Genomic DNA, 52,197 nt, shown 5'->3' with positions numbered 1-52,197 from the left:
AAGTTTTATTCGAAAATAAAACGAGGTATATTTAAGCTTTTACCTAACCAAAAACTTAATGATGAGCTTACTATATCATATCAATATTATGATAAAGATAGTGGTATTGTAAAATTTAAAAAATCTAAAGTAAGAGTGGTTGGTTTTATTAGTGATAATTGGGATCCTATAACCCATACAGAGCATTTTGTTCCGGATATTATAACTTACGATAGCATTTATAGGAACTTAACTAATATAAGTAATGTTAATGAAATAAAAGTTGAGCTTAATGATAAAGATAGTTTAGAAAATATATATAATAAAATAGAGACAAGATTTTCAAGTAAAAACTTTTATGAATGCGATACAGAAAAGACAATATTGGAAAGATTAAACAGATACGAAAAAAAGAATAAAATAAAGAGAGAAGTATCTTCAGCAGTATTATTATCAATGTCTATTGTAAACATAATAGCAGGAATAATATTAACATTTAATTTAAACAAGCGTGGTTATGCTACTATGTTGTCCTTAGGAATGAGTAGGAGAAATTTAAAAAGAATGTTAAGAAAAAATGGAATTCTATCAATCATTCCAGGGATTGTTTTAGCTATAATAGTGTCCTTGATATACAATATAAAATGGTTTAATCAAGTGAAACTAATTGCAGGGATTCAAGGGATAGAGTTCAAGGAAACTTTTTCATTGCCGTATATGCAAATTGTAATTTTTATACTAATTTGTACAATATCAATTTTATTAGCATTGTCAGTAGTATACAAAAATGTTGACGATATAGATATAATTGAGTGTTTAAACAATAAGGTATAGTGAGGTAATAATAATGAAAAATATAAGCATAGAGAATGTAAAAAAACATTATGGTAAGTCAGATAATATAGTTAAGGCTGTAGATGGAGTAAGTTTAGATGTTGGAGATTACGGATTTACAGCAATTGTTGGAACGAGTGGTTCGGGTAAATCAACTCTATTACATTGTATGGCAGGTCTGGATAAACCTACGTCTGGGAAGATATATTTTGAAGATATGGATATTTATTCATTGAACGATGATCAATTGTCAGAATTAAGAAGGCAAAAGTTTGGTTTTATTTTCCAAAGTTTTAACCTAATACCTGTATTGAATGTTTATGACAATATAATACTTCCAATATCACTTGACGGAAAAAAGCCAGATAAAGAATATATTGATATGGTAATTAGCAAAGTTGGATTGAAAGAACAATTAAAAAAATATCCTAATGAATTATCTGGAGGGCAACAGCAGAGAGCAGCAATTGCCAGAGCTTTATCTAATAAACCTTCAATAATATTTGCTGATGAGCCAACTGGAAATTTAGATAGCAAAACAACAAAAGAGGTAATGGATTTGCTGAAGAGTTCAGTAAAAGACCTAAACCAGACTCTTATTATGATTACACATGATCAGGAAATTGCTAAGTCTGCAGATAGGATAATTACTATAAGCGATGGTAAAATTATAAATGATGAAAAAAAGTAATTTAAGACGATTTATAAAATTTGTTATAAAAATAAATAAAAAAACAATTTTAATCTCACTCATATTATTAATAATCGGTATAGTGGCAAATATTTATGTACCATTGTTAACAAAAAATATGATAGACAGAGGTATTATAGATAGAAATACTGAAAGACTTTTTATATATTTGGTAATATTTGTAGCAATATCATTAATAGATATAGTTAGTGATATTATATTAGGTTATTTATATAGCCTAATGAGAAGTAAAGTTGTAGTAATGCTTCGCATGAAACTATTAGAACATATAAGCATATTATCAGGTGAATTTTTCACTGATAAAAAAACGGGAAATTTGTTATCCATAGTACAATCAGATATTGATATAGTAGAAAGTATCGATACAGAATTGTTTTTGAATATGATGAAAAATATTGTTATAGCTGGAATATCAGTGATATTTATGGCAAAATTGCAAATTGAGTTATTTGTTGTTGTTGTATTTTTACAAATTTCACTTATAATTGTGCAAAAAAAATTTTCAGGGTGCATATTTGAGATAATAGGACAGATGCGTAAAGAATATGGTGAATTATATAATATTGTCCAGGAGTATATTTTAAATATAATGAATATTGTTATCTCAAAATCAAAAAGAAAGTTCATTACAGACTATATTAGTTTATCTAGAAAAATAATTAATAAAAGTATTAAAACTGATGTGTTGTTGAGGACGAATATATCAATTGCGAGAATATTAAATGTGTTTATAACTATAATCATATTTGGTTATGGTGGTTATAAAATTATAAAATCTGAATTTACTTTAGGAAGTTTAGTAGCTTTTCAAGCCTATACTAAAATGCTTACAGGACCAAGTATGAATATTATAAATGCAAATAACCATATACAGAAGTCAAAGGTATCCATAGACAGAGTGTACGATATTTTAGATCAACAACCAAATATCAGACAAGATAATAGCTTGTTAAAATATCATTGTGATTGTATAGATAAGATAAAATTTAAAGATGTGTATTTTTCATATGAACACACTAATTCTGATAAAGATAATTATATACTAAATAACTTAAATATTGAATTTAAGAGAGGAAAAATAGTCGCTTTGGTAGGTAGCAGTGGATGTGGAAAGTCAACTATTGTAAATCTGATTTATCGATTATGGGATGTTAATAAAGGTTTAATATACTTTGGTGAAAATGAAATTAAAAGTATGAATCTGATGTCATTAAGAAAACATATTTCAATAATTACACAAGATATAATAACCTTCGATGGAAGTATAAAAGATAATATTGTTATGAGAAAGAAGATTACGGATGAAAAACTAACTAGTGTTTGCGATAGTGTGGGTATAAGTGAATTTATTGGGTCATTGGAAGATGGTATCAACACTCAAATTGGGGAACGTGGAATAAAATTGTCAGGAGGACAAAAACAAAAAATTTCTATAGCAAGGGCTATTTTAAATGATAGTGATATAATAATTTTTGATGAAGCCACATCTGCACTTGATAATATATCACAAAAAAATATTTTAAAAAATTTAAAACCATATTTAAAAAACAAAATTGTTATCATGATTGCACATCGACTTTCTACAATAAAAAATGTCGATTATATATATGTTTTAAAAAATGGTGAAGTTGTTGAGCAAGGTAGACATCCTGAACTTATGAACATAAATGGGTTATATAGAAAATTATACAATGACGATTAGTTAAATGTAGCTAATTAGAATAATTGATATTATTTAAAATTTAATATATCAAATAATATCAATGATAATTTGAATCTAACTGGTGAAAAACTGTAAAATTATGGTTGTATAATATTTAGCGTTGGTGAGAGAAAAATCTCTCCCAACGCTAAATTTTTACAAAAAAGAAGATTTTGATATCCTGGCAGAGATGAGACAAATATACCTATTTGAGTATTTAATTCCTACTCTTAAAGGTAAGGAAAATGATCGAATATATAACTATAAATATACATCCTATACTGATTTTACCAAAAAGGTATTTCAGAAGGCCAATATTATAGTGGATAAATCAGCTGTAAACAAAAGTGCTAAATAAGCTAAGAATAAATGAGATGAAGAAAATTAATTCAAGGTATAGATGGTATAAAAATACATAACTATAAGTTCACTAAGGATGTTATCACATAATTTAATAGATTTTGTTGATTTAAATTATCGCCAATATTATTTGACAGAGGGCCTTTAAATAAGATGAGTAAAACTATGTAAAACACAAAAAGACAACACGTTTTATATTTCAATATAAAAAAATTGTTGTAAAGATTTATTTTTATAGGGATTTTGGGGATATTTATGAAGATTAAAAGTATAAATATGGGGGCTGGAAGATAAAAATTAAAAAAAATAAATAATTCCTAGTAAATTAGTCAAGATTATTGATTTTTTTGGGTAAACATAGTAATATAGTCTTGTACAAAATTTCAAATGAAAAATTTTCAGGTGATAATCGAAGGATATTAACTGAATTTGAAATTATAAAATAATTTAATTGATGTGAAAGGGAAGTGGAAAGTATGAGCGATATATTATTAGAAATAAAAGACCTTAGCGCTAAGGTTGGAGAAAAAGATATACTAAAGAATGTCAACCTTGTAATCAAGAAGGGTGAGACGCATGTTATCATGGGGCCAAACGGTTCTGGTAAGTCTACTTTAGTTAATACTATAATGAGTAATCCTAAGTATGAGATTACATCTGGAAAGATCTTCTTTGAAGGAGAAGATGTTACAGAAATGGCAGCTGACGAAAGGGCAAGAAGGGGTATCTTTATGTCATTCCAGTCACCAATAGAGGTACCTGGTATCAGTGTTGAAAACTTTATTAGAACTTCTAAGTCTGCAGTTGATGGTAAGCCAGTATCAGTTTTAAAGTTCAACATGGACCTATCTAAGAAGATGAGGGACCTACAGATGAAGGCAGAGTATGCAGGAAGATACATGAACTATGGTTTCTCGGGAGGAGAAAAGAAGAAGACTGAAATCCTACAGATGCAGGTTCTAAATCCAAAGTTGGCCATGCTAGATGAAACAGATTCAGGTCTGGACGTTGACGCTGTAAGAATAGTTTCTGAAGGTATCAAGAACTTTAAAAATGATGACAATGCCCTAGTGATAATAACTCACCACAAGGAAATTATACACAATGTAATACCTGATTACGTTCACGTAATAATGGATGGTAGGATAGTAAAAGAAGGTGACTTCTCCTTGATTCAGAGAATCGAAGAAGAGGGTTACGGTTGGATCAGAGATGAGGTGAATTCATCTAATGGAAACTAAGAGAGAAAACAAGAAGAGAACTCAAATAGAAGAACAGGATCGTGGTATATACGACATAAAGAATGAGTTCAAGTATAAGTCAAAAACTGAAAAGGGTTTGACAGAAGAGATAGTAACTCAGATAAGTAAGGAAAAAAATGAACCCCAGTGGATGCTTGATATCAGACTAGCATCATTAAAGAAGTTCTATGAATTAAAAAACCCAACATGGGGACCTAACTTAGATGAAGTAAATATAGATGATATAACTACTTATATCAGGCCAGATGCTGACCTAGTAGAAGACTGGGAAGAAGTCCCAGAGGACATCAAAAATACCTTTGACCTACTTGGTATACCAGAGGCTGAAAGAGAAAATAACCTATCAGGTGTTGGAGCCCAGTACGACTCAGAAGTTGTCTACCACAAAATGCAGCAACACCTACTAGACCAGGGTGTAATCTACACTGACTTTGAAAGTGCAGTCAGGGAGTATCCTGAAATAGTTCAGAAATATTTTATGAAGTGTATATCTAATGCAGACCACAAGTATGCAGCCCTACACTATGCAGTATGGTCAGGTGGATCATTTGTATACGTACCAAAGGGTGTAAATGTAGATGTACCTCTACAGTCATACTTTAGACTAAATGCTCCAGGAGCAGGCCAGTTTGAGCATACACTAATAATTATAGAGGAAGGTGCTTACTGTCACTTTATAGAGGGATGTTCAGCACCTAAGTACAATGTTGTAAATATCCATGCAGGAGCAGTTGAACTATTTGTTCAGGAGGGTGCTACACTTAGGTATTCGACAATAGAAAACTGGTCAAGAAATATGTACAACCTAAATACAAAGAGGGCTATAGTAGAAAAGGATGGGGCAATTGAATGGGTATCAGGATCTTTCGGTTCCAAGGTATCTTGCCTATATCCAATGAGTGTCTTGAGGGGTGAAAATGCCAGGTCTGAATTTACTGGTATCACATTTGCCGGTAGAGACCAGTACCTGGATACAGGTACAAAGGTAGTTCATGCAGCACCTAACACTTCATCTACAGTAAATTCAAAGTCTATATCAAAAGACGGTGGTGTAGCAATATACAGGGGTCTTGTAAAGGTTACAAAGAATGCCAAGGGGTCTAAGTCAACAGTTAGCTGTGAATCCCTGATGCTTGACCAGGAATCAAGGTCAGATACAATACCGGTAATAGACATAGCCACTCAGGACGTTGACCTGGGTCATGAGGCTAAGATTGGTAGGATAGATGATGAGGTAATCTTCTACTTGATGTCAAGGGGTATTAGTGAGGCTGAGGCCAAGTCAATGGTAGTAAGAGGTTTCGCAGAGCCAATTGCCAAGGAATTACCACTTGAATATGCAGTAGAAATGAACAATCTAATCAATCTTGAATTAGAAGGTACTATAGGTTAGGAGGAAAATTATGATAGCAAATACATTACCACTTCTTACTTGGAGATGGCTAAAGGTAAATGAATCCCTAATCGAGTTACCTGAGGTTAAGGACCAAGTACATGAAATAAAAGCAGAAGAGGGCCAGGAAGTTTCAGCCCTATTCGACACAAATGAAATGGCAGGGCCAGGAGCTTCTAGACATACAGTTATAAACATAAGGGCAGAAAAGGACTCTACAGTTAATATCTACTATGTATCTAGGTCTCACGAGGAAGAAAAGGCCCTTACAGATATAAGGGCGGATGTAATGGAATCTGCCAGGGTAAACCTAATCCAGATAGAGGCAGGTGCCAAGGATGTAGTTACCAACTATGTTGCCAACCTAATAGGTGACAAGTCTAGCACTAATGTTGAAGCTGTATACTTTGCAGATGGAGACAAGAGGGTAGACATCTTCTACAACATCAACCAGATGGGTAAGGAAACTGATTCAAACATCTTGGTAAATGGAGCCTTGAAGGATAGGGCAAAGAAGACTTTCAAGGGAACTATAGACTTCAAGAGGGGGTCACTGGGTTCAACAGGTAGCGAGGAAGAGTTTGCTACCCTACTAGATGATGAAGTAAGGTCTATAGCAGTGCCAGTCCTACTATGTCAGGAGGATGATGTAGAGGGTGTACATGCAGCCAGTGCAGGTAAGATAGACCAGGATACTCTATTCTACATAATGAGTAGGGGTATCAATGAAGAAGAGGCGAAGAAGGTCATAGTTGAAACTAAGCTTGCTCCAACTATCCACAAACTTCCAGACGAAAAGTTGAGAGATGATGTTTGGGGTCATATAGAAGCAAGAATGTAGTTTAAAATTAGGGGTCTAGTTTTATAAAAGAATTGAGAGGTGTAAAAACCATGGATAAGCAGACGATAAATGAAATAAGAAAAGAATTCCCTTATCTTGATGAAGCCAAGATGGGTAGAAAGATAGTTTACTTGGACAATGGGGCAACTTCACAGAAACCACAGTGTGTAATTGATGCCCTTGCCAACTATTATTCATTCCAGAATGCCAACCCTCATAGGGGGGCCCATTACTTGGGTATGCTGGCAACTGACCTATACGAAAACTCAAGAGTAAAGGTTAGGGACTTTATAAATGCCAAGTCAGAAAATGAGATAATATTTGTAAGAAATACTACAGAGGCCTTGAACCTGGTAGCATATTCTTATGGCTTAGACAAGCTAAAGGCTGGCGATGAAATAGTGATTTCAGTCTATGAGCACCACAGCAACCTTGTTACATGGCAGTTTGTAGCCCAGAAGACTGGTGCAGTCCTAAAGTATGTATACCTAAATGACAAGCATGAATTGGATATGGATGGATACAAGAAGGTCCTAAGTGACAAGACGAAGATAGTTTCCCTAGCAGGTGCGTCAAATACTGTTGGCGGAGTAATAGATGTAAAGGAAGTAACTAGACTGGCCCATGAGGTTGGGGCAGTGGTATCAATCGACTGTGCCCAGCTGTCACCACACCTAAGGATGGATGTCCAGGATTGGGACGTTGACTTTGTATCATTCTCAGGTCACAAGATGTATGCCCCAATGGGTATAGGTGTCCTTTATGGAAAGATGGAATTACTAGAATCAATGACACCGTTTATGTATGGTGGAGACATGATTGAATATGTGTATGAACAGGAAACTACATATGCACCGGTTCCTGCCAAGTTTGAAGCAGGTACTCAGAATGTTGGTGGAGCAATAGCCCTGTCAGCAGCCATAGACTTTATGGAGAGGGTAGGTGTAGACAATATACATGAGCATGAACTAGCATTGACAGATTATGCCTACAAGAAGATGAGTGAACTGGACTTTGTAGAGATTTACTCTACTCCTAGCTACTTGAGGTCTCCTTTGATAGACTTTAATGTCAAGGATGTCCATGCCCATGACGTATCAACAGTTTTGGATTCTTATGACATAGCTATCAGGACAGGCCACCACTGTGCCATGCCATTACATACTTTTATAAAGCAACATTCAACATGTAGGGTTAGCTTTGCAGTTTACAATACATTTGAAGAAATTGACTTCTTTATCGAAAAGCTTAAGGAAGTAAGAAAGGTGATGGGATATGGATCTTAAGAGTTTATATACAGACATGCTCCTACAGGAGAGCAATAACAAGGCCAATATGAGAGACCTAGAGGACCCTACATACAAGGAATTAGGCCATAATCCAAGCTGTGGTGATGAAATTACCCTACAGTTGGAAATGGACGGGGAAATTATCAAGGATGCTAGTTTTGTGGGTGTGGGATGTGCCATATCCAGGGCGTCAACATCTATGATGATAGACCTAATTAAGGGTAAAAATATACATGAAGCCAAGGTCTTGACGGAGAAGTTTATAGGTATGATCAAGAAGGAAGTACCTGTAGATGATGACCTGATAGATGCCTTGGGTGACGCCGTTGTCTTAGAAAATGTGTCAAATATGCCAGCCAGAGTTAAGTGTGCAGTACTTGCCTGGCATACTCTAGGAAATATAATTGATAAAAACTATAAATAAGAAGGGCTTTGTGGTATAATAATCCTAAGCTCATTTATGGGGAAGTTAAGCTAGATCTGTTAATATGGGTCTAGCTTTATTTTATTAGTTGGCTGAATAGACGGGAATAACGCCTATCTACTAAGGGCCTTACTAAAAATTATTTGTAAATATTTTAAGAATAGACATAAATTGGAGGGATATATTATGGCAGGTTACAACGATTATTCATATGCTAGGAGCCTCCTAGCTAGAGGTGATTATAGAAGATGTTACGACACTATGAACAATTTCCAGGACAGGGACGCAGAATGGTTCTTCATAAGGGGGATGGCTGCAATGAACCTTGGTTTTTATGAAGAGGGCGAGGACTATATAAAGAGGGCCAAGTTTATGGAACCTAACAATAGGGAGTTCCAGGACGCCTACAACAACTATGTTGGCAATAGGAACAACTACAACCAAAGGGCAGACTACTACAATAGGAGAAGGACTAACCTGGATAATTCTGGTTGTTGTTGCTGTGGTGGAAACTGCTGTGATACTTGCTGTACCCTATGGTGTGCAGACAGTTGTTGCGAGTGCATGGGAGGAGACCTTATAACTTGCTGTTAATGGGGGTGTAGCTTATGGATTATAAAGAAATAAAACCTGGAGGTCAAGAGGGTGACAGGGAATCCAGACCAACAAAACCCCAAAGTCAAAATGGAAATATAAAAGCAAGACCACCAGGACCTAATAAAAATAATATGGCTAGGAGAATTGCCCTTATGGGCCTTCTCCTAGCCTTTAATTCAATAATATATATACTGGTCAACTATATACCAACAAATACTATAGCCCTTTTGGTTCTGGCAAGTCTACCAGCCCTAGTGGTAGTTATAGAATTTGGTTTAAGGGATGGTGCCCTATATACCCTGGGAACCATTATCCTAGCCTTTATTCTTATAGGCAACAAGGTCCACTTTGCAACCTACTTATTGACCTTTTCTACCTACCCCCTAATTAAGGCCCTAGTAGAAAAAAACAAATCATTTAAGTTGGAGTTGGGAGTCAAGCTGGCCTACGCCAACCTGGTCTTCCTTGTGGCCTACCTGGTATATGGGCAGTTTATAGTTATAAACGACCTAATATCAAAGTATATACCACTTACACTCTTGGTCTATAACATATGTTTTTTGATTTATGACAAGGGTCTAAGTCAGTTTGTGGTCTATTATCATGACAAGTTGTCCAAGTTTATAAAGATGAGATAGGTCATCTTTCCAAGGCATCGGCAATTCTTTCAAGGGCATCGGCTATCCTGGCTAAAGAGCTAGTGATATCTGGGCCCTTTTTTTGGCTCTTGGCCTGGTCAGCAAAGGGGTCATCATCCAGGTCATCAACAAGCTGGCTTCCTTCTGGAAGGACTATCTTTATACCAGCTTCATCAAAATCTTCACCCATGTCCTGGTCAAAATCATCATCAAAGTTTTCATCGAAATCTTCAATCAGGCTTTTTGCCTGGTCATTTTCTTCATCAAATTTAAGTAATTTCTTGTTGTACATAAAAACCTCACTTTCTATCAACTATCAGCAACAGTCTTCTATATGGAGGACAGATGTTGGTACCTGGTAGATGACATCCTTTCTTTCAATAATTACAAGGGTATTATTTTTCAAGTAGTCATCCATGTTTAATTGGTGGAGCATTTCCCTGGAAGGGTTTATAGCTATAGGGAAGCCAACCCTCTTTAACATACTTATATCACCATTTGTGTCCCCGTAGGCATATGATTTTTCCATATCTATAGAGTGCTTATCTATAAAATACTGGAGGGCCTTGTCCTTGCTATCCGACCCCCACATAGGAGATACACCCCCGGTCATCTTTCCATTTTCTACAAAGTACTTGCTACCTATATAATCACTGGCCTTGTATTTTTCAGCCATACGACTTACTAAAAAGTCAGGTGATCCCGATATAAAAATAATCTTGTGGCCCTGGTCCTGGTGCCATTTAATCCTAGACCTTGTATACCTATAGACCCTGTCGGCCTTAAGCTTGATTACCTGGTCACTGGCAAAGTCGACTGATGACTTGTCCAGTCCAGTTAAGGCTTCAACATACTGGTCAGAAATTTCGTGTAGGTAATCGTCATAGTTACCCTGCCTTTTCTCCCAATTCATATAGGTAGTTTCCAACTGTTCAGACCACTCCCTCCTATGGATTAGGTCATACTGTATCAACTTCCTGAAATGTTCTATTAAAAGAGAATCCCTGTACAGGGTCCCATCTATATCAAAAAAAGCAGCTATATTAGCCATTTTATCAACCTCCCTTCATATATGGATATTATACCAAAAAAGCATGAAAACCTCAATTTACAAAATTATTTGATATAAGATAGCCTAGGCCTTATAATAGAGTATATGCAGATAAAAATAGGAGGTAGTATGAAGAAGTTTAAAAGAGCTTTTTGCACGAATACACGACTGATGGGAACCATGATGCTAATGGTGGAGTGGTTGGAAGAACTTGACATAGATAGGGAGCCTGGCCAGGGCAGTAAAAATAGGAATATAGAAGAAAAATCCCTTGATTTTAACCGTGATAAGGCTATAGTTTCCCATGTATTTATCCTGGATGCAGAGGGCTTGGGCATATCAGACCTTTACATCTTGAGGGACATGGACCAGGAAACTAGGGACCTATTCTATAGGAAGAAATACGGGGGCCTAGGTGGGGTTAACATAGACCTGACAGAAGGCCAGGTAGCCTACCTGGTAAAGAAGTATAGGAGGAAAAATGAATGGTACAAAAAGCCCCTACCAGATGGGTTTGAAGAGGTATACCAAGACTTCTATGAGGCCTGTGACACAAAATCAGTAGACGCTAGTGGCCTCTTTGATAGCCTATGCAAGGAAATGGAGTCAGAGTATGAATTTGTAAATTATATGGTAATGAGGTTTGTGGCTAGGGACTGGGACGGCCTATTGCACTATTCGGGTAGTGAGCTGGTTGCAGCTAGCCATATTAGCCAGATAAATGGGGCCCTACTATATAACCATATAGAGAGGAAGAGTCCAGACAGGTACCTTTGCAGGGCCATATATGAGGATATTGACGGCTACTATGATGCCAATATAGTAGTAAATATAGCCCATGAGGATGTGGATGAGGATAAGTTGGTCTACTATGACAAGCCAAACAAGTATAGTCTGAGGTCCTTTATGGTCATGAGCAAGGAAGAAATATATGACTATGAGGTTTTTGACATGATATCCAAGCCGGAAATAGTGGATATCTACCAGATAAACCATGATGCCTGTGATATGTCTATCTTGGCCGATAAAATAAGGGAGATATATCCTGGAATCCAGGAACTGACCTACGAAAACGGCATCCTCTTTACCCAGTACTACCAGGATAATTCCCACCTTGACAACCAGGTCTACCTGATTAACAATGACCTCATGTTTAATATATTTCTAACAGAAAATATCCTATATTTGGCAACTTTTGACCTGGATACAAGGTCCTTTGTAGACTATGTATTTAAGGATAGCCTAAGTGGATATTTTAGCCTGGTAGACAGCCTGGAATTTGAACAAAATGTCCTATTTGACTTCGTTGAGTCTGGAAATGATGATTTTTATGATTTCTTAGATAATTGATTTTTTGTCAACTTTTAGGCAAATCTTTTCTTTATGTATAGAGATATGATATAATTAATAAAACTAGAATTGGGCTTGAATATACATGAAAAAATGAAAGGTGGATAAGCTAGTATGACTATAAGTGATTACAGTGGAAAAGTGGTTGATTTTGATACATTTTTAAGTTATTTAGATGCTATGGCCATGATAATATCGGAGATGTTTGGCAGTAATTGTGAAGTTGTAATATCAGACTTGGACGATCCTGAAAATTCGATCTTATCAATTTATAATGGTCAAGTAACAGGGAGAAAACCAGGTGATCCCCTGACAACAAGGTCAGAAGAATTGATAGAAAGAAGCAAGGGTGGCTACAATATAAACTATAAGAAGGCTAATAAGAGAATAAAGAAGGAAATAAAGTCTTCTACAATAGTTACAAGTGCCTTTGGAAGAAATATATCCTTCTGTATAAATTATGATTGTGATGATTTAACAGTACTCCACTCACATTTGAAGAAGTTCCTATCTATGGGTGATGAAGCCTATGATGAATTTGATGTATTTGATAGCGGTGAACTAGTAGAACAGAAATTCCAGATAGAGCTGGAAAAAATGAACAAAAAAATTGTCGGTATGAATAAGAGTGATAGGATTACCCTTATCAGAAACCTTAAGAATGCCGGAGTATTTAAGATACAAAAGAGTGTTCCCTATATAGCAGAGCAGTTGGGCGTATCTAGATATACAATATATAACTACCTAAATGAAATCCAAGATGAAAGAAAATAAAAAAATTAATTTTTTTTGATTTATATGTTTAGAGGGGGATAAGATTGGGAAGATATATAATACAAACATAATAAATTAAAATACTCAATCTCCCCAAGACAGAATCTCATCCCCCGAGATTCTGTCTTACTTTATGCCTATTTTTTCAGAAAAGACTTGCCTAGGTATTTCTTGATATCTTCTTCAGGTGAGAAGTCATCTATCAGTATTTCCTTGCCAGTGTCTTCGAAGACAACCAGGACCTCGCAATCTCCCTGTAGGAAGAACTTTCTTACAGTTTCTTCTTTTACTTCCCTGACCTTTATAATATTTTTCTTTTCCTTTTCAAAATCTTTAGTGTAGTAGCTACCCATCATATTTATAAATTTAGTATATCTATTCATACTTTTACCTCCAAAACATATATACACTTAAATATACCATGCTAAGTTTGGCAATGTCAAATAGATATAATGCAAATTGGGGCCAGGTATGATAAAATATATAGGGTAAGAAAAATATATGAAAAATATATTGGTTTAAAGCAGGTGAAAAAATGAAGCTGAGGAATATAAAGGGAAATACCTACTTGATAAATGGTGGGACAAATACGGGGGTATACTTATTTGAAAACAATGATGCCCTTCTTGTTGATACAGGTCTTGCTGGCAAGCGTCAAGAAAAAATGATAGGTATTTTTAAGAAAAATAATATAAATGTAAAGTACATAATAAATACACATGAACACGAGGACCATATAGGTGGTAATTACCAGATGAAGAAGGCCTTTCCAGAGGCAAAAATATATTCATCCTACCAGTCCAGGGTATATGCTGAAAATCCAAACCACTATATGGATTACCTGATGGGGGGAACCAGGTCTAAATACCTGATTAAAACCCTGGAAGAATACATGGCTGTACCAGGCCCAAACGAGGATATAAGGTTGGTAGATGAAACCATATATCCAGGCCAGGTCCTAGAATTTTCCGGCCATAAATTTAAGGTGATTAATTGTTGTGGCCATACAGAGGGGTCTATAGGCCTGGTTACAGATGATGGTGTATTTTTCATATCAGACCTCCTGGTTACTAAAAACTCCCTGGACAAGTTTGACTTCTTGTTTATGCATGACTATAAGGGGCAGATGGAGTCACTTGATAGGTTGAGGCTGATAGACTTTGAGATTGGTGTCCTAGGACATTCCCGTAGGAACTATTCCAAGCAGGAAATCTTGGAAATTGCCAATGAAAACCACAAGGCCCTTATGAGGATGATAAAAGCTGTCTTAGAGGCTCTTCAAGACAAGGCAAGCATGGATGATATAGAACAGTTTATAACATCCAAAAACAAGCTACCTTTTGATTATTTGGCCTATATGATTTATAGGAATGCCCTTAATGCAGTGGTATCATACCTCATGGATGAGGAAGTAATAGAGTTTATTATAGAGGACAACAGGCTTTACTACAAGCTCAAGGACTAGAAGAAGGCAAATAATAATAAATAAAAGCAAGTAAAAATATGTAAAAATAAGCAAAAGGCAAGTATAATACAGGCAAAAAAGTAACCGGCAAGTAATAGACTAGCAAAATATATGATAGGTTTCATATTCAATTAAAGGTTAGGAAGTTGGGTGATTTTATGGAATACGAACAGTGGCTAGAAATAATTAGACCCTACTCATATGCGGTAGAGGAGCTAAAGATTAAATTTAGAAATGTTAGAAATGACTATTTGGATACCAAGCAACATTCCCCGGTTGAGTTTGTAACTGGAAGGACAAAGAAGCTCTCTTCAGCCCTTGCCAAGATGAAAAAACTGGATATAGACAATATAGAGGACATAGAAGACCTGGCCGGTATAAGGATAATGTGTCAGTTTGTTGAGGATATATATGTACTCGTTGATATCATCAAGGAGAGAAATGACATGTCTATAGTCCTGGAAAAGGACTATATAAATAATGCCAAGGAAAGTGGTTACAGGAGTTACCACCTAATAGTTAAGTATCCGGTTAATACCATACACGGGGTAAAGGAAGTCCAGTGTGAGATCCAGATCCGTACACTTTCAATGAACTTTTGGGCTACTATAGAACACTCTTTAAAGTATAAGTACGACCACTATATACCAGATGAATTGGCTCATAGGCTAAAGAGGGCTGCAGATGCCGCCTTTATGCTTGACCAGGAGATGGGAGAGATAAGAGAAGAAATAATTAAGGCCCAGGAGCTATTTACAGAAAAGGAATATGTATTGACAGATATCTACTCCAGGGTAAACAAGCTCAAGGAATTGGGTGACCAAGAAAACTACTATCTTTATAGGATGAAGATGAATGAAATTTCCAGATCAAGAAATATAAAATCCCTACTGGTACTCAAGGAAGAGTTAGATGAAATCTTAAACAAGACCAAGGTTAATTAATGATAGGAGGCAAGATGAAGATTTTTGCAATAGGAGACCTCCACTTGTCAGGAAGTGTAGACAAGCCCATGAACATCTTTGGAGACCACTGGGAGGGTCATGATAAGAAGATTTTCCAAGATTGGTCATCCAGGGTTAGTGATCGGGATGTAGTCCTGGTAGTGGGTGATATATCCTGGGCCTCAAAGTTAAAAGATGCCCGGGTAGACCTTGACCAAATAGACAAGCTACCAGGCAAGAAGTACTTTATAAGGGGCAACCATGACTATTGGTGGACTACGGCAACAGGCCTTAACAAGTTATATGGTGATAATATGATATTTATGAATACCAATTTTCACAAGTTAGGTCCATATGCCTTGTGTGGGACAAGGGGTTGGTTGAGTCCCAATGAAATAAAGTTTGATGATAAGGATGAGGTTATATACAAGAGGGAGGCCAAGAGACTAGAAATATCTCTAGAAGGGGCAAAAAAGGCTGGTTACGAGAACTATATAGTAATCCTCCACTATCCGCCTACAAATGAAAAGTTTGAAGACTCTCTCTATATGGAAGTGATAAAAAAGTACAAGCCAAAGTATGTGATTTATGGCCACCTGCATGGAAAAGATAGTTTTGAGGGGGGTCTAAAGGGCCTACATGATGGTGTGTCCTACCACTTGGTAGCCTGTGACTACCTGGACTTTAAATTGGCCCTGATTGAAGACTTGGGATCTGAGTAATAAAAAGGCCATACTAGATAATACGTTATAAGATAACCTATAAAGGGGGAAGATATGAAGAGAAATATATGTATAGATATAGATGGTACAATGACAAGTCCATATTTTTTTATACCATATTTAAATAAACTAACCGGTAAAAATTTAGGCATAGAGGACTATACATCTATAGACTGGAATGATACCTATGGACCAGAACACAGCCAGATGTACAAGGATTTTGACCATATCCATACGGATATATACTGGGAAAATAAGCTGGTAGAAGGTGCCAGGGAGGTTGTCAATGACCTATATGACAGGGGTGACAGGGTATATATAGTAACTGCCAGGAGTAGTGCCATAGCTAATGTTACCAATGCCTGGATAGACAGGCAGGGAATAAACTATACTGATATTTTTTCTATTAGTGGCAATGGTGGCAAGGTAGCCATGGCTGAAAAATTGGCCTGTGACTGCTTTATAGAAGATGACCCATCTAATGCCATAAACCTGGATAAGGCAGGCTATAAGGTAATACTTATGGATGCCACGTACAATAGGAATATAGAGGGTGACAATATTACTAGGGTATCAAGTTGGGAAGAGGTAAGGGAGCTACTCTTATAGATAAAAATATAAATTTTAATTGCATGATTTTAAGCCTTGACAATATGAAAAGTTCTATGTCGAATAAGGTTGATGATAATTTGAACTAATAAAATCTATTAAATTATGTGGCAGCATCCATAGCAAACCGGCAATTATGGATGTTGTCATTTTTGTATAGTTATATTGAATAAAAATAGGTAGAGATACATGAAAAAACAAAAAAATGAATGAACTTGTCTATTTATGGATAAAAAATACTTATATTCATGTATAATAATTGTATAAAAATACACAGTTAAGAGTATATATATACATAAAAAATAATTGGAGGTTATAAGATGAAATCACAAGATAATGTTTTTGAAAGTAAGTCAGGTATCAGGTTAGATACACCGGTTACTGAACTTTTTGAAAAATTTAGTTACCTAAAGGAATATATAATATCGGTAAATCCAAGGTTCAACCAGCTGCAGTTTCTCGCTGCCAATGGTGACCTAGCCAAGATGACCCTTAGTGATTTGGCTGATTTGGGCCAGATGCCAGGAGAGTCCTTGATATATATGATGGAGTCAAGAATTTCTGAAGAATAGGGGTCTATAATAGACTTGGTTTTTATATAAAGATTGGCCAGTTTAATTTATAAGTAATAATTATAGGAGGACCAGTCTTTAACTTATTAGTTTAATCTAGGGGAGGTAAAAAATGGATATATTAGAGTGCATAAGGTCTAGGAGGAGTGTCAGAAGCTTCACTGACCAAGAATTAACTTATGATGAAATAATGGAACTGATTGACCTTGGTATGTGTGCCCCAACGGGCCAATACCGTCAACCTTGGGGATTTGTAATAATTCAGGACCCTGAAGAAATCAAGAGGTGGTCGGATATTGGTAAGGAAGATATCCTGTCTAGGATAGATGACCTGCCAGCCTATCAAAAATATATAAACTGGTTTAAAGATCCAGACTTCAACCTGTTTTATGGGGCAAAAAATCTGCTTATAGTATTTGGAGAAAATACTTCTCCATGGTATATAGAGGATTGTTGCTGTCTGGCTCAGAATATGATCCTGGCTGGCTTTAGCAAGGGTATAGGGTCATGTTGGATAGGTTTTGGTCAAGAAATATTTAACAGAGAAGATTTTAAGAAGGAATATAATATACCGGAATCTTATGTGTCTATAGCACCCTTGATTTTAGGCTATATGGAATCAAAGCCAAAGCCACCTAAGAGGAAGGAAGCCCTTATTTTCTCAAAAAAATAAAGGAAGGGAGGGGTTTGATGAAGATATCGGCCACATTTGCAGTTTCATTAATAATATTTTTAGGAATATTTTCACAGTGGTTGGCCTGGAAGATTTCCAAACCAGCCATAGTAATAATGAGTTTAGCCGGCTTAATTGTTGGACCATTTCTAAATATAATAGTGCCATCACAAGTCTTGGGAGATGGCCTATACAAGTCAATAATATCTATATCAGTAGCCATAATTTTATTCGAGGGAAGTTTATCCTTGGATTTCAAGGAGATTACTGATACCAGGATGACTATCAAGAGGATAGTAGTCTTTGGAGCTTTGATAGCCTGGATTTTGGGAAGTTTAAGTGCCTACTTCCTGGCTGGTCTATCCATTACCACATCCCTGGTCATAGGGGCGGTTTTAATTGTTACAGGACCAACTGTAATAATAGCCCTGTTAAGGCAGGCCAAGTTGGATGCTAAGGTATCTACAATCCTAAAATGGGAGGGTATCCTGGTAGACCCAATGGGGGCAATTTTGGCAGTCCTATCCTTTGAGGCAGCCAAGGTTCTTACATCTCCAAATGTGAATGCAGGTATACTGGTCCAGTTTGGGATAGGTGTTGTGATTGCAGCAATAATAGGTGGCCTGGTGGGTGTGGGAACCGGTAAGGCCCTACAGAAAGATTACTTCCCGGAATATTTAAAGTCAGCCATAGTACTATGTCTGGTCTTGGGAACCTTTAGTTTGAGTGAATTTATTACACATGAGACAGGTCTTTTGGCAGTTACAGTAATGGGTGTAATCCTGGCTAATATGCATATATCGTCTATTGAACAGGTAATGCACTTCAATGAAAATATATCTGTAATATTGACATCTTCAGTGTTTATCATGCTGACAGCATCCCTGTCTAGGACTGTCCTGGTAGATATATTCCAGTTGAAGATAATACTATTTGTCCTGTCCATGTTATTTATAGTTAGGCCCCTATCCATATGGTTGTCGACCATAGGAACGGACCTTAGCCTTAAGGAAAAGACCCTTATAGGATGGATTGCACCAAGGGGTATAGTAGCATTGACTGTTACAGGTTACTTCAGCCATCTATTGGTTGAAGAGGGCTACCAGGATGCAGAACTCCTACTAGCCCTGACTTTTGCCTTGGTAATAGTAACTGTGGTTGCCCATGGGTTTTCCATCCAGCCACTGGCAAAAAAGCTTGGCCTGGCCCATGATGGTAAGCCTGGTGTGGTAATAGTAGGTTCTAATCCATTTACAGTAGCAATGGCAAAATTCTTGAATACCTGGGATATACCTAGCCTGATAGTTGACTATAGTGGTAAAAACCTGGAAAATGTTATAAATACAGATATAGAGACCTACCAGGGAGAAATCCTATACGAGGTTGCCAACTACAATCTAGACCTGGTAATCTACAAGAAGATGCTCTTAAATACGCCAATACCCCTATATAATATACTGGTATCCAATGAGTTTGTAGGTAAGTTTGAGCATAGCAGTATTTGTATAATCAATGTCCTGGGTGACAAGGTAAGGTCTGACTTTAAAGAACTTCAAAATATAGGTGTACCTAGGCTGGGTGACTACAGGGCCACATACCTGAGCCTTATCAGGTTGGTTGAAGACGGTTATGACTTTACTGCTACACAGATTACGGAGGATTTGACAGAAGAGGAATACTATAGGGTTATGGACTATAGGAGGATCAATATATTCACTATGACTGAGACTGGAGATATTGAATTCTTTACTACAGAACATAAGCCAAGGATTTCTAGCGGAGATTATATAGTATCTCTTACACCACCTAGTCCGGATGATACTGGTCAGCACTTGGAGTTTACAACATCACGTGCAGACTTTAATACTATACAGAATAGTTAAAAAAGATATTAGGGTAGGATAGTAGGTCCTGCCCTAGTTTAGCTAGGTATAAGATAAAACTAGATATGATTTTAAATAAAAATAACTTTTCGGGGTTATTTTTATTTTTTTGTCTATATATCTGTGAGTAAGGAGGTAGAGGATTTTGGAGAATATTTTGTCGACAGTAGTTCCCAAAAAGATGGCGGATAAGTATTGTATATTTCCGCTCAGTGCCAGCGATACCAAACTAGAGATTTTGATGGCTGAATTCGATATTGGCCTGGTTAATAGCCTCAGGGCCATATCTGGTAGAGAAATAGGGGTCAGGCTTGATACCAGGGACAATATAAGAAGGTTGATAAACCAGTCATATAAGGACCTAGACAAGGATCCTGAAACTATGGCCAAAGAAATAGTAGATGATATAATCAGCCAGGCTATTGGGTCTGATATAAGTGATATCCATATAGAACCCTTTAGCAAGGAAATTTTGGTAAGGTATAGGTCAAATGGAGACCTGGTACTAGTAGATAGGCTGTCGCTGACTAACCACCACGAAATTAGTACCATTATCAAGCTAAGAGCTTCTTGTGACATAACTGAAAAGAGGCTACCCCAGGATGGTCGTTTTAGCTATGAATATAAGGGTCAGGATGTTGATATAAGGTTGAGTACTATACCGACCATATATGGAGAGAAACTGGTTATGAGGATTTTGAACAAGGCAAGTTCCATAAGAAGTATGAAAGAACTAGGCTTTTCTAGCCATGCTGAAGACATAATCGGAAGTATCCTAGACCAAAAGTGTGGCATGATAATCGTATCAGGCCCCACCGGTAGTGGTAAGTCATCGACCGTATATTCCTTGCTCAATCAATTAAAAGATAAGAGTATTAATATAACAACTATAGAAGACCCGGTTGAGTACAAGATAGATGGTATCAACCAGGTACAGGTAAATTACAAGGCAGGCCTAAGGTTTGATAATGGGCTAAAGTCAATTTTGAGGCAGGACCCAGACTGCATTGTTGTAGGGGAGATTAGGGATGTGGAGACGGCCCAAATAGCCCTAAGGGCTGCCATAACAGGTCACCTCGTAATTACTACCCTCCACACTAATGATGCGATTTCAGCTATCGTTAGGCTTGAAGATATGGGGATAGATAAGTATATGATTAATTCAGCCCTGGTGGGTGTTATAGCCCAACGCCTGGTCAAGAAAAAACTGATAATAAGGGGGTCTAATGACGAATCCAGGACCCTTATATATGAGATTTTACAGATGGACGACCAACTAAGGTCTGGTGTAAAGTCTGGCTGGGAAGCCAAGAAGATAAGGGCACTAGCTATAGAAAATGGAATGGTGACATATGAAGATTCTATTGCAGAAAAAAATTAGGGATAAGGAGCTCAAGCTCATATGCCAGCAGATAGCCAGCATGGAGAAGTCAGGTTGTGACCTTATGACCATATTTGATACCATAATTAATACATCCTCCAAGAAGGTGTCAGGAGTCATGGCTATGGTAAAGAGGAATATAGAGAGGGGGAGGACTATGACAGAGGCCTTTTATTTGACGAATGCCTTTTCCGTATTTTTTATCAGTATGATAAGGGCAGGTGAGGTCAGCGGTAATATTGACTTTGTTTTTGAAAAAATGACCGCCTACTATGATAGGGAGTACAGGCTTAAAAACAAATTAATAGCAGCTGCCATATACCCCATGATTTTGGTTTTTGTTACCCTTCTTTGCCTGGTTTTTATGCTGGTATTTGTTGTACCAAATTTTGAAAGTGCCTTTGCTGTAGACATGGACCAGCTACCAGTAGCCACTAGGAGCCTCTTTGGCTTGTCTAGGTTTTTGAGGGCGAATCTCTTGATTCTATTGGTATTCTCAATCTTATTGCTAGTATCCTTGGTCCAGATGGTAAAAAATAGCAGGGAAATCAGGGCCTGGTATGATAAGAAGAAGTTTGAAATACCCAAGGTTGGGACCATAAACAGGATGGTAGTTTCAGATAATTTTTCCAGGGCTATGGCAATCTTGTTAGGAAGTGGTATACACATAGGAGAGTCTATAGATATCACGACTAGGCTGCTGGATAATTCATACATAGAAAGAAAAATGAAGATGGTAGGAGACCATATTAAAAAGGGTAAGTCAGTGACCAGGTCTCTTGAACTATCGGGTATCTTTCCCCAGGTTTTCATATCCATGCTTATGTCTGGAGAGGAATCTGGTAATTTTGATAAGAGCCTGGAGATGGCCTCTAGCTACTATGAAAAGGAATTAGACCTAGAGCTGGAAAATCTGGTGAAAATTGTTGAGCCAGCCCTAATACTTCTAATGGGCCTTATAATAGGGGGCTGCCTATATGCTATCCTGTCACCTATGTTTGATATGATATCAAGCCTAGGCCAGTAGAAATCTTATATACGAAGATGTGATATGGTAGAAGGTTGAGTAACCTAAGCCCAACAGTAGGGTGCTTATTCTATGGTTGATAATATGGATTTGGGTCCATAGGATAATTTTGGAGGTAATTTTAATGGATAAGTTAAGGGTAGAAAATACAAGTCTTAGAAAAACTAAAAAGAGAAGGGGTTTTACCTTGGTGGAATTAGTGATTGTGGTAGCGATAATTGGCATACTTGCCGGTGTTGTAGCTATCAAATTCTCAGGTGCCCAGAAGAAGGCCAAGGAAAATGCAGACTATGCTAATGCTTCTAATATTGCAACAGCAGTATATATGGCAGAGAGTGAAGGTAAGGAAGGCGATGACATAAAGAATATTGACAAGCTGGTAGAGGCCAAATACCTATCTAGCAAGCCAAAGCCACAGAGTGTGACAGGTGACTTTGCTGTAGAAGAGGATGCCGTTAGCAAGGAGTTAAAGGTAACTGCCGGTGGCAAGACCTTCTATCCAAAGCCAGACTAAGCCTGATGGCAAGATGATGAGTTAGGGACTTTAACCTAATTTGGATATTTTAACTATATTTTATATTATAGGGGGTAGAAGATGGTTTTATTTATAGGATTTGAGACAAGGGGATATAGGCTGACAGTCTACTCTAGGTCTGGAGAACCAAGTTTCCTGTTTGACCAGTACTACCCCCTGGATATAGACATGGACTCTATCTTTGACAAACAAAATGAAATTGCCTACAAGATTTGTGAGAATATTGCTTTCTTGGAGAAGAAGCTAGGCTCTAAAATTAAGAAGTTTTATATGGTGTGTCAGAATAACCATGTAGTCGTCAGAAATATAGAGGTCTTGAAGAATTCCAAGAGGAAGGATATAGACCTGGTCGTAGATATAGAGATAATGGAATTATTAAATTTAGATAAGGACAACTATAGTTTGGTATATAAGAGGGGGCAGGTGGATGAAAATGATATGGTTTCTCTGGATATCTGCCTATTTCCAAATTATTTTTACCAGCTAGCTAAATACATAGAAAAAAATGTCAAGATAAGGTGCATGGCCATATATACCAACTACCAGCTGGCAGGTCATTTTATAGAAAATATGGTTGAATACTTTGCCCTAATGGAGGTTAGGGATACCGACCTGGTTTTAACCATACTTGATGGGATAAGGATAAAGAGTTCAATCGTTGTAGACCAGTCATACAGGGACGAAAACTTTATATCTTACCTCAATAGCCAGGGCAAGGTCCTGGTCTTTGGTGATTACGGGAGTCATAGGTTCAAAGACCTTGTAGGTTCTCTTACTAATATGGAAACCCTAGATGACTATAGGCCAAATACTTTTGGTAAAATCTTGGAAGGCAAGGACCAGTCCCTAATAGGTGGAAAGAAGTCTAAGAAAGATAGGCTAGTAGACTACTACATGGAAAATGTGAGGAAGTCAAAATTAAATACCTATCTTATGAGATTTATGGTCCTTATATCTGTCCTATTTATACTTATGGGCAGTCGGGTATTTATGAACAACCGCAGTCTCAACAGGGACTTGCAGGAGGCCAGGGTCCAATCCCTATCTAGGGACACTCGTCAAGTTGACAGACCCAAGAAAATTGACAAAAACATATATGGCCTTGATATTGTCAAGGTATATGAAATTCACAAAAAGTTGGGAAATATGGTAAAGAAAATAGACTATGATAGGGACAGGTTACTTGTAGAGTTTGAACTTGATGACCAGGCTAAGATAAGGGCTATAAGTTCTGACAAGTTATTTGACAAGGCAAGCATACAATCAATTAGCAAGGTGGAATACTATGTAGAAAAAGAAGTTGAGCGTAAGATAGAGAAAAAGCCTGATCCAAGTCAGGATGACCAGGACCAGGCTGGTCAGGAAACTAGCCCCAAGCCAGATGAAAAATTTGAGCTTGTCAAGGAGAAGGTCAAGACGAAGGCCTACAAGTACCTGGTAAAATTGGAAATAAAGAATTGACCGTATAGGGCATGAAAGCCTATAGGAGGGAAGGATGAGGATTGATAAAAACATACTGTACATACTGGCATTTTTTGGCCTTATGGTCTTGATTAACACTACTTTAGTGGACCCAATGAAGGAAAAAAACAGGGACTTGGCCCTCCAGATTGAAAGTATAAAGAGAAGTGACAGTTCGGATAATCAGGATATGGGAGGCCAATTTAGGAGGTCTGGTAAGGGACCTGATATGGCTAGGGACCTTGGTCTTTATGAAATATCCAAAAAGGGACTTTCTATTGAGTCTATGGAAGCTATAGAAGGTAATGGATACAGGCAGTATGAAATAAGCATATCAGGGAAGGGGGACTCCCTTTTAAAGTTTGTCCAGGGATTAAAGTCTATGGACAATAAGTTAGTTGTAGAAAGTCTTAACTATGATGGCCAGGGCCAGTCAAAATATGTAATAAAACTACATTTTTTTGATTAGAGGACATCTCATAATTAATATAATTAACACTATATTGTCAGATTAAATTGACTGTGATATAATTTAAAGTATTGTTTATTATTTTGTATAGGACTAGCCTTTGTACATATTTTAATAAAGCAATATTTATGTGTGAAATGTCTTTTAGATAGAAAATAGTAGGGAGCAGTTACATATGTTGAATAGAAATGATTTGTGCCATTGTGGAAGTGGTAAAAAATATAAAAAATGTTGTATGGATAAGGACTTGGCAGACCACAGGATGGTCTTGGGCCAGAAGACTCTGCACGACAAAAAGCAAAAGGCAAATGAGGCATATACAAGGGCAATCATTGGCCTTAGTGAGTCTTTAGAAGACCTGATTGAAAATGATGAGACCTTTGCCAGCAAGGAAGAGGAAGCAAGGAATATATTCTTTGATGATATGATTGTAAACAATATAGCTTCAAACAGGTTCTTTGCATCATACTTCTCATATGACTATATGGTTGATGGGGAAAATACTCCTGCTATGTATGTCCTAGGTCATAAAAAGTTTAATAAGAATGATAGGGAGATAGTTGTTAACTGCCTAAACTCTCACCCAAGCTTGTTTGTTATAGACAGGTTTGAAGGTTTAGAGGTAGTGATTAGAGATATCTTTACAGGTATCCAGTACTATACTCTTGATGCAGAAATCTTGGCAGGATTTGAAGTAGGCCAGTACCTATTGGCCAGACCAGTCAAGGTTGGCAATATATATGTCTTGACTGATTTGACAATTAGAATCCAGGAAGATGCCAAGGATTACATCTACAATGATGTAATGAATGAGTATAAGGGAGACCTGAATAATATAGCTAATATAGACTACTTTATATCTATAAATTCCCTATACTTCTACAAGCACATGTTGAACTTGTTGCAGATGAGTGACTATAAGGACAGCATGATGGAAGAAAGCCTACATGACTTAGAAGATGAGGAAGATTCAGGCTCAATTTCAAACCTAGAAGACCTGCTTAGGTCAAAAATTGAAGAGGAAGATGTCCTGGTTAAGGTTATGGACTTATGGTCAGAAATTTCATCCAAGCTGAACCTGGCAGGTGCAGAAAATGGATGGGCTTCAGGCCTTGAATACTACTATAGGAAGTCTATAGGAGAGAGTATTACCCAGAACTCTATAGCCCAGAAGTACGATGTAAGTACTAGTACTCTAGCCAAGAGAAATAAAGAAATACTAGCAGTTGTTGAAGGTGAATAGGAGGAAATATGCAGTTAAAAGTAGGGAATAGTATACCAGTATCTACTAATTTTATAAAATCACATCCAGCTATACCGGTTTACAAGGGTGAAGAAAGTATAGAAAACCTATTTGCTGTTATCTACCATATAGAAATTGGATACAATAAGGCTGGTAGGCAGGAAGTTCTTCAGTATGTGATAGTTGACTACAAGGAATACTCACTGGCACCTGACAATAAGGAAGCTATAATGTATATAGCCAACCAGTATTGCAGGGACAAGGGAATTAAAGATAATGAAAACCTTGAAATCAAGCTGTTAGACAATGAAATAGCCGAAAACTTTATTGAAAAGATATTTAATAATATGAAGGTTATAAGGGGCTTGATTACTAAGGACTAAGCCAAATCTATGAGATGATAAGACTAAATTACAGTATTTCTTTTGTGATTTAGTCTTTTTTATATATTTGATGAAATTAAAAGCTAGGCCCAGGCCAGGTGATTTAAAGCATGAGAAGCCTGATTAACCTGTGGTCAGGAAGGAGGAAGCATGTTAAGAGTATCTAATATAAAAATTGATATAGACCAGCCAATAGACCTAGTGAGGTCTAAGTTGTGCAAAAAATTGAGGATACATGACAATGATATAGTTGACTACAGCATCTATAAGGAATCCATAGATGCCAGAAAGAAAGACCAGATAAGTTTTGTATATACAGTGGATGTCAGTCTTAAGTCTGAAAAAAAGGTCTTGGCTAGAAAACCAAAGGACACGGTCTTTATAGAGACCAACAGGTATCAAGATGTCAAACCAGGCCAGGAGACTATGAAGCACCAACCCCTTGTAGTTGGTGCAGGTCCAGCCGGACTTTTTGCCAGCCTCTTACTGGCCCAGAGGGGTTATAGACCAATTCTATTAGAAAGGGGCCAGGATGTTGATACCAGGACTGCTGATATAGACAAGTTTTGGGAGACAGGCATCCTGAATGACAGGTCCAATGTCCAGTTTGGTGAAGGAGGGGCAGGAACCTTTTCTGATGGCAAGCTGACAACCAGAATAAAGGACATCAGGAGTGAAAAGGTCCTAAGAGAGTTTGTACTAGCAGGGGCACCAGAGGACATCCTCTATTCCCACAAGCCACATGTTGGTACTGATATATTGAAGAATGTAGTAAAAAATATAAGGCAGGAAATAATCCGTCTAGGTGGCCAGGTTAGGTTTTCCAACCAGTTGACTGATATAAACCTAGTAGGTGACCAGATAGTGTCTGTAAGAGTAAATGACCATGAAGACCTGGCCTGTCAGGACCTAATACTGGCTACAGGTCATAGTGCCAGAGATACCTACAGGATGCTCAATTCAAGAGGTCTGCATATGGAACAAAAGCCCTTTGCAATAGGGGCCAGGATCGAACACCCCCAAGACCTAATCAACAAGGCCCAGTATGGAAAATTTGCGGGCCATGAAAGGTTGGGGGCAGCAGATTACAGGCTGACTAGCCAGGTGGAAAATGGCAGGAGTGTATATACCTTCTGCATGTGTCCGGGGGGCAGCGTAATAGCCTCAGCCAGTAGTCAGGGTCACCTGGTTACAAATGGTATGAGTGAGCATGCCAGGGACCTGGAAAATGCCAACAGTGGACTCTTGGTCAATGTAACAATAGATGACTATGGTTCAGACCACCCCCTAGCTGGCATAGACTTTCAGGAAAAATATGAGGCCATGGCTTTTGAACTGGGAGGTAGCAATTACCATGCACCCTGCCAACTGGTAGGAGATTTCCTGGCAGGTAGGCCATCTAGAGGTCTTGCTAGTGTAAGACCATCATATAGGCCGGGTGTAAAGCCCACAGACTTGGCCTTGTGCCTACCTGACTTCGTAGTAGAAGCAATGAGGCAGGGCCTAGTAGATATGGACAAGAGACTCAAGGGATTTGCCATGCCAGATGCCGTCCTTACAGGTGTAGAGACTAGATCATCGGCCCCAGTCAGGATAAATAGGGACAAGTCTAGCCTCAAGTCTGTAAATATTGGCAACCTTTACCCTTGTGGAGAGGGGGCAGGCTATGCAGGTGGTATAGTTACAGCTGCAGTCGACGGTATAAAGTGTGCAGAAAAAATAATTGAAAAATATTCGCCATTAGATACCAAAAATGGTGACTAGTGGTATAATGTAAATAATGGATTGGTTATTTTGGTAATATAACGACTGTGGTAGAGTCGTTTTATAAATAAAAAGTAATAGAGGAGGCAATATGAGTAATATTAAATTTGATTACAGTAAGGCTGAAAAGTTTTTGGCCAAGAGAGAAGTAGAGGCTATGCAGCCATTCGTTGACGTAGCACACGACCTATTACATGAGGGCAGGTCTTTGGGTAATGACTACATAGGTTGGATTGACCTTCCAGTAAACTACGACAAGGATGAATTTGCCAGGATTAAAAAGGCAGCGGACAAGATTAAGTCTGATTCAGAAATATTGGTAGTTATAGGTATAGGTGGTTCTTACCTGGGTGCCAAGGCAGCCATAGAAATGTTGGGTAAAAATTTCAAAAACAACTTGAGTAAGGAAGAGAGACAGGCTCCAGAAATATATTTTGCAGGTAATAGCATTAGTTCATCTTACCTACTAGACCTATTGGACCTGGTAAAGGATAGGGACTACTCTGTAAATGTAATATCTAAGTCTGGTACTACAACTGAACCAGCCCTTGCCTTTAGAATTTTCAAGGAAGACCTGGAAAAGAGGTATGGTAAGGAAGAAGCAGCCAAGAGGATATATGCAACTACAGATGCCAAGAGGGGGGCTCTTAGGAGTCTGGCTGAGGCAGAAGGTTATGAAACATTTGTAATACCAGATGATGTAGGTGGCAGGTTCTCAGTTCTAACTGCTGTTGGACTACTTCCTATAGCTGCGGCAGGTTTTGATATAGATGCCATGATGAAGGGGGCAGCGGATGCTAGAGAGGAGTACTCTGTAAAAAACCTTGAAAAGAACCAGGCCTACCAGTATGCGGTTGCAAGGACAGTATTACAGAGAAAGGGCAAGGAAACTGAACTATTGGTAAACTATGAACCACAGTTACAGTATTTTGCTGAATGGTGGAAGCAGTTGTTTGGTGAGAGTGAAGGTAAGGACCAGAGGGGTATCTTCCCAGCTTCAGTAAACTTCTCAACTGACCTACACTCAATGGGCCAGTATATACAGGATGGTAGAAGATTTATCTTTGAAACTGTAATTAACGTAGAAAACCCAAGAAGAGATATAGAAATAAAGTTAGACAAGGATGATTTGGACGGTCTAAACTACCTGGCAGGTAGGACTGTTGACTTTGTAAACCACAAGGCCTTCCAGGGAACCCTACTAGCCCATACAGATGGGGATGTACCAAATTTAATCCTAAATGTTGCAAGACTAGATGAATATACATTTGGTCAGATGGTATACTTCTTTGAAAAGGCTTGTGGTATAGGTGGTGTTATCCTTGGTGTTAACCCATTTAACCAGCCAGGAGTAGAGGACTACAAGAGAAATATGTTCGCCCTACTAGGTAAGCCAGGTTATGAAGAAGAAAAGGCGAAATTAGAAGCTAGATTATAGTTTTTCTGTATCAGAGTAAAATGACTATGGTCATAATTTAAATCTATAAAAATATATAAGTCCTTCTATGGTGAAATGAAATTATCATAGGAGGGCTTTTATTGTGTCCTAAAGAATAAGAGATTAAAGAATAAAGGAAAATCAATATAATCACCTAATAAGATATCTACTCTTGACATAAATACTTCTATATACTACAATATAAAAAATAAGTTCTATATAGAAGTTATAAGGAGAAGAATATGAAAACAGAAGGTGGATATTTAATCGGAAGAGCAAAGTTTCTCAGTGGGAGAAAGCTAAATAAATTATTTTCTGAATATGGTCTTACTGAATTTAATGGAGAACAAGGCAAGATATTATATTACTTGTGGAAGAAGGATGGTTTGAGTAGTACATCCATATCTTTGAAAACAGGACTTGCAATCAATACACTGACAAATATGCTTGATAAAATGGAAAAAGAAGACTTAATATATCGTAAGCAAAGCACTAAGGATAAAAGAAAGAAAAATGTATTTTTAACAGATAAAGGAAAATTTTTAGAGTCAAAATCAAAGATAGTTACAGATAAAATGGATGAAATATTCTATAAGGGATTTTCAGAGAGTGAAATAGAAATGTTTGAAAATATGTTAAGGAAAATTATTGTGAATATGGAGGATGGGTATGATAAATAAAATTATAAGAGAGTTAGTTTTAAACCCATCATTCTATTTGAACCTCTTGAAAGAGCACATATATATAACATTTACATCAGTATTTATCGCAATTATTGTAGGTTTATTTATTGGTATATTCATTTCGCAAAAACCTAAAATTGCAGCTTATATCATATCTGTTGTAAATATAGCATATACGATTCCTTCAATAGCCCTTTTGGGTTTTTTGATTTCTATAACTGGAATTGGGAATACAACAGCTATAATTGCACTAAGCATATACGCATTATTGCCTATAGTTAGGAGTACTTATATTGGAATAAGCACGATTGATCCTAATATTATAGAAGCGAGTAGGGCTATGGGTAGCAAGGAATTTCAAATATTGTATAAGATTAAGCTTCCTTTAGCTTTTCCTGTAATATTCTCATCCATCATGAATATGGTTACGATGACAATAGCTTTGGCGGGGATTGCATCCTTTGTAGGGGCAGGTGGCTTAGGTGTAGCAATTTATAGAGGAATTACAACTAATAATGATGTTCTTATTTTGATAGGTAGTTTTCTGATTGCACTATTAGCATTGGTAGTTGATGGTATTTTAAGTCTATTTGGAAAATTGGTATCAGAACATAAAATTAAAAAATTAAAAAATAAAAAAGTGGCAATGGTATCAGGGATTATATTTCTTATAGGTTTATTTATATTAGGTTTTTATCATAACCAAAAAAATAAGAGTATCAATATTGCATCTAAACCTACTTCAGAGAGCTATATTTTGGCTGAACTGGTAGGGGAACTTATAAAGCATGATACCGGATTAAATGTAAATATTACTCATGGAGTAGGAGGAGGAACATCCAATATTCATCCAGCAATAGTAAGAGGTGATTTCGATATGTATCCAGAGTATACAGGAACATCCTGGCAAATAGTGTTAAAGAAAACAGAAACTTACACTAATGAAAAATTTAACCTGCTTGATCAAGAGTATAGACGACAATATAAGTTGGCATGGAAGGGTATGTTTGGGTTTAATGATACCTATAGTTTAGCTATTAGGGCAGATTTGGTAAAGCGGTATAATATAAAAACCTTTAGTGACTTAGCCAAGTATGCAGGAGACTTTGTATTTGGTGCAGAGTATGATTTCTTTGAAAGAGAGGATGGATACAAGGCACTTGCAGATTCGTATAAATTACAATTCAAGAAGGCTGTCGATATGGATAACGGTTTAAAATATCAGGCCTTGTATGACAAAAAAATTGATGTTATGACAGTCTTCACAACAGACGGACAGATATCAGATCCGAGAATTATAGTTCTTGAAGACGACCTGGAATTTTACCCAAAATATATGGCGGGTATGGTTGTAAGAGAAGACACACTGAATAGACATCCAGAATTAAATCTTGTGTTAGATAAATTAAATAATTTAATGGATGAAAAAACTATGTCCTTTTTGAACAAAAAGGTTGAAATTAACAAGGAAAATCCAAGAGATGTTGCGAAAAAATTTTTGATGGAAAAAGGGCTTTTGGAGGAATAAAATGAATGAAATGATTGAGTACAAGGGTATAGGAAAATCATATAATGGGGAATGGATAGTTAGAAATTTCAATCTCGGTATAAAAGAAGGTGACTTTATATGTATAGTAGGAACCTCAGGTTCAGGAAAAACGACACTCTTAAAGATGATTAATGGATTATTGAAGCCAGATGAAGGTGAAATTTTAATCTCAGGTAAAAATATATTGAATGAAGATATGATTTCTCTTAGAAGAAAAATAGGATATGTTATTCAAGGTAATGGGTTATTTCCTCATATGACAGTGGCAGAAAATATTGGCTATATACCAAAACTTGAAAAAAAAGAAGAAAAAGAAATTCAAGTGATTATAGATAAAATGCTTAATCTTGTTGGTTTGCCCTTAGATATAAAAGAAAAATATCCTCATGAATTATCAGGTGGCCAGCAACAACGTGTAGGTATAGCAAGGGCCTATGCTAATTCACCGCATATATTACTTATGGACGAACCCTTTGGTGCAGTGGACTCAATAACACGGTACCAACTTCAAAAAGACTTGATAAAAATTCATAAAGAAACAAATTGTACGATTATATTTATAACACATGATATTTATGAAGCTTTCAAGATGGGAACACACATTTTAGTGATGGACAAAGGTAAAATTCAGCAATATGGAACAAGACAAGAAGTGTGGAATAATCCGAGTAATAATTTTGTGAAAAAATTGATTGAAATGACGAGGTGATATAAGACAATGAAAGCAGTAGTAGTTTATGAAGCTGGTGGGGTAGATAAACTGGTATATCAAGAGGTTCCAAAACCAAGGATTAAAGAGGGATGGACCCTTATTAAGGTAAGGGGATTTGGGATAAATCGTTCAGAAATTTTTACAAGAAAAGGATATTCACCTAGTGTTGAATTCCCTAGAATACTAGGTATTGAATGTGTTGGCCTGGTAGAAGAAAGTAAAAAAGGATTTGGTAAAGTAGTATGCCTTGTATAAAAGCAAGGGCTTAAAATTACAGTAAATATGGAGATTACAAAAGTAAACCTCTTGATTGGTTTTATTGACTGGTCAAGAGGTTTTATGTGTTGTTAGAGCATGTCCGATATGTTATAATAAAGGTTAGTAGCAATTTTATATTGGATTGGAGATTAGTTATGGCGAAAAGTATGACAGGATTTGGTATAGGCGAGTTTAAGGACCAGTACTACAATCTTTCGGTTGAATGCAAAACAATAAATCACAAGTATTTAGACATAAATCCTAGGATGCCTAGGAAACTATCTTTTTTAGAAGATAAGTTAAGGTTTTTAATCAAGGACCACCTTAATAGGGGTAGGGTCGATATATTTGTTAAGTTCGAGACCGTTACTTCTGTCGGGTCCCAACTAGTATATGATGCTGAATTAGCTAAGCAGTACTACCATATTCTTAAGAATATCAAGGCTGACTTTGGTTTGGAAGAACCGATTAGTCCTGTAGATATAGCAAAGTTTCCCGATGTAGTCAAGATTACAGAGGCTGAAGACGACGAGGAAATCTTGTGGAATATGCTGTCAGAGGCTGCCAATAAGGCCCTAGAAAACCTGTGTAATATGAGGATAATTGAGGGTCAAAAGCTGGAAAAAGATATACTTACCAGGGCAGACCTATTGGAAGAGTCTGTATGTGACCTGGAAAAGTATACTGAAAGTATTGAAAAAGAATATAAGGAAAAGTTATATACCAGGATAAGCGAACTTCTGGACGATCCTAAGGTGGTAGATGAGTACAGGCTGGCCCAGGAAGTGGCTATATATGCTGACAAGTCTAACATTACAGAGGAAATAGTAAGGTTTAAGAGTCATATAAACCAGCTAAGGGATACTGTGACTGCAGATGAATCCGTTGGTAGGAAGATGGACTTTTTGATTCAGGAGATGAACAGGGAAGTAAATACCATGGGTTCAAAATCGTCTGATGTTTCTATAGCCAACCTGGTTATCAATATGAAGGCAGAATTAGAAAAAATCAGGGAACAAGTCCAGAATATAGAGTAGTTTGGAGGGATAATATGATTAATAAGAAGGGTTTATTACTTGTTGTATCCGGTCCAAGCGGGACTGGTAAGGGAACTATCTGCAAGGATATAGTTTCCAAGCATGAGGATATCAACTTGTCTATATCGGCAACCACTAGAAAACCTAGGGTTGGTGAAGTAGAAGGCAAAAGCTATTTTTTCAAGACCAAGGAAGAGTTTGAAGCCATGGTAGACAGGGGTGAATTCCTAGAATATGCCATGATATACGACAACTATTATGGTACGCCTAAGAAGGCCATTTTTGATGAACTTGATATGGGTAGGGATGTGATTCTAGAGATAGAAATGCAGGGAGCTATGCAAATCAAGGAGGTATATCCACAGGCCGTATTCATATTTGTCCTGCCACCTAGCTTGCAAGAATTGAGAAATAGGATTGTAGGCAGGGGAACTGAGACGGATGAACAGATAGAAAAAAGATTTAACAGTGCTTATGATGAAATCAAGCTCCTTGGAGACTATGACTACTTTATATTTAACAATATAGTGGAGAAGTCTTCAGAAGAGATTTTAAATATATTGGAAGTTGAAAAGAACAAGGTTAAGAGATATAAAAAAGATATATTAGATATGTTTGAGAAGGAGATAAAAAATGTTAAAACCATCATTAAATGATATAGTAGAAAAGATAGACAATAGGTACTACCTAATAGCAACAGTTTCAAAAAGGGCAAGAGAACTGGTTAACAAGGAAGAGCCCCTAATAGATATTGATGACAAGGCTAAACCAGTAGTAATAGCCAGTGAAGAAGTAATTGCCGGTAAAGTAGGTTACAGGCTGCTTACCGATGATGAAATTGAGGCCAAGGAATTGGCCCACAAGTTAGCCCAGGAAAAGAAGTTATTAGAACAGGACTAATAAGCTGGCTGAGAATTTGGGGCAAGGATAGAATATTTGGCTCAAAATACCAGCGTGACAACTATATAAATTTAATGAAAAACTATGTAAAAGGAGTCTATTAATATGTTGAGTAATACGACTATTATAGTAGGTGTTACAGGAGGCATAGCAGCCTACAAGGCCTGTGATGTCGTAAGTAAATTGAAAAAGTTGAATGCAAATATCCATGTTATAATGACAGAGTCTGCCTGTGAATTTGTACAGCCAATGACCTTTCAGACTTTGAGTAATAATTTTGTTATAAATGATATGTTCAAGGAGCCAAAGACCTGGGAGGTAGAACATATAGAGTTGGCCAAGAGGGCAGATGCCTTTTTGATAGTACCGGCAACTGCCAATTTTATAGGCAAGCTGGCAGCCGGCATAGCTGATGATATGCTTACTACCACGGTCATGGCTACAAGTGCACCTGTTATAATTGCACCGGCCATGAATACAAATATGTATACCAACAGGATAGTCCAGGCAAATATAGGCGCCTTACAAGACCTAGGCTACAAGTTTATAGAACCAGCATCAGGTAGACTTGCGTGTGGAGATATCGGTGCAGGCAAATTAGCTGATGTAGATGATATAGTGGCCTATGTGGTGGATTTTTTTGAAAAGGAAGCCCAGGTCAAGGACCTAGTTGGCAGGAGTATAATGATAAGTGCAGGCCCTACTATAGAGGCCATTGACCCAGTCAGGTATATCACCAATAGGTCCAGTGGTAAGATGGGTTATGCAATAGCCAAGAGGGCAGTTGCCAGAGGTGCCCAGGTTACCCTGGTATCAGGCAAGACTGACCTGGATGTCCCAAAGGGCTTGGTCAAGTATATAAATATTGAAAGTGCAGATGACCTGTATGAAAATTTGGTTAGGGAGTTTGAAGCTAATGACGTTGTTATCCAAAGCGCTGCAGTTGCAGACTACAAGCCAAAGTCTTATTCAGACAAGAAGATAAAAAAGAAGGATTCTGACCTGAGTATAGAATTGTGCAGAAACAAGGATGTAGCCCAGGAATTAGGAAAGATAAAGGGTGACAAGGTCTTGGTTGGCTTTGCTGCCGAAACGAACGATGTCTTGGAAAATGCAACCAAGAAGATCAAAAAGAAAAATCTTGACTTTATAGTTGCCAATGACCTGACAATGCAGGGGGCAGGTTTCAGTACAGAGACTAATATAGTTAAGATAATAGAAGCCGATGGTAGGATTAACGAATATCCAAAGCTACTTAAGTCTGAAGTAGGAGACATAATATTGGATAAGGTAAGAGATATATTAGAAAATAAGTAGGATTGAAGATAGCTAAATGTAAATGTTGACCCTTTATCATTTAGCTATTTTTGCGATTTTATAATTATCCAAGGGAGGTGATGGAAGGTGTATATTGACTTAATACTTAGAAACATGAGCAGGTTTGCTGATATGCTGTTTACATACAAGCTTCCATCTGATATGGAGGACCATATTATGATTGGCCACAGGGTAAGTCTCCCTTTTGGTAGATCCAACAAACCAATAGAGGCCTTTGTGGTAGCTAAGAGAAAGAGCCTAGGGCCAGATGACATAGAGGCAGATAAGATAAAGGAAATATTTGAAATCTTGGACGTAGAGCCCATGCTGAGCCAGGAAAATATACGCCTGATAATGTGGATTAGAAATAGGTATATGTGTACCTATATGGATGCCCTAAACCTGTTTTATCCAAAGGGCTGCAGGTTGGAGGCAAAAAAAGTTGAAGAAGATGGCCAGGTAATTTGGACCTACAAGGACAAGAAAAACGAAAAGAAAATAAGACTCCTATCACTAAAGTATGACCTGGACCAGCTAGACCAGATAATAAGTGAAAAAAAGTATAGGCTGGGTCCTAAGCAGGAAGATATAATCAGGTTCCTAAGTCTCAATGAATCAGTTGAAGCAAGGAGCCTTATAGAAATCTTAGAGGTATCCAACCAGACTATCAAGAGTTTAATAGACAAGGACCTCATTAGTGTCAAAGAATTAGACTACTATAGGAGATCAGAAGCCAAGTTTACATCACCTGTAAAAAAGATAGACTTAAACAGAGACCAGGTACAGATAGTAGACAAGATAAAGAAGGGATTTTCCCTTGATAAGAAGAAACCCTTCTTGCTACATGGGGTGACTGGAAGTGGTAAGACTGAAGTATATATGGAACTGATAGAATATAGTCTAAATCAAGGTTTGGATAGTATTTTATTAGTACCAGAGATAGCCTTAACACCCCAGATGATATCCAGGGTAAAGGGAAGGTTTGGAGACATAGTAGGAGTTTTCCATAGTGGCCTATCAGAGGGTCAAAAACACGATGTCTACAGGGAAATTAAAAATGGTAATATCAGGATTACAATAGGGACCAGGTCGGCATTATTCTTGCCATTTAGGTCACTAGGCCTGATAATAATAGATGAAGAACACGACATGAGTTACCATTCTGAGATGACGCCAAAGTATTCAACTATAGAGGTGGCCAGGTATATGTCCCTAAGGCAGAATATAAGCTTGGTCATGGGGTCGGCAACACCATCTGTGGCAGACTACTATAGGGCTAGTCAGGATGAATACACCCTATTGGAACTCAACAATAGGGCCAATGAAAGGGCCATGCCCCAAATTGAAATAGTTGACATGAAGGGTGAAGTGAATAGGGGTAACAGGTCGGAAATAAGTAGGGTATTGGAAGATGAAATAGTAAAGACTGTAAATGCTGGCAACCAAGTAATTCTCTTCTTGAATAGGAGGGGATATGCCAGCTCAGTAACCTGTAGGGAGTGTGGTCATGTAATCAAGTGTAAAAAGTGTGACATATCACTAACCTACCACAAGTTTAAAAATATGGGCATATGCCACTATTGTGGCCATGATGAGGAGCTACCCCGTGTGTGTCCAGAGTGCTCCAGTAGCAATATAGGGATTCTGGGCCTGGGTACAGAAAAAATTGAAGAATATATAAATAAAAAATATCCGTCTATAAAGACCTTGAGGATTGACAAGGACACAACTTCTAAGAAAGGCCAATTGGAGTCTATCCTAGATACCTTTAATAGGCAGGATGCAGATGTTTTGATAGGAACTCAAATCTTGAGTAAGGGTCACGACTTTGAAAATGTAACCCTGGTCGGTATAATTTCAGCAGATATGATGCTTAATTATCCAGATTTCAGGTCTTTTGAACAGACCTACCAGCTAATAACCCAGGTTGCGGGCAGGGCAGGCAGGGGTCAAAAGAAGGGTCATGTAATTCTTCAGACCTACAATGTAGACCACTTTGCTATCAGACATGCGGTAAATTATGATTACAAGAGTTTTTACCATGATGAAATCAGGCTGAGGAAGGCCTTTGGATATGAACCCTTCAATAATATGTTCAGATTGGTTTTTTCGGGTAAGAATTACAATATAGTAAGGGATAATGCCACTAAGTTTATAGAAACCGTCAAGTATCTTTTGGAGGCCCAGTCAATCGAGATTAAGGGCATACTTGGACCTAATGAGTGCTCAATAAATAAGATAAACGACAAGTATAGGTGGCAGGTTATAATAAAGGATGAGGTAATGGATGTCAAGGGTATAAAGTCTATGCTTAGATATATTTGTATCAGCAAATTTGATCAGATATTCGACAAGGACATCAGTATAAATATAGAGATTAATCCAAATAGTTTTATATAGTGTAGGAGGAAGTGGAAATGGCGATACGTAATATATTAAAGATGGGGGAACCCCTATTGAATAAAAAATCTAAGCAGGTTGTAGACTTCAATGATAGGCTACATACCCTACTAGATGATATGGCAGATACAATGTACAAGGAAGATGGGGTTGGCCTGGCAGCTCCCCAGGTAGGTGTACTTAGGAGGGCTGTGGTAGTAGACATTGGTGAAGGTTTGATAGAATTGATAAACCCGGTCATAGTCGAAACCTCAGGCGAACAAACAGACCTTGAGGGTTGCCTAAGCGTAGTTGACTACATTGGTGAGGTTACAAGACCAAACTATGTAAAGGTCAAGGCCCAGGACAGGTTTGGTAAGGATATCGAGGTGGAAGGAGAGGGCTTCTTGGCTAGGGCTTTCTGCCACGAAATAGATCATTTGGAAGGCATTTTATTTGTTGAAAGAGTAGAAGATACAGAAAAGGGTGAATAGTATGCGTATAGTTTTTATGGGAACTCCGGAAATAGCAGTACCTTCACTAGAACGTTTGATTAGTGATGGTCATGATGTATGTGCTGTAGTAACTCAGCCAGACAGACCTAAGGGAAGGGGCAAGAAATTAGCCTTTTCACCAGTCAAGGAAGCTGCCATGAGACACCAGCTAGAGATTTTACAGCCAGAAAAAGCAGACCAGCCAGATTTTTTAAATAGGTTAAATGAATTAAATCCTGACCTGATAGTGGTTATAGCCTTTGGACAGATACTAAAGAAGGAGGTCCTAGACCTGCCTAAGTATGGTTGTGTAAATGTCCATGTTTCCCTATTGCCTAAGTACAGGGGGGCGGCCCCAATAAACTGGGTAATTATAAATGGTGAAGAAAGAACAGGTATAACGACTATGTATATGGATGAAGGCCTGGATACAGGTGATATCATCCAGACTAAGGAGTTTAGCCTGGACAATGAGATAAATGCAGGCCAGCTCCATGACAAAATGATGGATGAAGGAGCAGATCTATTAAGTCAAACTGTCAAGGCCATAGAAGATGGTAGTGCCAATAGGACAAAACAAAATGATGACGAGTCTACTTATGCACCTATGATGGATAAGGACCTTGGTCATATAAACTTCAAAAAGTCTGCAGTCTGTATCCATAACCTTGTAAGGGGTACTGTGCCATGGCCGGGTGCCTGGTGTGAGAGCCCTTATGGCAAGATAAAGATATGGAAGACTAGTATTAGCCAGAACCAGACAGGTAAGGATCCAGGTACTATTGTTGCAGTAGACAAGCAGGGTATAGAAGTAGCCTGTGGTGTAGGTGTGATTTTGATTGAAGAGATACAGATGCCAAACAAGAAGAGGATGCACGTATCTGAATACATAAAGGGCAATACTATAGAAACAGGAAAAATATTGAGTTAATAGGAGTGATTAATATGTATCCTTATGGATTATATATGGATAGGACTTTCTTGCTTTTAATACCGGCAATCTTGCTGAGTATGTATGCATCTTTTAAGGTAAGTTCTACTACAAAAAAATATTTTAAGGTAAGGGCAATGAAGGGGATGACAGGCCAGGAGGTAGCTAGGAGAATACTGGACTACAATGGATTATCATCTGTACCTGTAAAGCCTGTTCCAGGTTCTTTGACTGACCACTATGACCCTAGGGGTAAGACTGTCAGCCTGTCTGAAGAAGTATTTTATGGTACTTCCATTACTTCAATTTCAGTTGCTGCCCATGAGTGTGGTCATGCAATCCAGGACAAGGAGTCCTATGCACCCATGGTTTTTAGGAGTGCTATAGTGCCAGCGGTTAACTTTGCTTCATCTGCCTCTTGGATAATTATAATGATGGGCTTCTTTGTTAGCAGGCAGTTCTTGTGGCTGGGCATCCTATTGTTCTCAGCAACCGTGATATTCCAGGTGGTGACTTTACCAGTTGAGTTTAATGCCTCATCAAGGGCCTTGAAGCAGTTAGAAAGTCTAGGAATAGTAGGCTTGGATGAACATAAGGAAAGTAAAAAGGTCTTGAGTGCAGCAGCCTTAACATATGTAGCGGCAGCCCTTGCATCAATCTTGCAGTTGGTGAGGTTGGTCTTGCTTGCTAGGAGTGATGATTAGGTCTTGTAGTATATAAAAGTGTTGTGACTATATGCGGGTGTATATAGTCACATCTGTTTGAAGGGAGAAAATATGTCAGCTAGGTATTTAGCTTATAAGATATTGTTTGATATAGAAGTCAACGGAAATTATTCCAATATGGCCCTAAACAAGTACCTAAATGAGGCTGGTTTAGATGACCAGGATAAGGGTTTTGTGACAGAATTAGTCTATGGAATAATTGAGAAGAAGAGGTACCTGGACTATATGATAAACAAGGTGTCCAAAATCAAGGTCAGGAAGATGCAACACTCTGTAAAGTTAGTCCTGAGGATGGGAGTCTACCAGTTGGTATATATGGACGGTGTGACTGATTATGCGGCCATAAACGAGTCTGTAAATATTATGAAAAAACTTGATAAGAGGTCGGCTTCTTTTGTGAATGCAGTCCTTAGGAATATTTCTAGAAACTTAGATGAGGTCAAGGATATAAGCTTAAATACAGTAGACAAGCTAGCCATATACTATTCCTATGAAAATTGGATAGTTGAAAACCTGGTCAAGGAATATGGTTTTGAAAGGACAGAGGCAATACTAAGGGCCTTGTCTCAAAAGCCGAACATCTACCTAAGGGTCAATAGGACAAAATTGAGACCTGGACAAAGTATGGATTACCTTGTAGGTCAAATAATAGGCAGGATTATAGACCAGGGGCTTGAAGCCAGTAGAGTTGAAGGACTTGAAGAGGCTATTAAGGTCAAGGGTCTTAAGTCTATAGACAAACACCCCCTATTTAGGGAGGGATATGTAAGTGTCCAGGATATAAGCTCTATACTGGTAGCTAAGGTAATGAATCCCAAGAGGGAGTCTAGGGTATTGGACCTATGTGCTGCCCCAGGTGGTAAGTCTACCCATATAGGTGAACTTATGGAAAATACCGGTCATCTCATATCCCAAGACATATTTGACCACAAGATTAAACTAATGAATACCTATGCTAGAAGGTTGGGGCTTAATAATATGGAGGCTAGACTGGGAGATGCCTTGGTTCTTAATGATGACTATATAGGCAAGTTTGACTATGTCTTATGTGATGTTCCATGCTCAGGTATGGGTATAGTAAGGAGAAAACCGGAAATCAAGTACAAGAAGGAAGAAGAAGTATTAAACCTTCCAGACCTTCAGTACCAGATATTGGAAAATGCCAGTTCCTACCTTAAAGAAGGAGGAATCCTTATATATTCAACATGTACTATTTTCAGGCAGGAAAATATGGAAGTAGTAGACAGATTTTTGGCCAACCACAAGGACTTTGACCTGGATGATTTAGGTTCGGTAAAGGAGTTTTTGGGTATAGGAGACAAGGACTTAGTAAAGATCTTACCAGACCGGTATGAGATGGATGGATTCTTTATTTGCAGAATGAAAAAAATTTAAAAATCAATAAAGGTGTGGTATAATGTATAAAGGAAAGTTTGTGCTCAAAAACTTGACGGAAGAAGAACTTAAGGATTTTTTAGTAGAAATAGGAGAGAAGAAGTTCAGGGGAAGTCAGATATATTCTTGGATATACAGGAATATTAGGGATTTTGATGAAATGAACAATATACCCAAGTCCCTAAGGACCAAGTTACAAGAGCATGCAGTAATAGGCAATATAGAGAAAGACCTGCGTTTAGATTCCAAGATAGATGGTACAAAAAAGTACCTATTTAGGCTAAACGATGGAAATATAATAGAAACAGTTGCCATGGACTATGACACCAGGCTGACTGTTTGTGTGTCCAACCAGGTTGGATGCAGGATGGGTTGTAGATTTTGTGCCTCTACTATAGATGGCCTGTCTAGGAACCTGGAAGCATGGGAGATATTAGACCAGATAATCAAGGTCCAGGAAGACCTGGGCAAGAGGGTCTCTAATATAGTCATGATGGGAAGTGGTGAGCCACTTGATAACTACGAAAACTCTATAAGGTTTTTGAAGTTGGTAAATGAGAAAAATGGACTAAATATAGGTAATAGGCATATTACCCTGTCTACTTGTGGTATAGTGGATAGGATAAGAGACCTGGCAGACTTGGAAATTCCAATAAACCTAGCCATATCTCTTCATTCACCTTTTGATGAAGAAAGGCAAAAAATTATGCCTGTTGCCAACAAGTATAAGGTAGAACAAATAATAGAAGCCTGCCATTACTATATTGGCAAGACAAATAGGAGGATTACCTTTGAGTATTCCTTGATAAAGGGTGTTAATGACTCCAAAAAGGAAGCTGAGAGGATAGTTAAATTACTTAAGGGAATGTTGTGTCATGTTAATCTAATCCCTATAAATCCCATAGAGGAAAGGGACTTTGAAAAACCTGATATTTTATACATAAACAAATTCAAAGCATATTTAGAAAAGAATAATATACCTGTTACAATCAGAAACTCTATGGGGGCAGACATCAGTGGTGCCTGTGGCCAGTTAAGAAGGAGTGTAAGTAAGAGGTAAGGGAGGACTCATATGGATTTTTTATTCAAATCTCATATTGGGATGGTCAGGAAGAATAACGAAGACTATTGTAAGGGTGAGATAATAGAAGTCGGCGATGGTAGTGAGATAGGTATTTTTGCCATAGCGGACGGTATGGGTGGCCACAACAAGGGTGAGGTTGCCAGCCAACTAGCAGTAGAAAATTTAATAGAATTTTTTAATGATAACTTAATACAAAATGGAGTAGTAAAGATTGATTATATAGAAGATATAATTAAGCAGGCCTATAACACTGTCAACTCTATGGTATATGACAAGTCCAAGGAAGATATAATCTATGACGGTATGGGTACAACCCTAACTCTTGCAGTTGTTTACAAGAACAAGGCCTACATAGCCAATGTTGGCGATAGCAGGTGCTATATCTTGAAGAATGGTGGTAAGTTGGAAAAGATTACATACGACCACTCAATAGTTGAGGAGTATGTAAAGGCCAATATAATAACTGAGGAAGAGGCCAGAAACCATCCTGATAGAAATAAGATAACAAGGGCAGTCGGTACAGAACCAGTTGTATTAGTAGACATATATGATGTTGACCTTGAGGAAGGCGACAAAATATTGTTGGCTACTGACGGACTGACTGGAGCTGTGGATAGGGAAGAAATAGAGCAAACATTGTTGAATACAGATATGGGTGATCTTACTCAAGGCTTGGTAGACTTGGCCAATGAAGCATCTGGTAAAGATAATGTTACTGTAATAATAGTTATGGTGTAAGGTGGTGTTATTATGGGAGCTACAGTATTAGGAAATAGATACGAAATTTTAAGAAAAATTGGCGACGGTGGAATGGCATTTGTATACCAGGCTAGGGACAAACTTTTAAACAGGATTGTTGCAGTAAAGGTATTGAGACCGGAATTTGTCGATGACCAGGAGTTTTTGGTTAAGTTTAAGAGGGAGGCAGAGGCCGTAGCCAGCCTATCCCACCCAAATATCGTGAATGTGTATGATGTCGGCGAAGATGGTAAGGTCCACTATATAGTAATGGAGTACGTGGACGGACAAAACCTAAAGGAAATAATACAAGATGAAGGGTCTTTAGAAGAGTATACTGCCTTGGACATAGCCAAGCAGATAGCTAGGGCCTTGAGTGCAGCCCATAGGAATGGTATAATCCACAGGGACATCAAACCTCATAATATATTGATATCTAAGGATGGCAGACAGGTCAAGGTTGCAGACTTTGGTATAGCCAAGGCCGTAAGCAGCTCAACTATGACGAATATGGGTAGTGTAATTGGATCAGTTCACTACATATCACCCGAACAGGCCAAAGGTAAGCATCTGACAAGCAATGCAGACCTATATTCATTAGGTATAGTCCTATATGAAATGATTATAGGTAGGGTGCCATTTAGTGGTGATAGTCCTATATCCATAGCCTTGAAGCATATAAACGAGGACATAGCCTTCACAGACCAGGACAAGATAAATATTCCAAACAGTGTAAGGACAATCATCAGCAAGTTGACGCAGAAGGAACCTGCCAATAGGTACCAGACTGCTGAAGAATTGATAGAGGACATAGAATTTGTAGAGAGGAACATAGACCTTCCGTATATAAAGGACTATAATAACTTTGCTACAACTGACGTAGATAGGAGAGATCCAGAAGTATTCAATGGTAGGAAGCCAGTCCAGTATGATGATTATGAGGACGATGATGACTACTATGATGAAGAAGATGAATACTACGACGAGGATGATGAATACTACAATGAGGATGATGATATAGACGATGACTACTATGAAGAAAGGCCTAAGTCTAGAAAAGAAAAGAAGAGAGAAAAGAAACAGGAAAAGAAGAACAAGGCCAGAAAAAAGGAAACTCCTAGAGCTCGTAGAAGACTTAAGATACTTGCAGTTATCCTAATCATGATCCTTATAGGTTATGCAGCCTTTTTCATGAAGTACTTTGGACTAGGCCTATTCAATAAGGACAATTCAGAAAATGTTACAGTTCCTAGCGTTGTAAATATGACTGTTGAAGAGGCCCAAAAGAGTTTAGAAGGAACAGGTCTGAAACTAGTTGTCAAATCAGAAGAGTACAGCAATGGTGTCAGCAAGGATAGGATAATAACTCAAACACCTAGCGAGAATACTACCCTAAAGAAGGGTGATTCTGTAAGTGTAATAGTCAGCAAGGGTAATTCTAAGGTTCCAGTACCTAATGTGGTTGGCCTTAAATTGAGCCAGGCAGAAAAGCTACTCAATGACAACAAGCTGGTATTAGGAAATGTAAAATATGAATACAATGATGCCGAAGAAGGTACGGTACTAAGCCAGAGTCTAGTTGGCGGTTCTAGTGATGAAGGTCAAAAGGTATCCCTAGTTGTCAGCAAGGGCAAGAAGTCAAGGCAGGAAAGGCCATCAATAATTGATGACGATTCTAATGGTAATGATAGCAACATCAATGATAATAACAACGGTAGGGACATAGACCCTTCTAATGGTAGGTCATCTAGGAACACAAGACCAAATAATGGTAGGTCAAACAATAATGGAAACAATAACGGCAATGGAAGTAGTATAGTAGTACCTGACAATGGTTCAGATTCTTCAGGTGGTACTACAAGCGAAAATATTATTGGTGGAACTAACAACTAATATAATTTATATATCACTAAAGTAGATTATGACAAGGAGTTGCCTAAGGGGGGTGGCTCCTTGTTTTTAGGAGGAGATTAAATGAGCAAGGTAGTATTGGTAACTGGTGGATCCAGGGGAATTGGTAGGCAGGTAGCCATCCAGCTTGCTAAAGAAGGATACAGGTTATTGATAAACTATAACAAGTCCCAAAAAGAGGCCCAAGAAACTTGCAGGTTTTTGAGGGAAGAGGGCTACCAGGTGGAGATTTTTAAGGCAGATGTCTCTAAACAAGACCAGGTCAAGGCCATGTTTGACTTTTGTATGGATAGGTTTGGCTCAATAGATGTCTTGGTCAATAACTCTGGTATCAGCTATGAGGGTTTGATTACAGACATGGATGAGGAGGACTGGGATAGGATAATAGACACAAATCTCAAGTCGGTCTTTTTATGCTCCAAGGAGGCTCTTAAACACATGATATCAAACCATAGTGGTAAGATAATAAACATATCATCAATGTGGGGCCAGGTAGGAGCCTCCTGTGAGGTGGCCTACTCAGCTTCTAAGGCGGGTATGATTGGTTTCACCAAGGCCCTGGCCAAGGAGGTGGGTCCGTCAGGTATAAATGTAAATGCCATAGCACCAGGTGTAATTATGACTGATATGATGAAGGATTTTGACCAGTCTGATATAGACTATCTGAAGGGTGAGACCCCCCTAATGAGGTTGGGTCAACCTGAAGATATAGCCAATCTTGTCTCATTTTTGGTTTCTGACAAGGCGGACTTTATTACTGGTCAGGTTCTAGCCAGCAATGGTGGCTTTGTAATTTAAAGAACTTTAACTGGCATGATTCTTGTGTTATCATATAAGTAATGATAAAGACTTGGAGGTAGAATGAAAGACGGAATAATAATCAAGGGTATCAGCGGATTTTATTATGTAGAAGTAGGCCAAGACCTATATGAGTGCAAGGTCCGTGGTATATTTAGGAAAAAGGGACTTAGCCCCTTGGTAGGGGATAGGGTTGCTATCAGCATAATAGATGAAGCCGATAAAAAGGGTAATATAGAAAAGATATACGAAAGAAAATCTGAGTTGGTAAGACCACCAATAGCTAATGTAGACAAGGTTTTGATTACCTTTTCAGTCAAGGAGCCAAACCCAAACATGGTTCTTTTAGATAGGTTTATAGTCTTTTCTGAAAAGGAAAATTTAGATATTAGGATTATTTTAACCAAGGTTGACCTGGATGAGGATGGTAGTATAGTAGATAGGATAGTATCTGACTATGAGAGAATAGGTTACAAGGTCATACCTGTCAGCGTAGAGACAGGCCAGGGCATAGACCAGGTAAGGCAGGAGTTAGAAGGTTGCATATCTGTATTTGCAGGTCAGTCAGGTGTCGGTAAGTCAAGTATCCTAAATGCCATTGAACCTGGCTTCAAGATTGATACTGCTGAGATTTCACAAAAGCTGGGCAGGGGTAAGCACACTACCAGGCATTCAGAGTTATACAAGCTAGGACCAAATGCCATAGTTGCAGATACACCAGGATTTAGTTCTTTCGAGTTAACAGATATAGAAATAGAAGAATTACAGGAATACTTTATAGAATTTGCTAAATTTGATGGATGTCGCTTTGGAAGCAAGTGTATCCACAAGAATGAGCCTGCTTGTGCAGTAAAAGAGGCTCTTGAAGTAGGAGAGATAGCAGAAAGTAGGTACAAGTCTTACCTACAGATACTAGATGAAATAAATAATTTGAAGATAAGAGAACTTAGGAGGAATTTGTAATGAAATTAGCACCATCAGTTTTATCGGCGGACTTTGCTAGATTATTAGAATCATGTAAAAAGGTAGAGGCAGCAGGCTGTGAATACCTGCACCTGGACGTAATGGACGGTCACTTTGTGCCAAATATTACCTTTGGGGCCCCTATCATCAAGAGCCTAAGAAAGGACCTAAATATGGTATTTGATGCCCACCTTATGATATCAGATCCGGACAAGTTCTTGCCAGACTTGGCAGCAGCAGGCTGTGATATAATTACAGTCCACTATGAAACTTGTACCCACCTACATAGGACTATACAGAATATCAAATCACATGGCATTAAGGCGGGGGTAGTTTTAAACCCAGCCACACCAGTCTGTATGATAAAGCATGTCCTAGGAGACCTGGATATGGTCCTATTGATGTCAGTAAACCCGGGTTTTGGTGGACAGAAGTTCATACCAGAGGTCCTAGACAAGGTAAAAGAGCTAAGAAAAATGATTGATGACAAGGGTCTAGACATTGAGATAGAAGTAGACGGAGGAGTCACAAGTGAAAATATCAAGGCCTTGGTAGATGCTGGTGCAGATGTACTGGTAGCCGGTTCAGCTATTTTTGGTAAGGAAGATATCGACAAGGCTGTAATGGATTTAAGAAAAGCAGTAGATGGAGAATAAATGGGAACTTTAATAAGCGAAATAATTCATGGCAAGACCGCCTGCCTGGTTCTGAATGGCCAGTTGGATGACTATGACTACATAAGGGAAGTCATGAATTACAATACATATGAATTAATAATTGCTGTTGATGGTGGTGCCAACCACCTCTACAGGTTGGGAATAATGCCAAACTATATTTTGGGTGATTTGGATTCAATAGAAGATGATATTAGGGAATACTATGAAGCTTCTGATGTAGTATTCAAAAAATTCCCAACAAAGAAGGATGAAACAGATGCTGAATTGGCGGTCTGGTTGGTTGAAGAGGTTGGACTTTTAGGTATAGATATATATGCAGCCCTAGGAGGACGTATTGACCATGAACTAGCCAATATCCAACTCCTATACTATATATTGGATAGGGGTATGTATCCTAGGATTATATCAGAACATGAAGAAATTTATATCCTGAAAAATGATGAAATGACCCTAAAGGGTAATGTTGGAGATATTGTATCTATCTTACCTATAAGGGGGGATGCCAGGGGGATTACCCTAGTTAATATGGAGTACAGTGTAGAGGAACTGGACTTGAAATACTCGGTAACAAGGGGGATTTCCAATGTTATGGTGGCCCAGGATGCCTATATAAATGTAAGGGACGGCTGCCTCTTGGTTATCAAAAATATTAAGAAAAAATAAGAATATCATAGTACTTTTACATATGGCTAGCCTAGTTAGTCCATGGTAAAAGCAATAAGTAGAATAAGAATAGAGAAAAGGGGGGCCTATGAAATCATATAATATATTAGTTGTAGATGACGAAAAAGAAATAGCGGATGTTGTTGAAATATACCTACTAAACCAGGGCTATAAGGTTTTTAAGGCAAATAATGGCTTAGAAGGCTTGAAAATAGTAGACAAGGAAGATATCCACCTGGCTATTATAGATATGATGATGCCGGTAATGGATGGGGCAAGTATGATAATGAAGCTAAGGGAAAAACATAATTTCCCAGTAATAATCCTATCTGCCAAGTCTGAAGAGGTTGACCAGATTATGGGCCTAAATATAGGGGCAGATGACTATGTCAACAAACCATTTAAACCACTAGAGCTTTTAGCCAGGGTCAACTCACAGTTAAGAAGGTACACTAAGTATATGAATATCAGCGATGATGAAGATGGAGAAAAGGAAGATGAAGGCCTTTATATTATAGGTGGCCTGGAACTTAATGAAAACAAGAGGACAGTAAGTGTAGATGACAAGCCTGTTAAAATTACACCTATTGAGTTTAAAATCTTAAACCTCTTGATGAAAAATCCAGGCAGGGTCTTTTCTTCAGAGGAAATATATGAAAAGGTATGGAATGAAAATGCCATAAATACTGATACTGTAATGGTTCACATAAGAAATATTAGGGAGAAGATAGAACTGGATTCTAAAAAACCTAAGTATTTGAAAGTAGTATGGGGAGTTGGGTATAAAATTGACAAGATTTAAGATTAACGAAATTCAGAAGAAACATATATTTACCCTTGGGGTTATCCTTGTCATGCTTATCCTGGCCTTTAATATGATTCGCAGGTACCACTATATAGAAACAAAGATATCTGAGATAAAGGACAACCCATTTGAAACGGAGGCGTATACATCAGATATCTTCAATTCAAATTATTACCTCTACTATAAGAGCTACCAGGCTGAAAAGAACAAGGAGTTGTCTCCTGCAGATATCTTTTTAAGCGAAGATACAATCAACTCAATAATTAAAAGTACCAATATAGAATACTATTCTGGAACCCTAGATGCAAATTCTATTAAAAATGAATTCAACCAGGTGGCAAATTCTGACCTTGGGACTATGATCAAGGGGTCAGATGGTAATGTAAAGTTTACCTGTATAAATACTGAGACCGGCTATGCTTTTTCCAACTATGATTTTAAGGAATCTGCGGATAAGATTAAAAAATACCTAGAGGCCAAGCCAGGTGATAAAGATTATGCAAGTGTAGTTGAGGCCTACAAGTATGCTGACAAGTCTATTAATAAGAATTTTAGAAATTGCATCCTCTTGGAATACGACAAGGATGGCAAGTACAAGTTACTATATACCAGTGGTTTTAACAAACAAAAGATAGATGACTTTATGTTAGAACGTGAGTCTGAAAGGAAGATGAAGATAGAATATAGCTTTAATGGAGAACTTCCAAGTGACTTCTTTGGCTATAATACAAACCAAATCAAGAACAGGCTATATATGTACGCCATTCCTAGGACCATTAATAATAATTTCTATACGAGTAGCGATACTATCAGCAGGTATATAAACAAGGTTGAGAGAAGTAAGTTCTCCATGATAGATAAGATAGCAAGGTTTTTACTAATATCAATTCTTGTAATTACCCTAATACTACCTAAAGAGCTCTTGACTGGTTTTTATGGCATGAGGAATATCTTTAAACTGCCTTTTGAAATCCTGGTTGCTATTATGGTAGAACTCAATTACTCCCTACTAAGGAATGATGTTCCGGTAAGGGTGGTAAGAGAGACTATAAATGGAAACATCCTAAAGGAAGTCATGGCCAACAATGTGCCTATATGGATATCCAAGCAGGTGGTAAATGGCATAAATATAGCCTACTGGTTCCTTATATTTTTGATGGTCTTTATATTTGCAGCCTGGATTAGGATGGTACTGGATACTGGTATTAGGAAGTACCTGGTTAAGAAGAGTTTGGTGATAAGAACCATCATGCTTATCTACAGGTCAATAATCTCTGGCATAAGGAGGTTTATGAATGTAGACTTTAGTAAGAGATATAACAGGCTGTGCATTTTAGGTATAGTAATTATCAGTGTGGGGTCTATATTCTTGATCTTGAGTGGATTTGTAGATAGTTATGTGACCTGGCTTGTTATCATAGTGGTCTACTATCTGGTGGTCATTATCTTTGAAAGGGTCGTACTTAGGGAAATAAGAGAGAGTGAAGAAGACTACAAGAGCCTCTTTGGCCTAACAGAGAACATAGCAAATGGAAACCTGGATATAGAGATTATGAGTCAAAATGTAGGTATATATGAAGAGTTGAAGAGACAGCTCGTGAGTATACAGGAGGCCTATAAGAAGACTGTAGAGGATGAAATAAAGAGTCAGAAGTTAAAGAGTGAGTTGATTTCTAATGTATCCCATGACCTCAAGACACCTTTGACATCCATCATATCATATTCAGACCTGCTCAAAAATGAAGAGGGTCTATCAGACAGGTCAAGAGAGTATATAGATACCATATCAAGGAAGTCGGAAAGGCTTAAGATACTGATAGACGATATGTTCGAAATCTCAAAGGCCCAGTCAGGAAGTATAACCCTAGATATAAACTATATAGATGTAGTTGAATTAATCAAGCAGTGTATCTGGGAAGTAGAAGATAGGTTCAATGAAAGACAGTTAATCTTGAGGACCAAGCTACCTGACAAAAAAGTAATGCTTTACCTGGATGGAGAAAAGACCTATAGGATATTTGAAAATCTCCTGATCAACATGGTAAAGTACGCCATGGAGGGGTCTAGGGTCTATATAGAGCTTGAAGACGAAGATGAAACAATATACCTAGTATTTAAGAATATTTCAGCCAGTGAAATAGACTATGACAGGGATGAAATTACAGAAAGGTTCAGGCGAGGCGACAAGTCTAGAAATACTGAAGGTTCAGGCCTAGGCCTATCGATAGCCAAGAGCTATGCCCAGGTTCAGGGTGGTGACCTAAATATAGACCTGGATGGAGACCTATTTAAGGCCATAGTTAGCTTTAAAAAGTCTGCCAATAATACCAGTGAAAAATAAAAAAATATGCCATTAGAATGAATTTCCTTATGGCTGTGATAGCGTCGGGATTAATAAAAAAC

At 37.8% G+C, this 52,197-nt stretch carries 53 protein-coding genes; 50 read left to right on the top strand and 3 right to left on the bottom strand.

Annotated features, from left to right (window positions below):
• From HMPREF0634_RS07705 to HMPREF0634_RS07660, 10 genes are all read left to right on the top strand, one after another.
• Positions 1-813: ABC transporter permease family protein (locus HMPREF0634_RS07705; protein ID WP_007790546.1), on the top strand; the 813-nt coding region annotated here is incomplete at its 5' end.
• A 13-nt stretch (positions 814-826) separates the two neighbouring features.
• Entirely contained in the window at positions 827-1,504 is a 678-nt protein-coding gene (locus tag HMPREF0634_RS07700) for an ABC transporter ATP-binding protein (protein ID WP_007790613.1), read from the top strand.
• Positions 1,488-3,227 carry an ABC transporter ATP-binding protein gene (locus HMPREF0634_RS07695; protein WP_007790503.1) on the top strand — a complete coding sequence of 580 codons (1,740 nt, stop codon included), beginning with the start codon at positions 1,488-1,490 and terminating at the stop codon, positions 3,225-3,227. Before HMPREF0634_RS07700 ends, HMPREF0634_RS07695 begins: the two co-directional genes overlap by 17 nt.
• An 836-nt stretch (positions 3,228-4,063) precedes the next feature.
• Entirely contained in the window at positions 4,064-4,828 is a 765-nt protein-coding gene (gene sufC, locus HMPREF0634_RS07690; protein ID WP_007790513.1) for a Fe-S cluster assembly ATPase SufC, read from the top strand.
• Positions 4,818-6,242 (top strand): Fe-S cluster assembly protein SufB, encoded by a 1,425-nt coding sequence (sufB, locus tag HMPREF0634_RS07685; RefSeq protein WP_007790575.1) that lies wholly within the window; start codon positions 4,818-4,820, stop codon positions 6,240-6,242. Before sufC ends, sufB begins: the two co-directional genes overlap by 11 nt.
• 10 nt (positions 6,243-6,252) lie before the next feature.
• On the top strand, positions 6,253-7,083 hold the full coding sequence (locus HMPREF0634_RS07680; RefSeq protein WP_007790600.1) for a SufB/SufD family protein: 831 nt from the start codon (positions 6,253-6,255) through the stop codon (positions 7,081-7,083).
• A gap of 50 nt (positions 7,084-7,133) precedes the next feature.
• Positions 7,134-8,369, top strand: coding sequence for an aminotransferase class V-fold PLP-dependent enzyme (locus tag HMPREF0634_RS07675; protein WP_007790515.1), 1,236 nt, complete (start codon positions 7,134-7,136; stop codon positions 8,367-8,369).
• Entirely contained in the window at positions 8,359-8,796 is a 438-nt protein-coding gene (gene sufU, locus HMPREF0634_RS07670; protein WP_007790521.1) for a Fe-S cluster assembly sulfur transfer protein SufU, read from the top strand. Before HMPREF0634_RS07675 ends, sufU begins: the two co-directional genes overlap by 11 nt.
• 186 nt (positions 8,797-8,982) lie before the next feature.
• Positions 8,983-9,390 (top strand): tetratricopeptide repeat protein, encoded by a 408-nt coding sequence (locus HMPREF0634_RS07665; protein WP_007790547.1) that lies wholly within the window; start codon positions 8,983-8,985, stop codon positions 9,388-9,390.
• A gap of 14 nt (positions 9,391-9,404) precedes the next feature.
• The gene (locus tag HMPREF0634_RS07660) at positions 9,405-10,031 is read left to right on the top strand and encodes a hypothetical protein (protein WP_007790581.1); all 627 of its coding nucleotides are present in this window, start codon (positions 9,405-9,407) and stop codon (positions 10,029-10,031) included.
• A gap of 1 nt (position 10,032) precedes the next feature.
• On the opposite strand, the gene HMPREF0634_RS07655 is transcribed toward HMPREF0634_RS07660, so the two are convergent.
• Together HMPREF0634_RS07655 and HMPREF0634_RS07650 are read right to left on the bottom strand one after the other, a co-directional pair.
• Positions 10,033-10,323, bottom strand: coding sequence for a hypothetical protein (locus HMPREF0634_RS07655; protein WP_040565902.1), 291 nt, complete (start codon positions 10,321-10,323; stop codon positions 10,033-10,035).
• Positions 10,324-10,347: 24 nt separating this feature from the next.
• Positions 10,348-11,082 (bottom strand): HAD family hydrolase, encoded by a 735-nt coding sequence (locus HMPREF0634_RS07650; protein WP_007790535.1) that lies wholly within the window; start codon positions 11,080-11,082, stop codon positions 10,348-10,350.
• Positions 11,083-11,211: 129 nt separating this feature from the next.
• On the opposite strand from HMPREF0634_RS07650, the gene HMPREF0634_RS07645 reads away from it, so the two are divergent.
• Positions 11,212-12,432, top strand: a complete 1,221-nt coding sequence (locus HMPREF0634_RS07645) for a hypothetical protein (RefSeq protein WP_007790495.1) — start codon at positions 11,212-11,214, stop codon at positions 12,430-12,432.
• Positions 12,433-12,546: 114 nt separating this feature from the next.
• Positions 12,547-13,206 carry a helix-turn-helix transcriptional regulator gene (locus HMPREF0634_RS07640; RefSeq protein WP_007790559.1) on the top strand — a complete coding sequence of 220 codons (660 nt, stop codon included), beginning with the start codon at positions 12,547-12,549 and terminating at the stop codon, positions 13,204-13,206.
• 137 nt (positions 13,207-13,343) lie between these two features.
• Here HMPREF0634_RS07640 and HMPREF0634_RS07635 read toward each other — a convergent pair whose 3' ends face one another.
• Entirely contained in the window at positions 13,344-13,589 is a 246-nt protein-coding gene (locus HMPREF0634_RS07635) for a hypothetical protein (RefSeq protein ID WP_007790526.1), read from the bottom strand.
• 152 nt (positions 13,590-13,741) lie between these two features.
• On the opposite strand from HMPREF0634_RS07635, the gene HMPREF0634_RS07630 reads away from it, so the two are divergent.
• From HMPREF0634_RS07630 to HMPREF0634_RS07445, 38 genes are all read left to right on the top strand, one after another.
• Positions 13,742-14,671, top strand: coding sequence for an MBL fold metallo-hydrolase (locus HMPREF0634_RS07630; RefSeq protein WP_007790553.1), 930 nt, complete (start codon positions 13,742-13,744; stop codon positions 14,669-14,671).
• A 158-nt stretch (positions 14,672-14,829) separates the two neighbouring features.
• The gene (locus tag HMPREF0634_RS07625; protein ID WP_007790606.1) at positions 14,830-15,615 is read left to right on the top strand and encodes a GTP pyrophosphokinase; all 786 of its coding nucleotides are present in this window, start codon (positions 14,830-14,832) and stop codon (positions 15,613-15,615) included.
• Positions 15,616-15,629: 14 nt separating this feature from the next.
• On the top strand, positions 15,630-16,337 hold the full coding sequence (locus HMPREF0634_RS07620; RefSeq protein WP_007790509.1) for a metallophosphoesterase: 708 nt from the start codon (positions 15,630-15,632) through the stop codon (positions 16,335-16,337).
• A 54-nt stretch (positions 16,338-16,391) separates the two neighbouring features.
• Positions 16,392-16,946, top strand: a complete 555-nt coding sequence (locus tag HMPREF0634_RS07615) for a 5' nucleotidase, NT5C type (RefSeq protein ID WP_007790524.1) — start codon at positions 16,392-16,394, stop codon at positions 16,944-16,946.
• A 320-nt stretch (positions 16,947-17,266) separates the two neighbouring features.
• Positions 17,267-17,518 (top strand): hypothetical protein, encoded by a 252-nt coding sequence (locus HMPREF0634_RS07610; protein ID WP_040565901.1) that lies wholly within the window; start codon positions 17,267-17,269, stop codon positions 17,516-17,518.
• A gap of 112 nt (positions 17,519-17,630) precedes the next feature.
• Positions 17,631-18,191 carry a nitroreductase family protein gene (locus tag HMPREF0634_RS07605; RefSeq protein WP_007790501.1) on the top strand — a complete coding sequence of 187 codons (561 nt, stop codon included), beginning with the start codon at positions 17,631-17,633 and terminating at the stop codon, positions 18,189-18,191.
• A gap of 17 nt (positions 18,192-18,208) precedes the next feature.
• Positions 18,209-20,074: a cation:proton antiporter gene (locus HMPREF0634_RS07600; RefSeq protein ID WP_007790492.1), complete on the top strand. Its 1,866-nt coding sequence runs from the start codon at positions 18,209-18,211 to the stop codon at positions 20,072-20,074.
• 145 nt (positions 20,075-20,219) lie between these two features.
• Complete coding sequence (locus HMPREF0634_RS07595; RefSeq protein WP_007790568.1) at positions 20,220-21,455, top strand: GspE/PulE family protein; 1,236 nt, start codon at positions 20,220-20,222, stop codon at positions 21,453-21,455.
• Entirely contained in the window at positions 21,427-22,482 is a 1,056-nt protein-coding gene (locus HMPREF0634_RS07590; RefSeq protein WP_007790556.1) for a type II secretion system F family protein, read from the top strand. Before HMPREF0634_RS07595 ends, HMPREF0634_RS07590 begins: the two co-directional genes overlap by 29 nt.
• 124 nt (positions 22,483-22,606) lie before the next feature.
• Positions 22,607-22,996 carry a type II secretion system protein gene (locus HMPREF0634_RS07585; RefSeq protein WP_007790529.1) on the top strand — a complete coding sequence of 130 codons (390 nt, stop codon included), beginning with the start codon at positions 22,607-22,609 and terminating at the stop codon, positions 22,994-22,996.
• Between the two features lie 81 nt (positions 22,997-23,077).
• Positions 23,078-24,478: a hypothetical protein gene (locus tag HMPREF0634_RS07580; protein ID WP_040565900.1), complete on the top strand. Its 1,401-nt coding sequence runs from the start codon at positions 23,078-23,080 to the stop codon at positions 24,476-24,478.
• Between the two features lie 34 nt (positions 24,479-24,512).
• The gene (locus tag HMPREF0634_RS07575; RefSeq protein ID WP_007790498.1) at positions 24,513-24,947 is read left to right on the top strand and encodes a hypothetical protein; all 435 of its coding nucleotides are present in this window, start codon (positions 24,513-24,515) and stop codon (positions 24,945-24,947) included.
• Between the two features lie 175 nt (positions 24,948-25,122).
• Positions 25,123-26,190 carry an SEC-C domain-containing protein gene (locus tag HMPREF0634_RS07570; RefSeq protein ID WP_007790609.1) on the top strand — a complete coding sequence of 356 codons (1,068 nt, stop codon included), beginning with the start codon at positions 25,123-25,125 and terminating at the stop codon, positions 26,188-26,190.
• Between the two features lie 8 nt (positions 26,191-26,198).
• A complete protein-coding gene (locus tag HMPREF0634_RS07565; protein WP_007790621.1) occupies positions 26,199-26,573 on the top strand; it encodes a hypothetical protein in 375 nt (124 codons plus the stop codon).
• Positions 26,574-26,723: 150 nt separating this feature from the next.
• Positions 26,724-28,337 carry an NAD(P)/FAD-dependent oxidoreductase gene (locus HMPREF0634_RS07560; RefSeq protein ID WP_007790557.1) on the top strand — a complete coding sequence of 538 codons (1,614 nt, stop codon included), beginning with the start codon at positions 26,724-26,726 and terminating at the stop codon, positions 28,335-28,337.
• A gap of 91 nt (positions 28,338-28,428) precedes the next feature.
• Entirely contained in the window at positions 28,429-29,775 is a 1,347-nt protein-coding gene (locus tag HMPREF0634_RS07555) for a glucose-6-phosphate isomerase (RefSeq protein ID WP_007790549.1), read from the top strand.
• A 242-nt stretch (positions 29,776-30,017) separates the two neighbouring features.
• Positions 30,018-30,455 carry a MarR family winged helix-turn-helix transcriptional regulator gene (locus HMPREF0634_RS07550; RefSeq protein ID WP_007790587.1) on the top strand — a complete coding sequence of 146 codons (438 nt, stop codon included), beginning with the start codon at positions 30,018-30,020 and terminating at the stop codon, positions 30,453-30,455.
• A complete protein-coding gene (locus HMPREF0634_RS07545) occupies positions 30,445-31,986 on the top strand; it encodes an ABC transporter permease/substrate-binding protein (protein ID WP_007790604.1) in 1,542 nt (513 codons plus the stop codon). Before HMPREF0634_RS07550 ends, HMPREF0634_RS07545 begins: the two co-directional genes overlap by 11 nt.
• A gap of 1 nt (position 31,987) precedes the next feature.
• The gene (locus HMPREF0634_RS07540) at positions 31,988-32,716 is read left to right on the top strand and encodes an ATP-binding cassette domain-containing protein (protein WP_007790544.1); all 729 of its coding nucleotides are present in this window, start codon (positions 31,988-31,990) and stop codon (positions 32,714-32,716) included.
• A gap of 9 nt (positions 32,717-32,725) precedes the next feature.
• Positions 32,726-32,974 (top strand): alcohol dehydrogenase catalytic domain-containing protein, encoded by a 249-nt coding sequence (locus HMPREF0634_RS07535; protein ID WP_007790551.1) that lies wholly within the window; start codon positions 32,726-32,728, stop codon positions 32,972-32,974.
• 158 nt (positions 32,975-33,132) lie between these two features.
• On the top strand, positions 33,133-34,014 hold the full coding sequence (locus tag HMPREF0634_RS07530; RefSeq protein ID WP_007790572.1) for a YicC/YloC family endoribonuclease: 882 nt from the start codon (positions 33,133-33,135) through the stop codon (positions 34,012-34,014).
• A gap of 14 nt (positions 34,015-34,028) precedes the next feature.
• Positions 34,029-34,670, top strand: coding sequence for a guanylate kinase (gene gmk / locus HMPREF0634_RS07525; protein WP_007790564.1), 642 nt, complete (start codon positions 34,029-34,031; stop codon positions 34,668-34,670).
• Entirely contained in the window at positions 34,648-34,914 is a 267-nt protein-coding gene (gene rpoZ / locus HMPREF0634_RS07520; RefSeq protein WP_007790555.1) for a DNA-directed RNA polymerase subunit omega, read from the top strand. Before gmk ends, rpoZ begins: the two co-directional genes overlap by 23 nt.
• 105 nt (positions 34,915-35,019) lie before the next feature.
• Positions 35,020-36,231 carry a bifunctional phosphopantothenoylcysteine decarboxylase/phosphopantothenate--cysteine ligase CoaBC gene (coaBC, locus tag HMPREF0634_RS07515; protein WP_007790506.1) on the top strand — a complete coding sequence of 404 codons (1,212 nt, stop codon included), beginning with the start codon at positions 35,020-35,022 and terminating at the stop codon, positions 36,229-36,231.
• Between the two features lie 87 nt (positions 36,232-36,318).
• Complete coding sequence (priA, locus tag HMPREF0634_RS07510; protein WP_007790541.1) at positions 36,319-38,631, top strand: replication restart helicase PriA; 2,313 nt, start codon at positions 36,319-36,321, stop codon at positions 38,629-38,631.
• 17 nt (positions 38,632-38,648) lie between these two features.
• The gene (def, locus tag HMPREF0634_RS07505; protein WP_007790616.1) at positions 38,649-39,104 is read left to right on the top strand and encodes a peptide deformylase; all 456 of its coding nucleotides are present in this window, start codon (positions 38,649-38,651) and stop codon (positions 39,102-39,104) included.
• 1 nt (position 39,105) lies between these two features.
• Positions 39,106-40,035: a methionyl-tRNA formyltransferase gene (gene fmt, locus HMPREF0634_RS07500; protein ID WP_007790593.1), complete on the top strand. Its 930-nt coding sequence runs from the start codon at positions 39,106-39,108 to the stop codon at positions 40,033-40,035.
• A 14-nt stretch (positions 40,036-40,049) separates the two neighbouring features.
• Entirely contained in the window at positions 40,050-40,739 is a 690-nt protein-coding gene (locus HMPREF0634_RS07495; RefSeq protein WP_007790602.1) for a zinc metallopeptidase, read from the top strand.
• Positions 40,740-40,811: 72 nt separating this feature from the next.
• Complete coding sequence (gene rsmB, locus HMPREF0634_RS07490) at positions 40,812-42,155, top strand: 16S rRNA (cytosine(967)-C(5))-methyltransferase RsmB (RefSeq protein WP_007790518.1); 1,344 nt, start codon at positions 40,812-40,814, stop codon at positions 42,153-42,155.
• 22 nt (positions 42,156-42,177) lie between these two features.
• Positions 42,178-43,215 (top strand): 23S rRNA (adenine(2503)-C(2))-methyltransferase RlmN, encoded by a 1,038-nt coding sequence (gene rlmN, locus HMPREF0634_RS07485; RefSeq protein WP_007790538.1) that lies wholly within the window; start codon positions 42,178-42,180, stop codon positions 43,213-43,215.
• A gap of 12 nt (positions 43,216-43,227) precedes the next feature.
• A complete protein-coding gene (locus HMPREF0634_RS07480) occupies positions 43,228-43,977 on the top strand; it encodes a Stp1/IreP family PP2C-type Ser/Thr phosphatase (RefSeq protein WP_007790578.1) in 750 nt (249 codons plus the stop codon).
• A gap of 12 nt (positions 43,978-43,989) precedes the next feature.
• Complete coding sequence (gene pknB, locus HMPREF0634_RS07475) at positions 43,990-45,870, top strand: Stk1 family PASTA domain-containing Ser/Thr kinase (RefSeq protein ID WP_007790590.1); 1,881 nt, start codon at positions 43,990-43,992, stop codon at positions 45,868-45,870.
• 81 nt (positions 45,871-45,951) lie between these two features.
• The gene (gene ymfI / locus HMPREF0634_RS07470; RefSeq protein WP_007790598.1) at positions 45,952-46,686 is read left to right on the top strand and encodes an elongation factor P 5-aminopentanone reductase; all 735 of its coding nucleotides are present in this window, start codon (positions 45,952-45,954) and stop codon (positions 46,684-46,686) included.
• 63 nt (positions 46,687-46,749) lie between these two features.
• The gene (rsgA, locus tag HMPREF0634_RS07465; RefSeq protein ID WP_007790584.1) at positions 46,750-47,649 is read left to right on the top strand and encodes a ribosome small subunit-dependent GTPase A; all 900 of its coding nucleotides are present in this window, start codon (positions 46,750-46,752) and stop codon (positions 47,647-47,649) included.
• The gene (gene rpe, locus HMPREF0634_RS07460) at positions 47,649-48,305 is read left to right on the top strand and encodes a ribulose-phosphate 3-epimerase (RefSeq protein WP_007790532.1); all 657 of its coding nucleotides are present in this window, start codon (positions 47,649-47,651) and stop codon (positions 48,303-48,305) included. The genes rsgA and rpe overlap by 1 nt, the downstream gene beginning before the upstream one ends.
• Positions 48,306-48,989 carry a thiamine diphosphokinase gene (locus tag HMPREF0634_RS07455; protein WP_007790561.1) on the top strand — a complete coding sequence of 228 codons (684 nt, stop codon included), beginning with the start codon at positions 48,306-48,308 and terminating at the stop codon, positions 48,987-48,989.
• An 88-nt stretch (positions 48,990-49,077) separates the two neighbouring features.
• Positions 49,078-49,791, top strand: coding sequence for a response regulator transcription factor (locus HMPREF0634_RS07450; RefSeq protein ID WP_007790619.1), 714 nt, complete (start codon positions 49,078-49,080; stop codon positions 49,789-49,791).
• Positions 49,778-52,135: a sensor histidine kinase gene (locus tag HMPREF0634_RS07445; protein ID WP_050786375.1), complete on the top strand. Its 2,358-nt coding sequence runs from the start codon at positions 49,778-49,780 to the stop codon at positions 52,133-52,135. The genes HMPREF0634_RS07450 and HMPREF0634_RS07445 overlap by 14 nt, the downstream gene beginning before the upstream one ends.
• Positions 52,136-52,197: the final 62 nt, after the last annotated feature.

The sequence above is a fragment of the Peptostreptococcus stomatis DSM 17678 genome (genome assembly GCF_000147675.1).
Classification (GTDB): Bacteria; Bacillota; Clostridia; order Peptostreptococcales; family Peptostreptococcaceae; genus Peptostreptococcus; species Peptostreptococcus stomatis.
This window is presented reverse-complemented; position numbering and strand designations above follow the sequence as displayed.

Bases quoted from the DNA above. Each gene is read 5' to 3' on its own strand.
- def (WP_007790616.1), top strand. From the start codon at position 38,649: ATGGCGATACGTAATATATTAAAGATGGGGGAACCCCTATTGAATAAA.
- HMPREF0634_RS07660 (WP_007790581.1), top strand. From the start codon at position 9,405: ATGGATTATAAAGAAATAAAACCTGGAGGTCAAGAGGGTGACAGGGAA.
- HMPREF0634_RS07625 (WP_007790606.1), top strand. From the start codon at position 14,830: ATGGAATACGAACAGTGGCTAGAAATAATTAGACCCTACTCATATGCG.
- HMPREF0634_RS07455 (WP_007790561.1), top strand. From the start codon at position 48,306: ATGGGAACTTTAATAAGCGAAATAATTCATGGCAAGACCGCCTGCCTG.
- HMPREF0634_RS07620 (WP_007790509.1), top strand. From the start codon at position 15,630: ATGAAGATTTTTGCAATAGGAGACCTCCACTTGTCAGGAAGTGTAGAC.
- HMPREF0634_RS07650 (WP_007790535.1), bottom strand. From the start codon at position 11,082: ATGGCTAATATAGCTGCTTTTTTTGATATAGATGGGACCCTGTACAGG.
- HMPREF0634_RS07695 (WP_007790503.1), top strand. From the start codon at position 1,488: ATGATGAAAAAAAGTAATTTAAGACGATTTATAAAATTTGTTATAAAA.
- pknB (WP_007790590.1), top strand. From the start codon at position 43,990: ATGGGAGCTACAGTATTAGGAAATAGATACGAAATTTTAAGAAAAATT.
- HMPREF0634_RS07655 (WP_040565902.1), bottom strand. From the start codon at position 10,323: ATGTACAACAAGAAATTACTTAAATTTGATGAAGAAAATGACCAGGCA.
- HMPREF0634_RS07550 (WP_007790587.1), top strand. From the start codon at position 30,018: ATGAAAACAGAAGGTGGATATTTAATCGGAAGAGCAAAGTTTCTCAGT.
- HMPREF0634_RS07600 (WP_007790492.1), top strand. From the start codon at position 18,209: ATGAAGATATCGGCCACATTTGCAGTTTCATTAATAATATTTTTAGGA.
- rsmB (WP_007790518.1), top strand. From the start codon at position 40,812: ATGTCAGCTAGGTATTTAGCTTATAAGATATTGTTTGATATAGAAGTC.
- rsgA (WP_007790584.1), top strand. From the start codon at position 46,750: ATGAAAGACGGAATAATAATCAAGGGTATCAGCGGATTTTATTATGTA.
- HMPREF0634_RS07450 (WP_007790619.1), top strand. From the start codon at position 49,078: ATGAAATCATATAATATATTAGTTGTAGATGACGAAAAAGAAATAGCG.
- HMPREF0634_RS07570 (WP_007790609.1), top strand. From the start codon at position 25,123: ATGTTGAATAGAAATGATTTGTGCCATTGTGGAAGTGGTAAAAAATAT.
- HMPREF0634_RS07560 (WP_007790557.1), top strand. From the start codon at position 26,724: ATGTTAAGAGTATCTAATATAAAAATTGATATAGACCAGCCAATAGAC.
- sufU (WP_007790521.1), top strand. From the start codon at position 8,359: ATGGATCTTAAGAGTTTATATACAGACATGCTCCTACAGGAGAGCAAT.
- rpe (WP_007790532.1), top strand. From the start codon at position 47,649: ATGAAATTAGCACCATCAGTTTTATCGGCGGACTTTGCTAGATTATTA.
- HMPREF0634_RS07535 (WP_007790551.1), top strand. From the start codon at position 32,726: ATGAAAGCAGTAGTAGTTTATGAAGCTGGTGGGGTAGATAAACTGGTA.
- HMPREF0634_RS07605 (WP_007790501.1), top strand. From the start codon at position 17,631: ATGGATATATTAGAGTGCATAAGGTCTAGGAGGAGTGTCAGAAGCTTC.
- HMPREF0634_RS07610 (WP_040565901.1), top strand. From the start codon at position 17,267: ATGAAATCACAAGATAATGTTTTTGAAAGTAAGTCAGGTATCAGGTTA.
- HMPREF0634_RS07640 (WP_007790559.1), top strand. From the start codon at position 12,547: ATGACTATAAGTGATTACAGTGGAAAAGTGGTTGATTTTGATACATTT.
- HMPREF0634_RS07530 (WP_007790572.1), top strand. From the start codon at position 33,133: ATGGCGAAAAGTATGACAGGATTTGGTATAGGCGAGTTTAAGGACCAG.
- fmt (WP_007790593.1), top strand. From the start codon at position 39,106: ATGCGTATAGTTTTTATGGGAACTCCGGAAATAGCAGTACCTTCACTA.
- HMPREF0634_RS07545 (WP_007790604.1), top strand. From the start codon at position 30,445: ATGATAAATAAAATTATAAGAGAGTTAGTTTTAAACCCATCATTCTAT.
- HMPREF0634_RS07665 (WP_007790547.1), top strand. From the start codon at position 8,983: ATGGCAGGTTACAACGATTATTCATATGCTAGGAGCCTCCTAGCTAGA.
- HMPREF0634_RS07540 (WP_007790544.1), top strand. From the start codon at position 31,988: ATGAATGAAATGATTGAGTACAAGGGTATAGGAAAATCATATAATGGG.
- HMPREF0634_RS07675 (WP_007790515.1), top strand. From the start codon at position 7,134: ATGGATAAGCAGACGATAAATGAAATAAGAAAAGAATTCCCTTATCTT.
- HMPREF0634_RS07575 (WP_007790498.1), top strand. From the start codon at position 24,513: ATGAGGATTGATAAAAACATACTGTACATACTGGCATTTTTTGGCCTT.
- HMPREF0634_RS07565 (WP_007790621.1), top strand. From the start codon at position 26,199: ATGCAGTTAAAAGTAGGGAATAGTATACCAGTATCTACTAATTTTATA.
- HMPREF0634_RS07495 (WP_007790602.1), top strand. From the start codon at position 40,050: ATGTATCCTTATGGATTATATATGGATAGGACTTTCTTGCTTTTAATA.
- rpoZ (WP_007790555.1), top strand. From the start codon at position 34,648: ATGTTAAAACCATCATTAAATGATATAGTAGAAAAGATAGACAATAGG.
- HMPREF0634_RS07680 (WP_007790600.1), top strand. From the start codon at position 6,253: ATGATAGCAAATACATTACCACTTCTTACTTGGAGATGGCTAAAGGTA.
- HMPREF0634_RS07630 (WP_007790553.1), top strand. From the start codon at position 13,742: ATGAAGCTGAGGAATATAAAGGGAAATACCTACTTGATAAATGGTGGG.
- rlmN (WP_007790538.1), top strand. From the start codon at position 42,178: ATGTATAAAGGAAAGTTTGTGCTCAAAAACTTGACGGAAGAAGAACTT.
- HMPREF0634_RS07645 (WP_007790495.1), top strand. From the start codon at position 11,212: ATGAAGAAGTTTAAAAGAGCTTTTTGCACGAATACACGACTGATGGGA.
- HMPREF0634_RS07480 (WP_007790578.1), top strand. From the start codon at position 43,228: ATGGATTTTTTATTCAAATCTCATATTGGGATGGTCAGGAAGAATAAC.
- HMPREF0634_RS07555 (WP_007790549.1), top strand. From the start codon at position 28,429: ATGAGTAATATTAAATTTGATTACAGTAAGGCTGAAAAGTTTTTGGCC.
- ymfI (WP_007790598.1), top strand. From the start codon at position 45,952: ATGAGCAAGGTAGTATTGGTAACTGGTGGATCCAGGGGAATTGGTAGG.
- sufC (WP_007790513.1), top strand. From the start codon at position 4,064: ATGAGCGATATATTATTAGAAATAAAAGACCTTAGCGCTAAGGTTGGA.
- HMPREF0634_RS07580 (WP_040565900.1), top strand. From the start codon at position 23,078: ATGGTTTTATTTATAGGATTTGAGACAAGGGGATATAGGCTGACAGTC.
- HMPREF0634_RS07635 (WP_007790526.1), bottom strand. From the start codon at position 13,589: ATGAATAGATATACTAAATTTATAAATATGATGGGTAGCTACTACACT.
- HMPREF0634_RS07615 (WP_007790524.1), top strand. From the start codon at position 16,392: ATGAAGAGAAATATATGTATAGATATAGATGGTACAATGACAAGTCCA.
- coaBC (WP_007790506.1), top strand. From the start codon at position 35,020: ATGTTGAGTAATACGACTATTATAGTAGGTGTTACAGGAGGCATAGCA.
- HMPREF0634_RS07700 (WP_007790613.1), top strand. From the start codon at position 827: ATGAAAAATATAAGCATAGAGAATGTAAAAAAACATTATGGTAAGTCA.
- HMPREF0634_RS07585 (WP_007790529.1), top strand. From the start codon at position 22,607: ATGGATAAGTTAAGGGTAGAAAATACAAGTCTTAGAAAAACTAAAAAG.
- HMPREF0634_RS07590 (WP_007790556.1), top strand. From the start codon at position 21,427: ATGAAGATTCTATTGCAGAAAAAAATTAGGGATAAGGAGCTCAAGCTC.
- sufB (WP_007790575.1), top strand. From the start codon at position 4,818: ATGGAAACTAAGAGAGAAAACAAGAAGAGAACTCAAATAGAAGAACAG.
- gmk (WP_007790564.1), top strand. From the start codon at position 34,029: ATGATTAATAAGAAGGGTTTATTACTTGTTGTATCCGGTCCAAGCGGG.